This is a genomic window from Halorussus marinus (assembly GCF_004521895.1).
GTDB classification, from domain to species: domain Archaea; phylum Halobacteriota; class Halobacteria; order Halobacteriales; family Haladaptataceae; genus Halorussus; species Halorussus marinus.
Genome location: NZ_SBIR01000004.1, coordinates 221,880 through 276,734, shown reverse-complemented (window position 1 = coordinate 276,734; position 54,855 = coordinate 221,880). Strand labels below are relative to the sequence as shown.

At 68.7% G+C, this 54,855-nt stretch carries 58 protein-coding genes (2 of these 58 running past the window's edge); 28 read left to right on the top strand and 30 right to left on the bottom strand.

Translation table 11 applies throughout. From position 1 onward, the window contains the following. A protein-coding gene (locus EPL04_RS07195; RefSeq protein WP_134670684.1) for an aldehyde ferredoxin oxidoreductase family protein crosses the window boundary here: on the top strand, positions 1-373 show its 3' end. Its footprint begins 1,280 nt before the window's first position; the window shows 373 of its 1,653 coding nt (coding positions 1,281-1,653); its start codon lies beyond the left edge, outside the window; it ends in the stop codon at positions 371-373. A 42-nt stretch (positions 374-415) separates the two neighbouring features. On the opposite strand, the gene EPL04_RS07190 is transcribed toward EPL04_RS07195, so the two are convergent. Next, positions 416-763 carry a MoaD/ThiS family protein gene (locus EPL04_RS07190; RefSeq protein ID WP_134670654.1) on the bottom strand — a complete coding sequence of 116 codons (348 nt, stop codon included), beginning with the start codon at positions 761-763 and terminating at the stop codon, positions 416-418. 101 nt (positions 764-864) lie between these two features. Between EPL04_RS07190 and EPL04_RS07185 the strand changes: the two genes are divergently transcribed. From EPL04_RS07185 to EPL04_RS07170, 4 genes are all read left to right on the top strand, one after another. Then, positions 865-2,016 (top strand): thiolase family protein, encoded by a 1,152-nt coding sequence (locus EPL04_RS07185; protein WP_134670653.1) that lies wholly within the window; start codon positions 865-867, stop codon positions 2,014-2,016. A 1-nt stretch (position 2,017) separates the two neighbouring features. After that, entirely contained in the window at positions 2,018-2,383 is a 366-nt protein-coding gene (locus tag EPL04_RS07180) for a Zn-ribbon domain-containing OB-fold protein (RefSeq protein ID WP_134670652.1), read from the top strand. Positions 2,384-2,616: 233 nt separating this feature from the next. Then, positions 2,617-2,886 (top strand): hypothetical protein, encoded by a 270-nt coding sequence (locus EPL04_RS07175; protein WP_134670651.1) that lies wholly within the window; start codon positions 2,617-2,619, stop codon positions 2,884-2,886. Between the two features lie 237 nt (positions 2,887-3,123). After that, a complete protein-coding gene (locus tag EPL04_RS07170; RefSeq protein WP_134670650.1) occupies positions 3,124-3,678 on the top strand; it encodes a metal-dependent hydrolase in 555 nt (184 codons plus the stop codon). Here EPL04_RS07170 and EPL04_RS07165 read toward each other — a convergent pair whose 3' ends face one another. The 3 genes from EPL04_RS07165 to EPL04_RS07155 are packed head-to-tail and all read right to left on the bottom strand — an operon-like array spanning position 3,679 to position 6,870. Next, positions 3,679-4,488 (bottom strand): DUF7547 family protein, encoded by an 810-nt coding sequence (locus EPL04_RS07165; protein ID WP_209019586.1) that lies wholly within the window; start codon positions 4,486-4,488, stop codon positions 3,679-3,681. A 39-nt stretch (positions 4,489-4,527) separates the two neighbouring features. Then, positions 4,528-5,733 carry a GNAT family N-acetyltransferase gene (locus EPL04_RS07160; RefSeq protein ID WP_134670649.1) on the bottom strand — a complete coding sequence of 402 codons (1,206 nt, stop codon included), beginning with the start codon at positions 5,731-5,733 and terminating at the stop codon, positions 4,528-4,530. Positions 5,734-5,778: 45 nt separating this feature from the next. Beyond that, positions 5,779-6,870: an NADH:flavin oxidoreductase/NADH oxidase gene (locus EPL04_RS07155; protein WP_134670648.1), complete on the bottom strand. Its 1,092-nt coding sequence runs from the start codon at positions 6,868-6,870 to the stop codon at positions 5,779-5,781. Between the two features lie 125 nt (positions 6,871-6,995). On the opposite strand from EPL04_RS07155, the gene EPL04_RS07150 reads away from it, so the two are divergent. Continuing rightward, on the top strand, positions 6,996-7,676 hold the full coding sequence (locus tag EPL04_RS07150) for a DUF7504 family protein (RefSeq protein ID WP_134670647.1): 681 nt from the start codon (positions 6,996-6,998) through the stop codon (positions 7,674-7,676). Positions 7,677-7,715: 39 nt separating this feature from the next. On the opposite strand, the gene EPL04_RS07145 is transcribed toward EPL04_RS07150, so the two are convergent. Together EPL04_RS07145 and dpsA are read right to left on the bottom strand one after the other, a co-directional pair. After that, positions 7,716-8,516 (bottom strand): hypothetical protein, encoded by an 801-nt coding sequence (locus EPL04_RS07145; protein WP_134670646.1) that lies wholly within the window; start codon positions 8,514-8,516, stop codon positions 7,716-7,718. An 84-nt stretch (positions 8,517-8,600) separates the two neighbouring features. Further along, positions 8,601-9,137, bottom strand: a complete 537-nt coding sequence (gene dpsA, locus EPL04_RS07140) for a DNA starvation/stationary phase protection protein DpsA (protein WP_134670645.1) — start codon at positions 9,135-9,137, stop codon at positions 8,601-8,603. A 157-nt stretch (positions 9,138-9,294) separates the two neighbouring features. On the opposite strand from dpsA, the gene EPL04_RS07135 reads away from it, so the two are divergent. From EPL04_RS07135 to EPL04_RS07125, 3 genes are all read left to right on the top strand, one after another. Further along, positions 9,295-10,725 carry an aldehyde dehydrogenase family protein gene (locus EPL04_RS07135; RefSeq protein ID WP_134670644.1) on the top strand — a complete coding sequence of 477 codons (1,431 nt, stop codon included), beginning with the start codon at positions 9,295-9,297 and terminating at the stop codon, positions 10,723-10,725. Between the two features lie 203 nt (positions 10,726-10,928). Next, positions 10,929-11,537, top strand: coding sequence for a plastocyanin/azurin family copper-binding protein (locus tag EPL04_RS07130; RefSeq protein WP_134670643.1), 609 nt, complete (start codon positions 10,929-10,931; stop codon positions 11,535-11,537). Positions 11,538-12,194: 657 nt separating this feature from the next. Further along, the gene (locus tag EPL04_RS07125) at positions 12,195-13,409 is read left to right on the top strand and encodes a Cdc6/Cdc18 family protein (protein ID WP_134670642.1); all 1,215 of its coding nucleotides are present in this window, start codon (positions 12,195-12,197) and stop codon (positions 13,407-13,409) included. 98 nt (positions 13,410-13,507) lie between these two features. On the opposite strand, the gene EPL04_RS19005 is transcribed toward EPL04_RS07125, so the two are convergent. Beyond that, entirely contained in the window at positions 13,508-14,227 is a 720-nt protein-coding gene (locus tag EPL04_RS19005) for a cupredoxin domain-containing protein (protein WP_209019585.1), read from the bottom strand. Positions 14,228-14,354: 127 nt separating this feature from the next. On the opposite strand from EPL04_RS19005, the gene EPL04_RS07115 reads away from it, so the two are divergent. Further along, positions 14,355-15,320, top strand: a complete 966-nt coding sequence (locus EPL04_RS07115; RefSeq protein WP_134670641.1) for a carbohydrate kinase family protein — start codon at positions 14,355-14,357, stop codon at positions 15,318-15,320. Between the two features lie 5 nt (positions 15,321-15,325). Here the strand turns inward: EPL04_RS07115 and EPL04_RS07110 are convergent, their stop codons facing one another. After that, on the bottom strand, positions 15,326-15,841 hold the full coding sequence (locus EPL04_RS07110) for a cupin domain-containing protein (RefSeq protein ID WP_134670640.1): 516 nt from the start codon (positions 15,839-15,841) through the stop codon (positions 15,326-15,328). A gap of 194 nt (positions 15,842-16,035) precedes the next feature. Between EPL04_RS07110 and EPL04_RS07105 the strand changes: the two genes are divergently transcribed. From EPL04_RS07105 to EPL04_RS07080, 6 genes are all read left to right on the top strand, one after another. Next, complete coding sequence (locus tag EPL04_RS07105) at positions 16,036-16,701, top strand: sigma-E factor regulatory protein RseB domain-containing protein (protein WP_134670639.1); 666 nt, start codon at positions 16,036-16,038, stop codon at positions 16,699-16,701. After that, positions 16,698-17,618, top strand: coding sequence for a S49 family peptidase (locus EPL04_RS07100; protein ID WP_209019584.1), 921 nt, complete (start codon positions 16,698-16,700; stop codon positions 17,616-17,618). Before EPL04_RS07105 ends, EPL04_RS07100 begins: the two co-directional genes overlap by 4 nt. Further along, positions 17,605-18,684 carry a DUF4350 domain-containing protein gene (locus tag EPL04_RS07095; RefSeq protein ID WP_134670638.1) on the top strand — a complete coding sequence of 360 codons (1,080 nt, stop codon included), beginning with the start codon at positions 17,605-17,607 and terminating at the stop codon, positions 18,682-18,684. The genes EPL04_RS07100 and EPL04_RS07095 overlap by 14 nt, the downstream gene beginning before the upstream one ends. A gap of 81 nt (positions 18,685-18,765) precedes the next feature. Beyond that, a complete protein-coding gene (locus EPL04_RS07090; protein ID WP_134670637.1) occupies positions 18,766-20,346 on the top strand; it encodes a uracil-xanthine permease family protein in 1,581 nt (526 codons plus the stop codon). A 51-nt stretch (positions 20,347-20,397) separates the two neighbouring features. Continuing rightward, the gene (locus EPL04_RS07085; RefSeq protein ID WP_134670636.1) at positions 20,398-20,703 is read left to right on the top strand and encodes a MazG nucleotide pyrophosphohydrolase domain-containing protein; all 306 of its coding nucleotides are present in this window, start codon (positions 20,398-20,400) and stop codon (positions 20,701-20,703) included. A gap of 88 nt (positions 20,704-20,791) precedes the next feature. Then, positions 20,792-21,103: a hypothetical protein gene (locus tag EPL04_RS07080; protein WP_134670635.1), complete on the top strand. Its 312-nt coding sequence runs from the start codon at positions 20,792-20,794 to the stop codon at positions 21,101-21,103. A gap of 31 nt (positions 21,104-21,134) precedes the next feature. Here the strand turns inward: EPL04_RS07080 and EPL04_RS07075 are convergent, their stop codons facing one another. The 3 genes from EPL04_RS07075 to EPL04_RS07065 form a co-directional block, all read right to left on the bottom strand. Beyond that, a complete protein-coding gene (locus EPL04_RS07075; protein ID WP_134670634.1) occupies positions 21,135-22,004 on the bottom strand; it encodes a class 1 fructose-bisphosphatase in 870 nt (289 codons plus the stop codon). Next, positions 22,001-22,795, bottom strand: a complete 795-nt coding sequence (locus tag EPL04_RS07070) for a class I fructose-bisphosphate aldolase (RefSeq protein WP_134670633.1) — start codon at positions 22,793-22,795, stop codon at positions 22,001-22,003. Before EPL04_RS07070 ends, EPL04_RS07075 begins: the two co-directional genes overlap by 4 nt. A gap of 146 nt (positions 22,796-22,941) precedes the next feature. Next, complete coding sequence (locus EPL04_RS07065; protein ID WP_244605508.1) at positions 22,942-23,544, bottom strand: DUF7409 domain-containing protein; 603 nt, start codon at positions 23,542-23,544, stop codon at positions 22,942-22,944. Between the two features lie 125 nt (positions 23,545-23,669). On the opposite strand from EPL04_RS07065, the gene EPL04_RS07060 reads away from it, so the two are divergent. Then, entirely contained in the window at positions 23,670-24,233 is a 564-nt protein-coding gene (locus EPL04_RS07060) for a cysteine hydrolase family protein (protein WP_134670632.1), read from the top strand. A gap of 52 nt (positions 24,234-24,285) precedes the next feature. Continuing rightward, a complete protein-coding gene (locus EPL04_RS07055; RefSeq protein ID WP_134670631.1) occupies positions 24,286-25,146 on the top strand; it encodes a 3-hydroxyacyl-CoA dehydrogenase family protein in 861 nt (286 codons plus the stop codon). Positions 25,147-25,161: 15 nt separating this feature from the next. Here EPL04_RS07055 and EPL04_RS07050 read toward each other — a convergent pair whose 3' ends face one another. Beyond that, positions 25,162-26,217, bottom strand: a complete 1,056-nt coding sequence (locus tag EPL04_RS07050) for a phytoene/squalene synthase family protein (protein WP_134670630.1) — start codon at positions 26,215-26,217, stop codon at positions 25,162-25,164. Between the two features lie 107 nt (positions 26,218-26,324). Between EPL04_RS07050 and EPL04_RS07045 the strand changes: the two genes are divergently transcribed. Both EPL04_RS07045 and EPL04_RS07040 read left to right on the top strand, forming a co-directional pair. Next, a complete protein-coding gene (locus EPL04_RS07045) occupies positions 26,325-26,564 on the top strand; it encodes a hypothetical protein (protein WP_134670629.1) in 240 nt (79 codons plus the stop codon). Between the two features lie 60 nt (positions 26,565-26,624). Further along, positions 26,625-27,767 carry an acyl-CoA dehydrogenase gene (locus EPL04_RS07040; RefSeq protein WP_134670628.1) on the top strand — a complete coding sequence of 381 codons (1,143 nt, stop codon included), beginning with the start codon at positions 26,625-26,627 and terminating at the stop codon, positions 27,765-27,767. Between the two features lie 12 nt (positions 27,768-27,779). Here EPL04_RS07040 and EPL04_RS07035 read toward each other — a convergent pair whose 3' ends face one another. Then, the gene (locus EPL04_RS07035) at positions 27,780-28,058 is read right to left on the bottom strand and encodes a helix-turn-helix transcriptional regulator (protein WP_134670627.1); all 279 of its coding nucleotides are present in this window, start codon (positions 28,056-28,058) and stop codon (positions 27,780-27,782) included. An 89-nt stretch (positions 28,059-28,147) separates the two neighbouring features. Here EPL04_RS07035 and EPL04_RS07030 point away from each other — a divergent pair, with 89 nt between their 5' ends. Continuing rightward, a complete protein-coding gene (locus tag EPL04_RS07030) occupies positions 28,148-28,423 on the top strand; it encodes a DUF7111 family protein (RefSeq protein ID WP_134670626.1) in 276 nt (91 codons plus the stop codon). A 39-nt stretch (positions 28,424-28,462) separates the two neighbouring features. Beyond that, the gene (locus EPL04_RS07025; RefSeq protein WP_134670625.1) at positions 28,463-28,672 is read left to right on the top strand and encodes a ribbon-helix-helix domain-containing protein; all 210 of its coding nucleotides are present in this window, start codon (positions 28,463-28,465) and stop codon (positions 28,670-28,672) included. Here the strand turns inward: EPL04_RS07025 and EPL04_RS07020 are convergent, their stop codons facing one another. Then, a complete protein-coding gene (locus EPL04_RS07020; RefSeq protein WP_134670624.1) occupies positions 28,673-29,086 on the bottom strand; it encodes a hypothetical protein in 414 nt (137 codons plus the stop codon). 180 nt (positions 29,087-29,266) lie between these two features. On the opposite strand from EPL04_RS07020, the gene EPL04_RS19320 reads away from it, so the two are divergent. Continuing rightward, on the top strand, positions 29,267-29,398 hold the full coding sequence (locus EPL04_RS19320; protein WP_280633722.1) for a DUF7503 family protein: 132 nt from the start codon (positions 29,267-29,269) through the stop codon (positions 29,396-29,398). Positions 29,399-29,401: 3 nt separating this feature from the next. On the opposite strand, the gene EPL04_RS07015 is transcribed toward EPL04_RS19320, so the two are convergent. After that, on the bottom strand, positions 29,402-31,513 hold the full coding sequence (locus tag EPL04_RS07015) for a caspase family protein (RefSeq protein ID WP_245154539.1): 2,112 nt from the start codon (positions 31,511-31,513) through the stop codon (positions 29,402-29,404). 73 nt (positions 31,514-31,586) lie between these two features. Then, positions 31,587-32,282 (bottom strand): hypothetical protein, encoded by a 696-nt coding sequence (locus EPL04_RS07010; protein ID WP_134670623.1) that lies wholly within the window; start codon positions 32,280-32,282, stop codon positions 31,587-31,589. A 69-nt stretch (positions 32,283-32,351) separates the two neighbouring features. On the opposite strand from EPL04_RS07010, the gene EPL04_RS07005 reads away from it, so the two are divergent. After that, a complete protein-coding gene (locus tag EPL04_RS07005) occupies positions 32,352-33,029 on the top strand; it encodes a VOC family protein (RefSeq protein WP_134670622.1) in 678 nt (225 codons plus the stop codon). On the opposite strand, the gene EPL04_RS07000 is transcribed toward EPL04_RS07005, so the two are convergent. Then, positions 33,023-33,715, bottom strand: coding sequence for a class I SAM-dependent methyltransferase (locus tag EPL04_RS07000; protein WP_134670621.1), 693 nt, complete (start codon positions 33,713-33,715; stop codon positions 33,023-33,025). The two genes, EPL04_RS07005 and EPL04_RS07000, sit on opposite strands and share 7 nt — an antisense overlap. 101 nt (positions 33,716-33,816) lie before the next feature. On the opposite strand from EPL04_RS07000, the gene EPL04_RS06995 reads away from it, so the two are divergent. Next, positions 33,817-34,647 (top strand): hypothetical protein, encoded by an 831-nt coding sequence (locus EPL04_RS06995; protein ID WP_134670620.1) that lies wholly within the window; start codon positions 33,817-33,819, stop codon positions 34,645-34,647. A gap of 18 nt (positions 34,648-34,665) precedes the next feature. On the opposite strand, the gene EPL04_RS06990 is transcribed toward EPL04_RS06995, so the two are convergent. The 9 genes from EPL04_RS06990 to glpK form a co-directional block, all read right to left on the bottom strand. Continuing rightward, positions 34,666-34,968 (bottom strand): DUF5779 family protein, encoded by a 303-nt coding sequence (locus EPL04_RS06990; protein ID WP_134670619.1) that lies wholly within the window; start codon positions 34,966-34,968, stop codon positions 34,666-34,668. Positions 34,969-35,033: 65 nt separating this feature from the next. After that, a complete protein-coding gene (locus tag EPL04_RS06985; RefSeq protein ID WP_134670618.1) occupies positions 35,034-35,855 on the bottom strand; it encodes a hypothetical protein in 822 nt (273 codons plus the stop codon). A 48-nt stretch (positions 35,856-35,903) separates the two neighbouring features. Then, positions 35,904-36,620 (bottom strand): hypothetical protein, encoded by a 717-nt coding sequence (locus EPL04_RS06980; protein WP_134670617.1) that lies wholly within the window; start codon positions 36,618-36,620, stop codon positions 35,904-35,906. Between the two features lie 94 nt (positions 36,621-36,714). Next, positions 36,715-37,176 carry an aspartate carbamoyltransferase regulatory subunit gene (gene pyrI, locus EPL04_RS06975; RefSeq protein WP_134670616.1) on the bottom strand — a complete coding sequence of 154 codons (462 nt, stop codon included), beginning with the start codon at positions 37,174-37,176 and terminating at the stop codon, positions 36,715-36,717. Further along, positions 37,173-38,087 carry an aspartate carbamoyltransferase gene (pyrB, locus tag EPL04_RS06970; RefSeq protein ID WP_134670615.1) on the bottom strand — a complete coding sequence of 305 codons (915 nt, stop codon included), beginning with the start codon at positions 38,085-38,087 and terminating at the stop codon, positions 37,173-37,175. The genes pyrI and pyrB overlap by 4 nt, the downstream gene beginning before the upstream one ends. 113 nt (positions 38,088-38,200) lie before the next feature. After that, positions 38,201-39,631, bottom strand: a complete 1,431-nt coding sequence (locus EPL04_RS06965) for a sensor histidine kinase (RefSeq protein ID WP_134670614.1) — start codon at positions 39,629-39,631, stop codon at positions 38,201-38,203. Positions 39,632-39,771: 140 nt separating this feature from the next. Further along, positions 39,772-40,446 carry an HAD hydrolase family protein gene (locus EPL04_RS06960; RefSeq protein WP_134670613.1) on the bottom strand — a complete coding sequence of 225 codons (675 nt, stop codon included), beginning with the start codon at positions 40,444-40,446 and terminating at the stop codon, positions 39,772-39,774. A 49-nt stretch (positions 40,447-40,495) separates the two neighbouring features. Beyond that, positions 40,496-41,623, bottom strand: coding sequence for a hypothetical protein (locus tag EPL04_RS06955; RefSeq protein WP_134670612.1), 1,128 nt, complete (start codon positions 41,621-41,623; stop codon positions 40,496-40,498). Then, entirely contained in the window at positions 41,624-43,168 is a 1,545-nt protein-coding gene (gene glpK, locus EPL04_RS06950) for a glycerol kinase GlpK (protein WP_134670611.1), read from the bottom strand. A gap of 189 nt (positions 43,169-43,357) precedes the next feature. Between glpK and glpA the strand changes: the two genes are divergently transcribed. The 3 genes from glpA to EPL04_RS06935 are packed head-to-tail and all read left to right on the top strand — an operon-like array spanning position 43,358 to position 47,710. Next, positions 43,358-45,034 (top strand): anaerobic glycerol-3-phosphate dehydrogenase subunit GlpA, encoded by a 1,677-nt coding sequence (gene glpA / locus EPL04_RS06945; protein ID WP_134670610.1) that lies wholly within the window; start codon positions 43,358-43,360, stop codon positions 45,032-45,034. Continuing rightward, positions 45,024-46,376, top strand: coding sequence for a glycerol-3-phosphate dehydrogenase subunit GlpB (gene glpB, locus EPL04_RS06940; RefSeq protein WP_134670609.1), 1,353 nt, complete (start codon positions 45,024-45,026; stop codon positions 46,374-46,376). Before glpA ends, glpB begins: the two co-directional genes overlap by 11 nt. Next, positions 46,373-47,710, top strand: coding sequence for an anaerobic glycerol-3-phosphate dehydrogenase subunit C (locus EPL04_RS06935; RefSeq protein WP_134670608.1), 1,338 nt, complete (start codon positions 46,373-46,375; stop codon positions 47,708-47,710). Before glpB ends, EPL04_RS06935 begins: the two co-directional genes overlap by 4 nt. Positions 47,711-47,752: 42 nt before the next feature. Here the strand turns inward: EPL04_RS06935 and EPL04_RS06930 are convergent, their stop codons facing one another. The 4 genes from EPL04_RS06930 to EPL04_RS06915 all read right to left on the bottom strand — a co-directional run. Beyond that, positions 47,753-48,727 (bottom strand): DUF368 domain-containing protein, encoded by a 975-nt coding sequence (locus EPL04_RS06930; RefSeq protein ID WP_134670607.1) that lies wholly within the window; start codon positions 48,725-48,727, stop codon positions 47,753-47,755. A gap of 58 nt (positions 48,728-48,785) precedes the next feature. After that, positions 48,786-51,941 carry an oligosaccharyl transferase, archaeosortase A system-associated gene (locus EPL04_RS06925; protein ID WP_134670606.1) on the bottom strand — a complete coding sequence of 1,052 codons (3,156 nt, stop codon included), beginning with the start codon at positions 51,939-51,941 and terminating at the stop codon, positions 48,786-48,788. A gap of 81 nt (positions 51,942-52,022) precedes the next feature. Then, positions 52,023-53,483 carry an oligosaccharide flippase family protein gene (locus tag EPL04_RS06920; RefSeq protein WP_134670605.1) on the bottom strand — a complete coding sequence of 487 codons (1,461 nt, stop codon included), beginning with the start codon at positions 53,481-53,483 and terminating at the stop codon, positions 52,023-52,025. Then, positions 53,480-54,855 carry the 3' portion of an alkaline phosphatase family protein gene (locus tag EPL04_RS06915; RefSeq protein WP_134670604.1) on the bottom strand. 163 nt of this gene lie beyond the right edge of the window, so only the last 1,376 of its 1,539 coding nucleotides appear in the window; its start codon lies off the right edge, out of view; the stop codon is at positions 53,480-53,482. The genes EPL04_RS06920 and EPL04_RS06915 overlap by 4 nt, the downstream gene beginning before the upstream one ends.

The window sequence follows — 54,855 nt, the reverse complement described above, 5'->3', positions numbered from 1 at the left end:
GATCCTCTCGATGGAGTACTCGGGCGAACTCGACCCCGAAGGCCTCGACGGGAAGGCCCCGGTGCTCGTCGAGTCCGAGAACGCCGCGGCGTTCAAAGACAGCGCGATCGCCTGCGCGTTCTCCAGCGACTACGTCACCGACGAGCGCCTCGGAGAGCTGTTCGGCGCCGACCCCGAGGAGCTGTACGCGATCGGCGGCCGGGTCGTCGAACTGGAGCGCCACTTCAACAACGAGCGGGGGTTCGACCGGAGCGACGACGACCTGCCCTACGACCTGCCGGACTTCGAGGCGGCGTTAGACGAGTACTACGCCGAGCGCGGGTGGAACGAGGACGGGACGGTGCCCGATCGGAAGGTCGAAGCCGCCGACTGAGCCGCGAGTGCGCTCGCGAGCTCCGCCCGGACGGCCGCGGACTCACCCGCCGTGGATCGGGGTCGTGAAGCTCACCGAGTCGCCGTCGGCGAGTTCTGTGTCGGCCTTCGCGCGGTCGCCGCCGTTCAACAGCGCGCGCACGCCGGTCCGTATCTCGCCGGACTCGTCGAGTAGCTCGCCGTCGAGTGCCGGCCGGTCGTCGGCGACCCGAGCGACCGCGTCGCGTAGCGTCGCACCCGCCGGGAGCGACACCGCGAGTGACTTCCGGTCGACCGACTCGCGGAACGGCGCGTAGAAGACGAGCTCGACCGAGATCGTCTCGACTGGCTCGCTGGTCGGCGGGCCGTCGCTCGCCGGTGGGTCGTCGGCGTCCTCGTTGGCCGGGGCCATTGGTCGTCTCGACGTTGGGGTCCGGGGCGTCTTATCGTTTTCTCGACGGCTTCCCGGTCGATCCCCGGATTATAAATCCACACTCCCCATTCGGCCCACACATGGACCGTGTCGCAATCATCGGTGCCTCGATGACCGCGTTCGGCGAGCGCGAGGCGTGGATCCGCGACCTCCTCGCGGAGGCCGGCCGTGAGTGCCTCGACGACGCCGGCGTGGCCCCAGACGAGGTCGAACACCTGTACGTCTCGAACATGGCCAGCGGCGAGTTCGAGGGCCAGACCGGCGTTCCAAACGCCTTGGCCCACGACCTCGGCGCGGTGCCGGCCTACACCCAGCGCGTCGACCAGACCAGCGCGTCGGGCGGGGCCGGCATCTACGCCGCGTGGCAGTCGGTGGCCTCGGGCGCCTCCGAACTGACCCTGCTGGTCGGCGGCGAGAAGATGACCCACCGCACGACGGCGGAGGCGACCGACGTGATCGCGTCGCTGACCCACCCCGCCGAGTACAAGCACGGCGTGACCCTGCCGAGCTTCGCGGGGCTGACCGCCCGCCGATACCTCCACGAGTACGACGCCCCCCGCGAGAGCCTCGCGAAGGTCGCGGTCAAGAACCACCGCAACGGGCTCGACAACCCACACGCCCAGTTCCGCAAAGAGGTCGACGTCGAGACGGTGATGGACTCGCCGATCGTCGCCGACCCCCTGCGGCTCTACGACTTCTGTCCGATCACCGACGGGAGCGCGGCGCTGCTGTTGTGCCCCGAATCGGTCGCCCGGGAGATGGGCGCACCGTACACCGTCGTCTCGGGGATCGGCGGCGCGACAGACACCCACGTCGTCCACGAGCGCGCGGATCCGACGGTGATGGGCGCGGCCGTCGAGAGCTCCGACCGAGCCTACGCGATGGCCGACCGCGAACCCGAGGACGTCGACGTGGCGGAGCTCCACGACATGTTCACGATCCTCGAATTCCTCCAGAGCGAGGCGGTCGGGTTCTTCGAACAGGGCGAGGGCTGGAAGGCCGTCGAGGAGGGGGTGACCGACCGAGACGGCGACCTCCCGATCAACACCTCGGGCGGCCTCAAGTCGAAGGGCCATCCGCTGGGCGCCAGCGGGGTCGCACAGGCCTACGAACTCCACCAGCAGGTGCTCGGCGACGCCGGTCCCCGGCAGGTCGAGGCGGAGGTCGGCCTCGCGTGCAACGTCGGCGGGTTCGGCAACTGCGTGACCACCACCCTCGTGGAGGCACCCTGAGATGAGCCTCGACGCTCACCGCTGTCCGAACGGCCACCTGACCTACCCGGGACACGAGCGGTGTCCCGACTGTGGCCGGCCCCAGACCGAAACCGTCGACCTCGGCGACGAGACCGCGACGGTCGTGACGTGGACGGAAAACACCGCGACCCCGCCGGGGGTGCGCCGGCCGAACTCGCTCGCGATCGTCGAGTTCGACGTCGAGGGCGAGTCGGTGCGCGCGATCGGTCAGGTGACAGCCGACGCCGACGTCGAGATCGGCGACGAGGTCCGGCCGGTGTACGCCGAGCAACTCCGGGATCCGGACGCCGGCATCCGCGAGCCCGAGAGCCAGTCGTGGGACGGCTATCGGTTCGAGCCGGTCTGAGCGAGCGTTTAGGCGAGCGGGACGGCTCGAACCGAAGAAGTCCGTACCCATCTGGGCGGCCGCGTGCGAGCGTTCGGTTCGACTCCGGGCGAGACGACCTCTGTCCAGCAATCGATCGATGCGGAGACCTCATTCCTATAAGAAAAACTTCATAACTGGAGTTCAGTAAGCCGCGCTACAAAAATGTAGTTCAGATTATAGTTATGGCGCCCCGGGTCGTGGATCGAAACGTGATGAGACCACCACGACGAGATCCCCTTCGGGATCCACGGCCGAACCACGGCGTCCCGCGCACCGTCCTCGGCGCGGTCGCGGCGACAGTGCTGATTCCCGGGCTGGTGATCGCGGTCCTCTACCCCGTCGCGGCGGTGAGCGTCGTCGTCTCGGGGATCGGCGCGGCCCTCGCCATCGGGGCACTCGTCCGACGCTATCGAGTCCGCAGGCGTCGGGGACGGACCCGAGAGGTCTGCGTTCCGAAGACCGGCGTCTGTGTCGAGGTGTAGCGCCGAAGCGAGCCTCGTTTAAGTAGCTCTGGCGACAAGGAGTAGATACGAGCGGCCCGACGCGGACCTCGTCCATCGTCTTTTCCCGACCGACCGCCCGACGGAGCCGACCGGCCGTCGATTTCTCGCCGATGCCCTCGTCGGTCGCATCGGTGGTCGCCGCGATCGACCGTGTGTCACCGCCCCAATACCTTAAAAACCGATAGATTGACATTGAGTCGATGGTCGGGTTCAGGTATGTTCCCGCCGGGCCACTACGGAATGGCGCTCGCGCTCTACGCGGTCGTCGGAGCGCTCGTGTTGCGCCGGGGGTACGTCCGCGACGCCCTCTCGGGGGGCGCCATCGTCCTCGCGTACACGCTGTTTCCCGACGTGGACGGCAAACTCGAGTTCGTGGTCCACCGCGGCGTGACCCACACGCTGTGGTTCGCCGCGGCGGTCGGCCTCTTCTGTGTTCTGGTCGTGGCGTCCGATCTGCGCGGCCGCTCGGGTCGGTCGGCGGTGGCGGGCGCGTGCTGGGCGTTCTTTCTCGGCTCGTTCGCCGTCGTCGCGCACCTCGCGGCCGACCTGCTGAACCCGTGGGGCGTGATGCCGTTCTACCCGGTGACGCCGGCACTCTACTCGCTCGACGTGGTGCGAGCGACCAACCCGGCCGCCAACTACGCGATGCTGGCGGGCGGCCTCTGCATCGGGGCGACCGCGTGGACGCTCGCGCACCCCGCCGGCGCTCGCGCGTCGCTCGCGATGCGGTTGTATCGACGACTCCGGGGCGAGGTCGCGGTCGCCGAGTGATCAGGCGGCGTTCGAGTCGCCGCCGTCGCCGTCACTGCCGTCGGCGTCGGTCCCATCATCGGTATCGTCACTGTCTTGGCCGTCAGTCCCAGCGTCGGCTTCGGCGCTGTCTTCGCCGTCGGTAGCGGCGCTATCGTCGCCGTCCGACCCGTCTCCGTCCGCGCGTCGGTCGCCGTCGAGTTCGTCCTTGATCGACCGGAGTTCCGCGTCGACGTCGACCTGCGGCTCCCCGGCGTCGTCTTCCGCGTCGTCTTCGTCCCGGTCGTCGGGGTCGCCGACCTCGATGGTCGTCGCGCCGTCGAGGTCGTCGCGGTCGTCTCGCCGGGGGTTGCGGGCCTCGTCGGCGTCCGCGCGACTCTGCTCGACGCGGTCGCGGATCTCGCGGTTGATCCGGCGCGCGTCGTCGAGGATGTCGCGGGCCTCGCCGTCGCGCGGGAGGTCTGACTCCCGGATCGTGGCTTCGACGTCTTCGAGCGCGTCCTCCAGCCGGTCGAGGGTGGCTCGGCTCGCGTCGGCGGCCCGGGATTCGAGCCGGTCGCGCTCCTCGCCGACCGCGCTCCGTTCGGGGTCCACGACCCGGATGATCCGTTCGAGCGCCTTCAGCGCCCGGATGTTCGCTTCGAGGACCGAGATGGTGGTCGGGATCGCGTACTCGCCGGTGAACGACAGCACCTCGCGGGGCGTCGGCGGTCGCGGCAGGCCGCCCGGTCCCCGGGGCGGCTCGCCGAGTTCGTCCCGGAGCTCGCGGACCCGATCCTCGAGCTCGCGCACCCGTTCTTCCAGTTCCTCGCGGTCGCGGTCGTCTCTCATGGTCGGGCCTTCGTGTCGCACCGTAAAGAGCTTGGCCGCTCAAAAGCCCTCCCGGAGGAAGACCTCTCGCTCGGGATACATGGCCGCGAGCGTCCCGCGGACCGCCGGCGTGCGGACCGCCAGATCGCCCAGTCGCTCGGCGTCGGAGACCGAGTGATAGCCGACGTACACCTGAGCGAGCGTGGAGACTCCGACGGTCGCGTCGGGGGCCGCGTCGGCGGGGTCGCAGGTGGCCGCGCCGTCGGCTACCGCGATCCGGAACCGCCGGTCGTTCCAGTCGGCCAGCGGATCCGAGACCCCGAGGACGAACTCCCCGTCGACGCCGGGGTAGTCGAGCGCCTCGACCGCGGCCGGCACGTCGACGAGCCGGACCATCGGCCCGGGCCGCACCTCGCAGTCGACCCGCGCGGGGTCTTCGGCCTCGTCGAGCAGGCTCGCGTCGTGTGGCCCGTGAACCGCGACGGTCTCGACCTGCGAGTCGTGGTTCGCGAGGAATCGCAGGAGATTGAGGAACGCCTCGCGGTCGGCGTGGGCGAGTTCGAGCGCGACGAGCCGGTTGCCGTCGCCGTCGTCGTCGATGCGGTAGACGACGAACCCGCGGGGCTCGCCGTCCCGCTCCCACGCGTAGACGTAGGGGTCGGTCTGCCAGCTCTCGAAGACGCGCTTTCGCCACCACTCCTCGGTGCGGTCCATCGTCAGCTCGAACCGCTCGCCGTGGGCCGCCAGGACCGGGTCGAGGTCGGCCCAGTCGTCGGGCTCGACCCGCCGGAACGCGCCGACCGACTCGTTGTCGCCGGCCTCGCGAGCCGCCTCGCGGGCGAATTCGAGCGCTTCGGGCGGGCACTCGAACCGGGTCCACTTGTTCGCGAGCCCCCATCCCTGCCGCTCGTAGAAGGGGTGTTTGAACGCCCAGAGGGCGGTGAGGTAGTCTCCCCGGTCGCGGTACTCTTCGAGCGAGGCCCCGAGCAGGCGGGCCACGTTGCCCTGTCGGCGGTGTTCCGGGGGCGACGCGACCGCCGAGAGCCCGGGCATCTCGTGTGACCGGCCGCGGAGGCCGACCCGAAACCAGTGGTGGCGACACACCGCGAGCAGGGCCTCGCCGTCGAACAGCCCGCGGGCCTCGCCCGGCTGTTCGGCGGGGTCCCAGTCCGATTCGGCGTCCGGCCCCTCCTGCGGGCTGAACGCGTACCGGAGGTAGTCCTGAAACTGCTCGGTCCGGTCGTCGGGGAGCGGGCGGTAGTCCATGTACGGTCGGCCGGCCGGGACCGAGAAATAGCTTACCGAGGTGTGTTACTGGAACCCGCGGCGGTACTGAACCGGCACCTCGACGCGGTCGGTCGCGCCGAGCGCCTCGGCGGCGTGGAGCGCGAAGTACGGGTCCCGGAGGTGCTCGCGGCCGACGATCGCGAGGTCGGCCCGGCCGTTCCGGATCAGGGCGTCGGCCTGCGCCGGCTCGGTGATGCCGCCCACGGCGCCCACGAGCGCGTCGGTGTTCTCGGCGACGCGCTCGGCGTACCGCACCTGGTAGTTCGGGCCGGTCTGGGGGATCTGCTGGTCGGGATGGACGCCGCCCGAGCTCACGTCGATCAGGTCGGCGCCGGCCTCCGCGAGCAGGGGGCCGAGCCGGGCGGTGTCCTCGACGGTCCACGATTCGCGGTCGGGGAGCCAGTCGCTGGCCGAGACGCGGACGAAGACGGGCCGGTCGTCGGGCCACACCTCCCGGACCGCCGCGGTGACCTCCCGGAGGAGTCGAGTCCGGCCCTCGAAGTCGCCGCCGTACTCGTCGTCGCGGTCGTTGGTGACCGGCGAGAGAAACTCGTGGAGCAGGTAGCCGTGGGCGGCGTGAACCTCGGCGACGTCGAAGCCCGCATCGAGAGCGCGCTCGGCCGCGACCGCGAAGTCCTCGACGAGCCCGTCGACGTCGTCGCGATCCATCTTCCGCGTCTCGGCGCGGCCCTCCTCGTAGGGGTACGGCGTCGCGCTCGGCGCCAGCGTCTCCCACCCGCCCCCGTCGGGACTCAGGGGGTCGCTACCGTCCCACGGTCGGGTCTTGCTGGCTTTTCGGCCGGCGTGGGCCAACTGGATCGCGGAGGTCGCGCCCCGGTCGGCGATGAAGTCGGTGATCGGCGCGAGCGCCTCGGCGTGCTCGTCGCTCCAGATGCCGAGGTCGTTGGGCGTGATGCGTCCGCGGGGCTCGACCGCGGTGGCCTCGGTCATCACGATACCGGCGCCGCCGGTGGCCCGACTCCCGAGGTGGACCTCGTGCCAGTCGGTCGCGAGCCCGTCGGTGTCACACGAGTACTGACACATCGGCGAGACCATCACGCGGTTTCGGACGGTCGTCTCTCGAATCGTCAACGGGGCGAACAGATCGTCGGTCATCGGGTGACCCTCGGCGCTCCCCCCTCGAAAGGCCTCGGCTTTCCACCGAACTTGCCGAGAGTTCGGTCGCGGTATTTCGCGGCGGGGAAATACTTATTGTAGGGTTCGCCGTCATTGGTGAATCGATGGGTGGGGAGCAACGAACCGGCGAGGCGGAGTTGGGCCGGTTCAGGCGGCGACTGCTGGAACTGAAACGCGAGGGGTGTAACGTGTTGGTCGTCGGCGACGCGGCTGGGGCGTCGGCCTGCCGGCGACTCCTCGGGGATTCGAGCGCCGGACCGCGCTACCGAGTGTTCGTGGCGGCCGACGCCGACCGATCGAGCGCCAGGGACCGCCTCGACGCCATCGACGAGGACCGGACCCGGGACGCCGCGGCGGTGGTGGTCTGGCGGCCGGGCGGTCGCGACGCGGCCGGCGGCTCGTCGGCGTCCGCCGACTCGCTGGACCGGGACGTGACCGTCGAATCGGCAGACCTCCACGCGCTGGGCGCCGCGGTCGCGGAGACCGTCGAGGCGCTCGCGTCGGGCGCCGAACGACGCTCGCCCGCGCGGCTTCGGCTCTGTTTCGACTCGCTCGCGCCGGTGGTCGACGGCCACGGGGTTCGGGACGCCCGGCGATTCCTGCTCGGAGTCACCGAGACCGTCGAGCGCGTCGACGGGATGGGCCACTACCACTTGCCGGGTCGGTACGACCGCGACGCGCTGGCGGCCCTGTTCGACGGCACGGTCGAGGTTCGGCGCGCCCGAGACGGCGTCGAACAGCGGTGGCGCGTCGACGGGATGGACACCGGCTGGATTCGGCTCTGAGCCGTCGAGGTCGAGATTCCGGATCGAGGCGGCCGACGGCTACGGATCGGCCATCGAGCCGTCGTCGCCGGTCGACCCCGAGCGCTCGCGTGTGAGATACCACCAGTAGTCGCGGTTCAGGCGCTTCCAGACGCCGGGATCGGTGCCCGGCGACTCGCGGTTGAGCTCGCGAATCCGCCGGACGTCCCGTCGGGTCAGCTTCCGGAAGTGAGGCTTGGCGAGGAGTTGGGCGACACCCCGGGAGCTCTCGGTGCCTTCGATGCGTTGCTTGCGTCGCTCGCGGTCTTCGGCGACCAGCTCGCGGGGGCTGAGGCTGTAGTAGTACGCTTGGACGGTCGGGAACCACGCGTCGCTGACGGCCCCGTCGGTACAGCCCACGAGCGCCGACCGGAACGCGACGAGACGCTCGCGGCGGTCCGGGCCCGCGCGTTCGGCTCGGTCGGCCGCGGCCTCGGAGAGCGCGTCGTGGGCGGCGAGGACCGTTCGGAGATCCTCGGCCGCGTCGCTGAACCGCTCTGCGGTCTCGATCCGGAAGCGCCGCTCGGCGCGCTGGTCGTGTTTGTAGTACTTCCCGGTCGCCTCGGACTCGTACTCGCGGGCCGCGAAGTAGCGTCGGTTGAGCCCGACGAGCGCCTTGAGGTACGCCGTCTTCAGTTCGTCGGGGTCGTCGGCGTCCGGCGACGTGCGCTCGCCGTCGCCGATCGGCGCGCGCAACGCGGTTCGGCCCGCCGACGCGAGCGACGAGAGGAACCGCTCGCCGTCGTACCGCAGGAAGTCCTGTCGCCCGTCGTTGTCCTCCACGAGGTACTTCGAGCCCGTGAAGAACGCCTTCGACACCATGGCGGCTACTCGGTCGAGACGTGTCCCCGATGAGGTATAAACGTCCGCCGGATTATCACCGCCGAGAACGCCGACCCCCGACGGTCACCAGAGCGTGAGCGAGTCCTCTTCGAGGAAGTGGTCGATCTCGTGGGCGTACTCTTCGATCCCGACGAGTTGTTCGCGCAGTATCTCGCCGGTCGCGTGATCGCCGAGGCTCTCGGCGAGTTCGATGTGGCTGCTGACGCTCTCGATGATGTCGCCGTACGCGTCGAGGTCGTGACCGAGCGAGGTGCGGACGTCGTAGACGTCCTCGCCCTCGAACGGGACGGGGCTGTGGCGTTCGAGCGCGGCCGGACCGCTGACGGGGACTCCCCCGAGTGCCTGTACGCGCTCGGCGATCTCGTCGGCGTTCTCCTCGGCGTCCTCGGCGGCTTCGCCCAAGAACAGGTGGAGCGACCGGTACTGGGCGCCCGCGACGTTCCAGTGGTGTTTTCGAAGTTGATGGTACAGGACGTACGTCGCCGCGAGGTCGGCGTTCAGCGCCTCGACGATCTGTTCGGCCTTCCCGGTGTCGAGCCGGACCGGGTTCGGTTCGACCGTTCCGGCCTGCCTGCGAATCTCCTGTCGTTGCTGGCTCATGTTGTCTCTCCCCGACAGGGAGACGACGCGAGGACGCTTAAGCGTGTGCGCCGCTCGGGTCGGCGCCTCGACCCGGGATCGGGTAGGTCGGCGGTCCGACAGTTCGTTAATCCGAGTTTGAGTAAATATTTTACGCACGCGGGCCCAAGAGGCGGCTATGTCACAACAGCCACTACAGCGTCGGGAGCGCCTCTACATCGACGGCGACTGGCGCGACGCCGACGACGTGCTCGAAGTCACCGACCTCGCTGACGGCGGTGCGTTCGCGCGGGTGGCGGCCGCGAACCCCGAGCAGGCCGACGCCGCGCTGGCGGCGGCCGAGCGCGCCCGGTCGGCGATGCGCGAGACCACGATCCCCCGGCGCGCCGACTGGATGGACGAGATCGCCGACCGACTGCTCGCCCGCAAGGAGGAACTCGCGGAGGTCATCGTTCGCGAGGCCGGCAAGCCGATCTCCTCGGCGCGCGGCGAGGTCGAGTCGGCCGCCGAGCGGTTCCGCCGGGCCAAAGAGGAGATACGGGCGCTCAAAGGCGAGTACCGCGAGGGCACCACCGCGGGCCACGAGGGCTGGGAGGCCATCGTCAAACACGAGCCGGTCGGCACCGTGCTCGCGATCACGCCGTACAACTACCCCCTCTCGACAACCGCGCTGTCGGTCGCGCCCGCGCTGGCCGCCGGCAACGCCGTGATCCTCAAGCCCGCGAGCGACACGCCGGTCAGCGCCGCGATCCTCGCCGACGTGATGTCCGAACTCGATCTCCCCGACGGCGCGTTCAACTTCGTCCCCGGAAAGGCGAGCGACATCGGCGACGTGCTGGCGGGCGACGACCGCGTCAACACGATCTCGATGACGGGATCGAGCGCCGCCGGCAAGCACGTCGCCAAAGAGAGCGGCATGGTGAACCTCCACATGGAACTGGGCGGGAACGCGCCGGCGGTCGTCTTCCCCGACGCCGACCTCCCGGACGTGGCCGGTCAGTGCGCGAAGGGGTCGTTCAAGTACGCGGGCCAGCGGTGCTCGGCGGTGAGTCGGGTGCTCGCCCACGAGTCGATCCACGACGAGGTCGTCGACCTGCTCGAAGCCGAGATGGACGCCTGGCGGCCCGGCGACCTCTTCGAGGAGGAGACGACGATGGGGCCGCTCATCAACGAGGGGCAGGCCGAGTGGGTCCAAGAACTGGTCGAGGACGCCGTCGAGAAGGGCGCGGATCTGGTCCGGGGCGGCGAGCGCGACGGAATCGACTTCGAGCCCACCCTGCTGGCGAACGTGCCCCACGACGCCCGGATCGTCCACGAGGAGCAGTTCGGGCCGGTGGCGGCGGTGACCGCGTTCGACACCGAGGACGCGGCCGTCGAGATCGCAAACCGCGGCGACCTCGCGCTCGACGCGTCGGTGTTCACCAACGACCACGAGCGCGCGATGGACCTCGCCGACCGCCTCGACGCCGGGGCAGTCCGCATCAACGGCGCCCCGAGCCACGGACTCGGCGACATCCCGTTCGGCGGCAACGAAGCCTCCGGCATCGGCCGGCAGGGCCTCTACGTCACCATCGAGGAGATGGTCCGCGAGAAGAGCATCGTGCTGTAATCGGCAATTTCGCCCGACGCCGCTCGACGACGCTCGGTGGTAATCGGAGGTAGAGTTTCGGCGACGGCGTCGCGCGCGCTTTAGCCGGTCCGTTAGGCGTCGTTCACGCGAGAAACGTCCGGTTTCGCGTTCCGTTACGCTCCGTTGTGCCCCGAACGACTGTGGCCGTTTATTGGGCCGACGCTACTCCCACTGGTGGAGCCATGACCGAAGAAAACGCGTCGAACGGCAGTAGCACATCGCGCAGACGGTTTCTGACGATCACGGCCGGCACCATCGTCGGGACCTCCGCGCTGGCGGCCGGTCAGGAGACGACGACCGAGTCGGCGGCCCCCGAGCCCGTCGAGTCCTATCGGTTCGGCGGCGAAGTACAGGCGTGGCAGGGCAGAGCGCCCGAGGCGATCGCCGACACCGAAAACCCGACCCTCGAGTTAGAAGCCGAGCGGGTCTACGAGGTCACCTGGGAGAATCTCGACGGTCAGCCCCACAACTGGGCGTTCCGCGACGGCGACGGCAACGATCTGGCGGTCATCTACCCGAACGTGGAGTCCGGAACCGCCGGCGAGGGGACGACGACCGAGGCCGCGACCGCGACGACGGCCGCCGAGACCACGACGGGCGAGATGACGACCGTCGAGGCGCCCGAAGACGCGATCGAGCAGACCGAACAGATCTCCGAGGAGGGCGCGACCCAGACGTTCCACTTCGTCGCCACCGAGGAGATCGCCGACTACTACTGTCCGGTCCACCCGAACACGATGGTCGGCGAGGTGACCGTCCAGAGCGGTGACGGGACGACCACGACCGAGTAGTCTGACGCCCGTTCGCGATGGGCCTCGTTCCCTTGGGTGCGGTGGTCGTCGTCGCAGTGTCTGCGGGAGTCGATGCTCCGCCGACTGGGGCAGTCGCAGTCCGTCGACCGGAAGTGGCGCAGTCTGCCGACTGGGGTCAGTCGCACTCCGCCGACCGGAAGTGGTCGCAGTCCGCCGACCAGAAGTGATCGCAGTCTGCCGACAGCGGGATAGGGTGATCGAGCGAGCGACTGCGCCGAGGATGCGACCGCATCGAGGATACGACCGCGTCGCGGATCGCGAGCGCCGCCACCCGTCGTTTCCGCTGTTTCGTCTGTCCGATATTGTTTATAAATTCCCCACCCCGGCGTTCCGCTGAATCGGGGCTCGGCGGGAGGGAGGGGTCAGGGCGTCGCCGTCGTTCGGCGTGCTGTCGATGCCGTGGGCGTGCTATATAGTCGATATTGACTACAGTACGGACATGGTTTCACCGACTGATACAAGAAACTTTCTGTTCCCGGGACCGGTTTTCGGGGGGACCCACCCCTCGAGCGCGATTCAGCGGAACGCCGGGGTGGGGGTCATTTTTAAATCACGACCACAGACGAATCAGCGGAATCAGCGGAACGGGTGGTTTCGATAGCTTGATGGGCACGCCCCGACTCCGACCCGAGTACTATGGGTTCGTTCGACTTCGTCCGCGAGTACTCTCCCTACACGAACCGCGAGGCGTTACTCGACGACTACACGCCCGACACGCTGGTCGGGCGCGACGACGAACTGGAGGAGTACCACGGCGCGCTCCAGCCCGCGATCTACGGCGAACAGCCCGACAACATCTTCCTCTACGGCAAGGCCGGCGTGGGCAAGACCGCCGCCACGCGCTTTCTGTTGAACAAGCTCGGCGAGAACGCCGAGGCGTACGAGGACCTCGAGGTCCGGACCGAGATCGTCAACTGCGACGGACTGAACTCCTCGTATCGGGTCGCGAGCCACCTCGTCAACGCCCTGCGCCCGCCGTCGAACCGCATCAGCGAGACCGGCTACTCCCGATCGCAGGTGTACGACCTGATGTGGGAAGAACTCGACTCCCACGGCGGCATCATCCTCGTCGTACTCGACGAGATCGACCACCTCAAGGACGACTCCATCCTCTATCAGCTCTCGCGGGCCCGCGAGAACGAGAACCTCACCGAGGCCCGAATCGGGCTCATCGGCATCTCGAACGACCTCACCTTCCGCGACTCGCTTTCGCCGAAGGTCCGGTCGTCGCTCTGTGAGCGGGCCATCTCCTTTTCGACGTACGACGCCAACGAGCTCCGAGCGGTCCTCGACCAGCGCCGGAAGGTCGCGTTCAAAGACGACGTGCTCACCGACGACGTGGTGCCCCTCTGTGCGGCGTTCGGCGCCCAAGAGTCCGGCGACGCCCGGAAGGCCCTCGACCTGCTGCTCAAGGCGGGGGACCTCGCCCGCGAGGAGAACGACGAGCAGGTGACCGAACAGCACGTCCGGCGGGGCCGCCAACTGCTGGAACGCGAGCAGGTCGCCCGCGGGATCGCCGATCTCAACGACCACGAGCGGCTGGTGGTGTACGCGCTGGCGACTCTCGAAGCCGAGAGCGACACGCCCGCCCGCTCGCGGGCCATCTACACCCGGTACAAGTCGCTGGCCGACGCCGCGGGCAAGGATTCGCTGACCGCGCGGTGGCTTCGCGAGCACCTCGACGACCTCGCGATGCTCGGCATCCTGAACGTCACCGAGATCAACGAGGGATCGGCGGGCGGCAAGTACCGCGAGTACGACCTCCAGCAGGACCTCGCGGTGGTGCTCGACGCGCTGGAGGAGACCTTCGAGTCGATGGGCGTCCACACGAGCGTGAAAGGATATCTGTAGGCGCGCGGCTCGCGACGAGGACGGCGAGGGGTCTCGCGGCCACCGACGCGCGAGTCACGCTCGCGGCTCGGTCCGTGACGATCTCGCCCGCCGGACCATCAGTTCGGCGCGCCTCCCTCCTGTCCGTCGCGCTGGCGCCGCGTCAACAGGAACAGCGCGAACAGGAGCGGCGAGAGGAACAGGACCAGCACCGAGCCGGCGACCGCGAGGATTTCGAGCGGAACCGCCCCGTCGGCGGCCTCGCCCGTGTCCGCTCGGGCGCCGGCCCCGGCTCCCGCCTCGCCCTCGACTTCGATGTCCCCGACCATGGTCGACTGGTGATAGATGCAGATGTACTCGGCCATCGCGGGCGTCGCGGTGAACGTCACCGACGCGGTCGCGCCCTCCTGAGTCACGTCCTCGGTGCTGGCCAGCTCTTCGCCGTCCTCGGTCCGTACCACGAAGTTGTGGATCACCCCGTCGAGGTTCTCCCAGACGACCTCGTACTCGGTGCCGGCCTCCAGTTCGAGCGTCGGATTCGTCTCCCCGGCGATCGACTCCGGGGCGCGGGCCTCCCACCCGGGGACGTGCCCGCCGAAGCGGTACGTCTCGGTCTGGGCCGCACCCTCGCCGCTCGCGGCCGTCGCCGCGCCCGCGGCGGCCGCGGCCCCGCCCGTCGCGCGAAGGAACGTCCGGCGAGTCACTTGCCCCTCGCCCGATAGCTCGTCGTCGTCGGTCGCCGACGGCGTCGCTTCTCGCTCGGTCGTCGACGGCGTCGCTTCTCGCTCGGTCGTCGACGGCGCGCCCCGCTGTGAGTCGTGGTTCGTGGTTCCGTTCATCACCCATCCCCCGGTGGGGTTCGCCACACCGGGACAAGAAACCACGGGCTCGCGGTGGCGGGGCCTCTCCCCGCGAGCCGGTGTCCGACCGCGAAACCCAAGGGGATGGCCGCCGAATCTCGGCGCCATGACCGACTCCGAGCCCGCGGTGCTGGTCGCCGGCGAGGCGCTCGTCGACTTCCTCCCGGACCGACCCGCCCGGCTCGCCGACGTCGAGAACTTCGCCCGGCGGGCCGGCGGCGCGCCCGCCAACGTCGCGGTCGGGCTGGCTCGCCTCGGGACGACGCCGTGGTTCTGGACGCGGGTGGGCACCGACCCCTTCGGCGACCACCTCGCCGAGACGCTCGCGGCGAACGGCGTCCCCGACCGGTTCGTCGAGCGCGATCCGGACGCCCGGACCGCGCTGGCGTTCGTGAGCCACGACGAGGCGGCCGACCGGGCGTTCACGTTCTACCGGAACGACACCGCCGACACCCGACTCGAACCCGGAACGGTGCCCGACGCGGTCCTCGACTCGGTCGCGTGGGTGTACGTCGGCGGGGTGATGCTCGCGGCCGACCCCGGCCGGACCGCCACGTTCGACCTCGCCGAACGCGCCGCGGCCCGCGACTGCACCGTCGTGTTCGACCCGAACGCCCGGCCCGAGCTCTGGGCGGACCGCGGGGCCTTTGCCGACAGCGCGGCCGAGATGTTCGACCACGCCGACGTGGTGAAAGCGACCTCCGAGGACCTCCGTGAGGCGGGTGTCGACGCCGACGACCCCCACGGGCTCGCCCGGGCGGTCTGCGAGCGCGGCCCCCACACCGCGCTGGTGAGCCGCGGCGAGGCGGGCGCGCTCGCCCGGGCGACCGACGCGGCCCCGTGGGGGCCCGACGCCGTCGCCCACGACGGGTACGCGGTCGATCCGGTCGACACCACGGGCGCCGGCGACGCCTTCACCGCGGGGGCGATGGCGGCGCTGGCCGGCGGCGAGCGGTCGCTGTCGGGGGTCCTCTCGTTCGCCAACGCCGTCGCCGCGATCACGACCACCGAGGCGGGCGCGATGGCCGCGTTGCCGACCCGCGAGCGGGTCGAGCGGTTCCGCGGTTCGTAGCCGGCTCAGTCCCGGTGCTCGTCGTCGTTGTCCGACTCGCCGGCCTCGCCCGCCCAGTAGTCGACGTCGGCGTCCGTCGGGTAGTAGCCGTGGAGGCGCCGGTCGTCGCTCCCGCCCGGCGGCGACCCGACGAACACCCCGAGCTTCTCCGAGTCGGGGTAGACGGTCACCTCCGGGTCGTCCATCGTCGACACCGCCAGATACCGGAGCGGTTCGTCGCCGTCGTTGACCACCCTGTGGGCGCCCCGCTCGTCGGCGGGGAGCGCGACGTAGTCGCCCGCGGCGAGCGCGAGGGACTCGTCGTCGAGTCGAAGCCGTCCGTCCCCGGCGAGGACGTAGAGGGCCTCCTCGTTTCGAGTGTGATAGTGGTAGGGCCACGACCGCTTGCCGGCGGGCAGTTCGTAGAGGCTACACCCCAACTGGTCGCCGCCGGCGGCCTCGCCGAGCTGTTTGCGTCTGAACTCCGCGTCGCCCGCTTCGAATCTCGTCCAGTCCATCCGTTCGGCGTTGATACGTCCCATACCCAGAACGTCACAGCCGAGCTACATAACTGTCGGCTCGCTCGGGACCGCCGATTCGTCGGCCCGGTCGCGACGCTCGCCGATCGGGAAGCCGCTCTTCGTGAGACGCTGACGGTCCGTGCGGCGACCGAACACTGTATGATCCGATACGAAACTGGTACGTTTTTAAATCGTTAGTGAGAACTGACATTCGGATGTCACCGCTACAGCCGCCCGATCCCCGCCGCTCCGTTTCGGTGCTCGGCGTCGTCGGGCTCCTCCTGACCGCCGGCTGTCTCGGCCCGGCCGGGACGGCCGTCGACGACCCCGAGTCGGTCGCACAGCAGGTCGAGGCGCGCTACGACGCGCTCGACGAGTACACAACCACGATCGAACGCACCGTCTCGGTCGGCGAGACGACCCGGACGACGCGGGCCACGGTCCGCTTCGAGAAGGGCGAGTCGCTCCGGATCGCCCACCAGACGGGCCCCGACGCGGGCACCGTCACCGTCGTCGAGGACCCCTCGCCGGCGACGCTGCTCTCGACCGACGCGGCGGCGACCGCGACCCCCGGCGCCGAGACGCCGGCCTCCTACGGCGCGTTCGCCGGCCGGCTCGTCGAATCGCACAACGTGACCTACCGCGGGACCGCGGTCGTCGGCGACCGCGCCGCGGTCGTCCTCTCGATCGACCCCACGAACGCGACGACCGACCGGCCGGCCGAGCGCCGGATCTGGATCGACGCCGAACGCCGCGTCCCGCTCCGGATCGAGTCGACGTGGGAGCGCGAGTCCGGTACCGTCACCGAGACGATCCGGTTCACCAACACGTCGGTGACCGCCGCCAACGCCACCGCCGCCCAAGGAGGTGTCGCGGCGTGAAACCCGACGACTCCGGACTACTCGATCGCCTCGGCGGCCCGATCGTCGTCTTCGGCGTGATCGGACTGCTGGTCGGAGCCGGAGCCGCGCCGTACGCGTGGAACGCCGCGACGGCGCCCGACGGTACCGTCGCTGTCGTGGAGGTCCACGGCACGATTACCGGCGACACCGCCACCGCGGCGGTCGACGACCTGCGCGAGGCCCGTCAGAACGACTCCATCGAGGCGGTCGCGCTCGACGTCAACAGTCGCGGCGGCTCGGCGGCCGCCAGCGAACAGCTCTACCTCGCGGTCAAGCGAACCCAACAGACGATGCCGGTCGTCGCGAGCGTGACCGGCTCGGCGGCCTCGGGCGGCTACTACGCCGCCGTCCCGGCCGATCGGATCTTCGTCTCGCCCGCGGGCAGCGTGGGTAGCGTCGGCGTGCGCGCGCTGCTGCCATCGGGAGGCGGGCCGGCCGGCGAGATCACGACCGGTCCCGACAAGCGTTCGACCGCGACCGAGGCCGAGGTCCGGCGCCGGGTCGAGACCCTCCGGCGCGCGTTCGTCGGATCGGTCCTCGAAGAGCGCGGCGACGCGCTCGATCTCACCGCCGAGGAGCTCTCGTACGCGAAGCTCTACTCGGGGTCCCGGGGCATCGAGGTCGGCCTCGCCGACGAGGTCGGCGGCGTCGACGCCGCCATCGGGGCCGCCGCCGACCGCGCGGGCCTCGCGAACTACCGGACCGTCCGGATGGAGTCGCCGGCCCCGAGCGTGCTCGGGCAACTCGGGCTGAACGCCACGGCCAGCGACGGGCCGACCACCCGCGCCACCTTCGGGTACGCGGGAGTCGACACCGTCCAGTATCTGATGCTCCACGGGCAACTGGAGACCGACCGCACCGTGACCGCGGAGGTGAGTACGAATGCGACGAACTGAGCTCCTGAAGAGCGTCGTCGCGTTCGCGCTCGTGGCGGGCGTCGTGCTGGCGAGCGTCGCCGGCGCGGGCGTCCTGCTCGGCGACGCGACCGACGCGTCCACCGATCCGGACGCGCCGGCGTTCACCTCGGACTCGCTGCCGGCCACGCCGGTCGCCGACGACGGGACGGTCACGGCGCCGGAGGGCGACGAGCCCAAGACGGTGGTCGTCGACCGGAGCCACGCCAACGCGGTCCAGAAGAGCGATCTCCAACCGCTCGTCGACGCGCTGATCGCGCAGGGCCACGAGGTCCGGTTCCACACCGGCGCCGGCGCCGGGCAGGGCCTCGGCGGGTTCTCGGGTGGCTCGGGCGAGTCGACGTTCAACGACACGCTCAGGTCGGCCGACGCCTTCGTCGTGGCCAACCCCGCGACCGAGTACACCGCCGACGAGATCGCCGGCATCGAGGCCTTCGCCGAGGCGGGCGGTCGGGTGCTGTTGCTCGCCGATCCCGCCGGCGCGCCCGCCTCCTCTAGTGCCAGTTCGCTCCCGATCCCGCTCGGGGGCGCCAGCGGTTCGTCGGCGACGCCGGGCCAGCCGACGAACCTCGCGGCCGCGTTCGATCTCTCGTTCGACGCCGGCTACCTCTACGACATGGCCGAGAACGCCAACCACTTCCAGAGCGTCTACGCCGCGCCGACGGGCGACGGACCGCTCGCGACCGGCGCGGACCGGGTCGTCCTCCGGGACGCCGCGGCGATCGCGACCGGCCCCGACGCCGAGCCGGTGCTCGCGGCCGCGGACGCTCGCCTCTCGTCGACGCGTCGGGCCGGGAACTACACCGTCGCCGCGCGCGCCGGGAACGTGACCGCGATCGGGGACACCGACTTCCTCGCGCCCGCGACCGCGACGGTCGGCGACAACGACCGACTGGTCGGCAACGTCGCCGGCTTCCTCGTGACCGGCGAAAAGACCGCGGAGGCTCCGGCCCCCGCGGGCGGATCCAGCGGTGTGCCCGAACTCGGACCCGGCGGCGTGACGCCGCCCCAGACGGGCAATCAGACGACCAACGCCACCTCGGGCTGACTGTCGGTCCCGCGGCCCCGACGATCAGTCGCGCCGCTTTTGTATCCGGTCTTCGGATGCTGTGGTAACCGAGTCAGAACCGTGACCGAGAACCACGAACGCGACGCGGGGTCGGAGCCGACCGAATCCGACTTCGTCGACTACGGCATCGATGAGCGACCGCCGCTGGGGGAGTCGATCCTGCTCGGCGTGCAACACTACCTCACCATGGTCGGGGCCAACATCGCGGTCCCGCTCATCCTCGCGGGGGCGCTGGGAATGCCCGAACCGCTGTGGCCCCGGTTCATCGGGACCTTCTTCGTGGTGTCGGGGATCGCGACGCTCGCCCAGACGACGCTCGGCAACCGCTACCCGATCGTGCAGGGGGCGCCGTTCTCGATGCTCGCGCCCGCGCTCGCGGTCGTCGGCGTGGTACAGGCCACGAACCCGACGGGGATGGCCGACTGGCGGGCCGCACTGCTCGGCCTCCAAGGGGCGATCATCGTCGCGTCGCTGTTCGAGGTCGCGATCGGCTACTTCGGACTGCTCGGACGGCTCAGGCGGTATCTCTCGCCGGTCGTCATCGGACCGACCATCGCGCTCATCGGGCTCTCGCTGTTCGACGCGCCGCAGGTCACCGCGGCGACACAGAACTGGCCGCTGTTGTTCGTGACGCTCGCGCTCATCACTCTGTTCTCGCAGTACCTCGACTCCCGGAGCCGGGTGTTCGCGCTGTTCCCGGTGTTGCTGGGCGTCGTCGCGGCCTACGCTCTTGCGGTCGCACTCTCGCTGGCCGGCGTCTACGCCCCCGGCACCTCGGGGTACGTCGACGTGACGGGGATCTTCGAGGCGCCCGCGGTGGTCGTCCCGTACCCGCTCCAGTGGGGAATGCCCCAGTTCGAGGCGTCGCTCGCCATCGGGATGCTCGCGGGGGTCGGGGCCTCGATCATCGAGAGCTTCGGGGACTACCACGCCGTCGCGCGCCTGTCGGGCGTCGGCGCGCCAAGCGAGAAGCGCATCGACCACGGCATCGGCATGGAGGGGCTGATGAACGTCTTCTCCGGGCTGATGGGCGCGAGCGGCTCGACGTCCTACTCGGAGAACATCGGCGCGATCGGCCTGACGGGGGTCGCCTCGCGGTACGTGGTGCAGGTCGGAGCGGTCGTGATGGTCGGGGTCGGGTTCGTGGGCTACTTCGGGGCCGCGATCCGGTCGATCCCCGACCCGGTGGTCGGCGGGCTCTACGTCGCCATGTTCGGCCAGATCGTCGCGGTCGGGCTCTCGAACCTGAAGTACGTCGACCTCGACTCCTCGCGCAACATCTACGTCATCGGCGTCTCGCTGTTCGCGGGGCTCGCGGTCCCGGCCTACATGGGCAACGTCGCGGCCGCGGCCCCCGACGGGATGGGCGGTGCCGCCTTCTTCCGCCAGAGCCTCGCGAACGTCGCCGTGGTCGGCCCGGTGCTCGGGACGAAACTGGTCGCCGACACCGTCTACGTGATCGGGGGCACCGGCATGGCGGTCGGCGGGCTGGTCGCGTTCGTCCTCGACAACACCATCGAGGGGACCCGCGCCGAGCGCGGACTGGAGGCGTGGGCCGAGATCGCCGAGGACGAAGGCGACTTCCGGACCGCCTTCGAGCGGTTCGGCGCCGACGACACCGACCCCGTGAAAGGCGACTGACACCGCGGATAGTTCGATAGATTGAACTGTCTCACCCTCGGGTCGTCGGGCATGGACGCACAGCGACAGGTCGCGGCGTTCGTCGACCGCTACGACATCGACGCGCCGCCGGCCTACCGCCTGCTCGACCTAACGTCGGAGCTCGGAGAGCTCGCCAAGGACGCCAACACCTCGACGGGCTACGGCGACGACCCCGACGCGCTCGCGCTCTCGGAGGACGAACTCGGTGACGCGCTGTTCGCGTTGCTCGCGCTCGCCGAGTCAGTCGGGGTCGACGCCGACGACGCCCTCGGCTCCGCGCTCGCGAAGTACGAGGCGCGGCTCGACGAAACCGGCGACGCCGGCTCGGGCGAGTGAGTTCCGGGCGGTTTCGACGCCCGTCACCGGCCGGGGTTCGTCGCCGGCGGCCCCCACACTCAACCCGGATGCCGTCGAACCCGACCACATGCCGATGGAAACGTACACGCTCGTGATCACCGAGGACGACGATCGGAGCGGACTCATGGGTGACGTGTACACCGACGACGGGACCATCGCCGAGTCGGTGTTTCTCGACTACGACGACTACGGCCTGCGCGCGGACGGGGACGCCGATCCCGACGAGCGCCGCCGTGAGACGACCGCCGACGTGACGACGTTGAACCTCGACGTGGCCCGCGACGACGGGAGCTTCCAGTTGCGACTGCTCGGCGACGGGAGCCGGGAGCTGTTGACCGAACGCGTCGGCGACGACGAGTGGCGCCTCTCGGCGGAGTGACTGACGGCGCGAGAAGACGAGACGGGCGGGGCTACTCGAACGCCGACTCCAGCCGATCGACGAGCCCCTCGTTGCCGACGTACACCGGCGTGCGCTGGTGGAGTTCGTCGGCGTCGGCGTCGAGGATCGACCCGGAACCGTCCGAGGACGCCCCGCCGGCCGATTCGACGATGTAGGCGATCGGGTTGGCCTCGAACTGGAGCCGGAGCTTGCCCTCGGGCCGGGAGTCGAGTTCGGGGTAGCCAAACACCCCGCCGTAGGTCACCACCTGATTCACGTCGCCGATCATCGCACCGCCGTACCGGAGTTTGAGTTCGCGCTCGATCTCTCCGGCGTAGTCGGCGAACCGGTCGGTCCAGTCGGGTACGCGCCCGCCGAAGCCGTAGACGACCGGCTCGTCGGGCAACGAGAGGTCCTCGCGGACCGCCCGTCGGTCGGCGAGTTCGCCGTCCGCACCCTCCAAAACGTACTCGGTCACCGCGCCGTCCCGGGCGACTACCATCGTCGTGATCGGCCCGTAGAGGACGTAGGCGGCCCCAACGAGCTCCCGCCCTCTCGCGGGGAGGTCGTCGTCGTAGACGCCGACGATCGTCCCCATCGAGTTGTTGGACTTGAGGTTCGACGAGCCGTCGAGGGGGTCGATCGCGACGGCGTACCCCTCGCCCGCGTCGACGACGCCTTCGCGCTCCTCGCTGGCGAACTGGCCGACGCCGTCGAGGGCCGTCAGGCGGTCTTCGAGCAGTTCGTCGGCCCACACGTCGGCGGCCAGTTGGGTCTCGCCGCTGGGGTTTTGCTCGTCGGCCTTCCGACGGCGACCCGCGAGTCCGCTCCGGATCTCGGGGGCCGCGTTCGCGACCGTCTCGAGGACCCGCGAGATCGGGTCGGCGCCGGGGTCGCTCATTCGTCGAGCGCTTCGTCGGCGGTCGCGTCCTCGAAGATCACCTGTTCGAGCGCGTCGAGGATCGCCTCCGGATCCTCGCGCTGCCAGACGTTCCGACCGACCGCGAGTCCGGAGCCCCCGGCGTCCATCACTGCCTCGACGCTCGAGAGGAACTCGTAGTCGCTGACCTTCGAGCCGCCCGACATGACGACGGGCACGTCGGCCGCGGACTCGACCGCCCACTCCATCGACTCCCGGGAGCCGGGGTACTTGACCTTCGCCATGTCGGCGCCGATCTCGAGCGCGATGCGGGTCGCGTACGCGATCACGCTCTCTTTGGTGTCGTTTTTCAGCCCCTGTCCGCGGGGGTACGACCACATCACGACCGGGAGGTCGTACTCGGAGTGGGCCGTCTCTTGGACGTCCCGGAAGTCCTCGTACATCGCCTTCTCGTTGTTCGACCCGGAGTAGACCGTGTAGCCGACCGCGTCGGCGCCGAGCTCGGCGGCGTACTCGACCGTCCAGTTCTGGGGCGAGTGGGGCTCGCCCATCCAGAGGTTGCTGGTGCCGTTGAGCTTCGCCAGCAGGTTCACCTGATCGTCGTAGGAGGGGTAGTACGTCTCGGCGACGCCCTTCTGGACCGCCAGCGTCGTGACCGCGTCGTGGGTCGCGATGTCGAAGACCGTCTCGGGGTCCAGCGTCTCGGGGACCGAACTGAAGTCCGCCGAGGGGCCGTGTTCGAGCCCGTGGTCGTAGGCGAGGATGAGGGACTTCCCGTCGCGCGTGATCGGTGAGTCGTCGAGCGGAATCATTCGTTCCAAAATCCGATAACCTCGCATAAGAGTTTAATGGTCACGCGTCGGCGACGGGGCTCGGCGGTACGGTCCGATCTGGGGGCCCTCGACGGCCCTCCGGCGGTTCGAGGGCAGACTAATGATTACTACGGAGTGAGTAAAAATCAGGCGAGGTCGCGGGCGGCGTCGCGCCACTCCGCGACGCGCTCGCGGTCGAGTTCCAGCGAGTCGGCGACGTGTTCGGGGTCGGCGGTCGCGAGGCTCCGGACGGAGGTGACTCCGGCCTCCGCGAGGAGGTCCGAGACGGTCGCGTCGACGCCCGGCACGTCGGTCACCGGATCGGGCTTCGAGCGGTCGCGCCACGCGGCCTCGGCGGCCTCGGCCGCGCCGCTGCCGTCCGCCGACGCCTCCGCGGACGCGCCGTCGGCGCCGGGGTCGGCCGACTCCCAGTCGCCGCTGCTGGCGGCGACCCACTCGCGCTCGCCGTCCTGGAGTCCGCGGACCTTCGACGACCGCTCGTCGAGCGAGTCCTCGTCGCCGCCGAACGACCACGGCAGGGAGTGTTCGCGCCGAAGCCGAGTCGCGACGCCGGCGTTCACGCCCGCCTCGACCAGCATCTCGTACGAGACGGTCTTGTCCGGGATGCCCGAGGCGTCGAACGACGCGCCCGCGAGCACCTCAGCGGTCGCCGGGCCGACGAAACGGATGTCGGTCAGCCGCGCCGGGTCGTTCGGGGTTTCGTCGTCGGGGGCGTCGTTGTTGCTCACGGGGACGTCACCAGTTAGTTGGGTCTCACACTCCCGTGGCTTGTATTTTTTGCATAGCGTGACCGAACGATGACCGTCCGAATGGCGGGCGACAGGAATATATCGGCGTCCGCGAACTGCTATCTATGGACGACCTCCCCGACGACGCAGTGCTGTTGCTGGTGGACTTCCAGCGGGGCTTCGAGGCCGACGAGTGGGGCGAGCGAAACAACCCCGGCGCAGAAGACCGCGCACGGGACCTCCTCGCGGCGTGGCGGCGGACCGGCCGACCGGTGGCCCACGTCCGCCACGCCTCCCGGGAGGCCGACTCGCCGCTCCGGCCCGACGCCGAGGGGTTCGGCTTCGTCGACGGCCTCGCCCCCGAGGGCGAGGAACGCGAGTTCGTCAAGCGGGTCAACAGCGCGTTCGTCGGGACGGACCTGGAGGGGTGGCTCCGCGAGCGCGGCCACGGGACGTTGGTGGTCGCGGGCCTGACCACCGACCACTGCGTCTCGACCACTGCCCGGATGGCCGAGAATCTAGGGTTCCGGACGGTCGTGGTCGCCGACGCCACCGCGACCCACGACCGCGAAGCGCCCGACGGGACCGCCATCGCGCCCGAGCGGAACCATCAGGTCGCGCTCGCCCACCTCCGAGAGGAGTTCGCGGACGTCGCCGACGCCCGCGACGTGCTCGGGGCGTTCGAGTAATCCCGTCGGGGACTTCGGTAGGCTTACGGCCTGACCGCAAGAATTGCCGGCCATGGTACGCACGCTCGATAGCACCGAGAGAATCGGCGTCGTCGGCGCGGGAACGATGGGTAGCGGCATCGCGCAGGTCGCGGCCCAGGCCGGCTACGACGTGGTGATGCGAGACGTCGAGACGGAGTTCGTCGAGAGCGGCTTCGAGACCATCGAGGACAGCCTCGATCGGTTCGTCTCCAAGGAGAAACTGAGCGAGGCCGACGCCGACGCCGCGCTCGACCGGATCGAGGGCACCACCGACCTCGCGGATCTGGCCGACTGCGACGTGGTGGTCGAGGCCGCGGTCGAGGACATGGAGATCAAGCAGGACATCTTCGCGGACCTCGACGAGGCGGTCCCCGAGGACGTGGTGCTTGCGACCAACACCTCCACGCTCTCGATCACGACAATCGCGTCGGTCACCGACCGCGAGGCCCAGATCGTCGGCCTCCACTTCATGAACCCGGTGCCGGTGATGAAAGGCGTCGAGGTCGTGGTCGGCGAGAAGACCGACGAGGCGGTCGCGGAGTTCGCCCACGCGCTCGCCGAGGACCTCGGTAAGGAGACGTGGGAGTCCGACGACAAACCCGGCTTCGTCACCAACCGCATCCTGATGCCGTGGATCAACGAGGGCATCCGAGCCTACGACGAGGGGGTCGCCTCGAAGGCGGACATCGACAAGGGGATGAAACTCGGCACGAACGTCCCGATGGGACCGCTCGAACTCGCAGACCACATCGGCCTCGACATCTGTCTGGACGCCTCCGAGACGCTCCACGAGGAACTCGGGGACCGCTACAAGCCGGCCTACCTGCTCAAGCGCAAGGTCGACGCCGGCGATCTGGGGAAGAAGACGGGGACGGGCTTCTACGAGTACTGAGCGGAGTCCGGCCTTTCAGGACGGCGAGTACGGCTCCTCGGCGATCTCGCTCCGGATCTCGTCGAGGCGCTCGCGCTCGATGTCCCCGGAAGTGAACGCCTGAATCAGCGCCATCACTTCGCCTCGCGAGACCTTCACGCCGCCCTCTCGGACGACGTCCTCGGGGCGTTCGAGCAGTTCGCGGCTGGTGCCGACCGCGAGCAGGTACGGGATCGCCCACGCTTCGAGGGTGTTGCCCTGGGACTCGGGCAGGACTTCGAGGTAGCGCTGGGCGTCGTCCATGTATCCTCTGGCGTGGTGGGTGACCCGCTGGATGACGCCCGCGACGGCCGTCTCGTTCTCGGGTTCGGTCACGTTCGACGGGCTGACATCGTGCTCGCGGAGCCACGAGGCCGGCAGATAGACGTTGTTCTCCTCGCGGAAGTCGTCGGAGACGTCCTTGGCGACGTTGACGAGCTGGAGCAAGAGCGCGAACCCGCGGGCGTTCGCGCGGAGGATCTCGGCGCGCCGGTCGTCGACGTCCTGGGCGAGGAGGTTCGTGATGAGTTCGCCGACCGTTCCGGCGGCGTACCAGCAGTACTCTTCGAGTTCGTCGATGGTGCGGATGCGGAGCCCGCCGTCGTCGGCGTAGCGCTCGACGAACTCGGCCATCCCAGTGACGAGTTCGCTCACGGGCGGATAGATCGCCGACTGGGCGTCCTCGCCCAGCGACTCGAACGTGGCGACGACCCGGGGCGAGCGCTCGACGACTGCCCAGTCCTCGCCGGCGTCGTCGGGAATGTACGGATCGACTGCCTCGCGGAACTCCTCGACGGTCGCCGGGTCCTCGGGGTCGAGCGCGCTGTCGTACAGTTCGAGCAGTTCGGCCTGCTCTTCGGGCGGGATGTGTCCGGCGTCCTCGACCGTGTCGGCGACTCGACAGAGGAGGTAACCGACGCAGATGTACGAGGACATCGGCTCTTCGAGCACGTCGATAGTGATGGCGAACGTTCGGGAGACGCCCTGAACCGCCTCGAAGCACCATTCGAGGTCGGCGTCACCAGAGCGCCCGCGGGGCGGCTCCGTATCCATTGACTGCTCGCTCCTTGGGGCTGAACACAGAAAAGCTTGAGCAAACGCGACAGCCCTGCGGCTTCCGGGCCGAACGCTTACTTCGATCACCGGTGTCAGGCCACGGTATGTTCCCGACGCCCAGAGACGCGGCGAGGGTGCTGGTCGGCGGCCCGCTCCGGATCCAGCGAGACGCGGTCAACGTCGCGATGCTGGTCGCACAGGCCACACTCGCGCTCCGGAACGGCAAGCCAAAGCGGGCGTTCGTCCTGCTCGGGATGGCCAGCGTGGCGCCGCGCCATCCGGCGCTGACGTGGCTGTTCCAGGGTGCGCTGGCGGTCGACGACGTCCGCCGGAAGCTGTCCTGACGCGCGGGCTCGCGCTTCCGAATGGAAAACTACAGGGCGGCGCCGCCCCAAGCGTGGGCTATGGACTTCAGCCTCTCGACCGAGCAAAAGCAGATCCGGGACATGGTCGCGGAGTTCGCCGACGAGGAGATCAAGCCCCGCGCCGAGGAGATCGACGAGACCGACGAGTTCCCGCGCGATCTGGTCGACGAGATGGCCGACCTCGGGCTGATGGGGATGCCGTTCCCCGAAGAGTACGGCGGTGCCGGGTTGGACTACCACTCGTACGCCATCGGACTCGAAGAGATCTCCCGCGGGTCGGGCGGGCTGGGCACCGTCGTCGCGGCCCACACCAGCCTCGCCGGCAACATGCTCTACGCGTTCGGCGACGAGGACCAGAAGCAGACGTATCTGACGCCGCTCAACCGCGGCGAGGACGTCGGCGCGTTCGCGCTCTCAGAGCCCGGCGCGGGGTCGGACGTGCCCGCGATGGAGACCACCGCCGACAGAGACGGCGACGAGTACGTCCTGAACGGGAACAAGCTCTGGATCTCGAACGGCTCGGTGGCCGACACCGTGGTCGTGTTCGCCAAGACCGACCCCGAGGCCGGAAACAGGGGCATCTCGTCGTTCGTCGTCCGACCCGGAGACGACGACGGCTTCCACGTCGAGGGAACCGAGGACAAGCTCGGGGACAAGGGCTGTCCGACCGCCGAGCTCCGGTTCGACGAGCTTCGGCTCCCGGCCGACCGCCGGCTCGGCGAGGAGGGCCGCGGGTTCGTCCACGCGCTCAAGACGCTCAACGGCGGGCGGATCACCATCGCGGCCCGCTCGATCGGGCTCGCGCGCGCCGCGCTCGAAGACTCCCTGGAGTACGCTCAGGACCGCGAGCAGTTCGACCAACCGATCTCGGAGTTCCAGACCATCCAGCACAAGCTCGCGGACATGGACACCAAGGTGCAGGCCGCAAAGATGCTGATGCACCGCGCCGCCGACAAGAAGATCCGCGGCGAGGACTTCGTCAAGGACGCCGCGCAGGCGAAGCTCTACGCCTCCGAGATCTCCCGGGAGGTCGCAAACGAGGGGATCCAGATCCACGGCGGCTACGGCTACACCAAGGACTTCGAAGTCGAGCGCTACTACCGGGACGCCAAGCTCAACGAGATCTACGAGGGCACCAGCGAGGTCCTGCGGAACACGATCGCGAACGAACTGCTGGAGTGACGGCCGGCCGAGTTACCCGTCGAGGCGCTCGCCCAACCACTCGTAGTGGTCTTCCACCGCGCGCTCGCCGGCTTCGGTCAGCGCGTAGGCGTCGTGGATGCCGTCGGTCCGTTTCTCGACGAACCCCCCGTCGATCAGCGAGTCCATCGCGCCGTAGAACGATTTGGACTCGATACGCTCGTCGTAGTGGGCTTCGAGTGCGGTCTTGAGCCGCTGGCCGTGGAGCTGGTCGGCCTCGTACAGTAGAGCACAGAGGTCCCGGCGGCGCCCGCTCTGGAGCCACTTGGTCATGGTCGACTCCTCGGACCGAGCGACCACGACGGTTTCGCTTCGCGGTCAAAACCGGTAGCTTCGACTGTGGGGGCTCCTAACGTTCGGCCATGACCGACACCGAAGCGACCGCCGCGGGCGTCACCGCCGAGTACTACGAGACCGACGACGAGCGCGTGCTGGCGTTCTCCGGCGAGCGCGCGAGCGCCACAATCGCCCAGAACGTCGAGGGCTACGCCATGCTCAAGGTCCGGCCCAGCCCGGACGGCGACGAGCTCGAACGCTACTACGGCTTCGATATGGCGCTGGACCACGCCGCCGAGCTCCTCGGGGTCCCGCCCCACGACCTCCCGGTTCCGGACGCGGCCGCCGACATGGGGATGTAGGACACAACATCTATCCGCGGGGCGGCCCCACACTGGAGCATGACAGAGTACACGACCGTCTCGATCCCCAAGGATCTGGCCGACCGCGTCGACGAGACGATCGAGGGCACCAGCTTCTCGAGCACCAGCGATCTCGTCCGATTTCTGCTCCGGTCGATCGTCATCCAGCACCAGAAACAGGGCAAGCTCACCGAGGCCCAGTTTGAGGAGATCACGGGACAGCTCCGGGATCTGGGGTATCTGGAGTAGTCAGGCCAGCGACTCGGTCGGGGGCTCGACGTCGACGATTTCCAGCGGCTGGCGCCGGCCCGACCGATCGAACGCCGCCAGCGACGACTCGTCCCACGGCGGCACCGCGACCAGCACCGTCTCGTGGAGGTCGTCGGTCTTCGACACGCCGAGATGGCCGTTTCGGTGGGTCAGAAATCGTCCCTGCGTCTGGCCCGCCGGGATCGAGAGATCGACCCCGAACACGGCGGTGAGCGACCCGCCGGCCTCGGGCGGGTAGAAGTGCGTGAACACCGCCGCCTCGGCCGGCACGTCGGTCGCGCCGTCGAGATCGTCGCCGGGCGTGACCGCCAGCGACACCGTCAACTCGTCGGGTTCGGTCTCCTCGGCGAGTTCGAGCAACGCCGTCACCAGACCCCGCGTCGCGTACACCACGCCCGCAGTTAGGTCTTCTCGGGTATAGTTTCGTCGTCCGACGAGAAAGCGGACGCGCCGGCGCTCGGACCATGATAACTGATTTCACGCACCATGTCGTTACTATGACTTATGTCAGACATTGAAATGTTGAGAAAAGTATAGAATATTTTATATTACAATAGCTATTACGTGTAGGTGATGGCAGAAAAAGACCTGACCGCGTACCTCGCAGAGAATCCCCGAATGATGGGCGTCCTGTTCACGACGTTGCTACTGCTCAGCCAGGCAGGAAACAGCGCAGCCGCGGTTGCCGGCGTTGCAGGCCCGTAATATTTAGATCGAGAAAACGTCGACAGAGCTACTCCATACGAATTGGCCGTCGATTTTAGCTGGGAAATTATCCACGAAGAATGCCTGCTGGAGTTGTTCGCGGGTCATCATAAATGGTCCTAGTTTTCCTGACCCAAGGTACGATTTAGTTGAACTAAGAATATGTGGCATCAGGTGCGTTCCCATCCCGGCGTGTTTTGATAGGTATGTTCTGATCACTACATTTAATTCCTCGCCACTAGTGTCAATTTCAAACAATAGTGCAACTTTGCTCTCGGTTTGCGAAATTTCGACGTTCCCGTCGCCGACGACGATGTAGCTGTCGCCGACGAGGCTCCGTCCCTTCGCGATCGAGAGCGCCGCCCGGAGCGGGAAGCCGCGATTTAGCAGTCGGATCATCGTCTTGCCGACTCGGACTGCGCCGCTGTTGATCACGTCGTCGAGGGTGACGACGCCGCCGACGCTCCCGGCCTCGACGAGCGCCATCCCCTGCTCGTAGGACTGGCACGCGTTCAACACGAACGCCTCGACGCCGACCGACTCGAGCGTGGTGGCGTCGAGGTGGCCGTCGGCACACTCGAAGCCCTCCTCGTCGATGTGGCCGATGTAGTGGAGGAACGCGGCGTCGTCGGCGAGGACCCCGCGGAGTTCGCGCGCGGTCAGGTCCCGCCGGACCGTCACGTCGAACGGAAGCTCCTCGCGGGAGCCGTACACCTCGGCCGCGAGGTCGCGCTCCTCGCCCATCGCGGTGTCGTTGCAGACCACCACGATGTCGATGTCGCCGTCGGGTTCGTCGTGGTCGAGGCGGTTCCGGAACGCGGTCGGGGTCGCCTTGCTCGCGTCGATCGGCGCGCTGTCGCCGAGCCACGCCTGTTCGATCGAGTCGGTCGGCTCGGGTTCGACGACCGGAAGTTTACCCGACGAGTCGGCCGTGCTTCGGGTGAAATCGCCGTCGCGGGCGAACTCGCCGACCGGGAGGGACGACGACTGGGCGGTCACTTCCCGGGTTCGCGGCGTCCGGACGACCGCGAGGTCGTCGGCGAGGAACGGAAGCGCCGCGACGTGTTCCGGGGTGGGCTCGACGTGGGCGGTCAGCTTCCACGTCGGCACGAACTCCTCGACGACCTCGTAGGGAACCGAGAGGTGGGCTTGGAGTCGCTCGGCGAGCGACCGGTCGTAGAGGTCCGCGAAGTCGAGGTCGACCAGCGGCTCGACGCCCTGTCGCTCGTGGAGGTCGACCGGGTAGTAGCCCTCGGTCCGGGTCACGCAGTCGAGGAGGAACGTCTGCTTGAGCACGCGCTCGACCTCGCCCTCGAACCCCCGCCGGCCGTCGAGGCTGTGCTCGAAGCCCTCGTCGGTGACGATTCTGGGGGCGTTGGCGGCGACCAGGTCCGCGCCGAGATACAGCGCGAGCGGCGCGGCGACGTACGCGTACCGGCGCTCGGGCGGAAGCTCGATCCGGACGCCGGTGTCGGGCACGTCGAGGTCGTCGGGCACCCGGAGGTCGTCGCCGCGCTCGACGAGCGGCGGGTGGCCTCGAAGCGTGGGGAAGCTCCGCTCGGGCGAGGTGGTTTTGAGCGCGGCCCCGAGCGTCGAGACGGCCGCGAGCACGTCTTCGGGGTCGTCGGTGGTCGTCACGGTCCCCGGCGGGCGCTCGTGGTGCGAGCGCGCGCCGATGCGGACCTCGGTCCCGGGCGCGAACTCGAACCGGATGCGCTCGGGCGTCGCGAGCACCTCTACGGGGCCCTCGACGCCGAGGTAGAGCTTCATCGGTGCGCACAGCTCGATGCCGTACTCGCCGTCTGGGAGCCGGGCGCTGGTGTCGTTCGACACTTCCAGCCGCATCGCGCCGTCGGCGTCTCGGACGAACGCGCCGACGAACGTCGGGAGGACGACGGTGTCGGTCGTGACCGACACCGCGGCGTCGACGGGGAACCCGAGCGAGTCGGGATCGATCGGGTCGGGATCGACCCCGCCGGACGTCGAGAGGGTGTACGTTCGGCGCTCGACGTGGTCGCGGATCACCACGCCGTCTCGGTCCGACGGCGAGTCGAACGAGAGGGTCACGCTCGACCACCCGCTGGGGCCCCGACGGTCGAGGCTCGGACGAGACACATATATTGCCCCAAACACACAGAGGGAATAAAAAATTATCGGCTACCGTCCGAAGCCGGGTGGAAACGTTCGGTCAGCCTCGGAGCAACATCCGGAGACTCTGGGCGTAGAGCTTCGGCATGCGCCGCCGGGAGCCGTCGAGCGCGTCCGCGAGCGCACGGTCGCCGCCCGAGAGCACACCCGACCCGTGCCCGACGAGCACTCGCTCGGGCCGGAGCCCGCGAAGGGCCGACGGCGGGATCGCTCGCAGCATCGGGTGGACGCCGAGTCGCTCGCGACCGGTGGTGAAGTACGGCGCGTTGCCGACCGCCTCGGGAACCACGAGGGTCCCCCCGGTCTCGTCGTAGAGGGCGGCCTCCTCCCAGCCGAACCGGTCGAACACCTCGAACAGCCGGTAGTCGGTCCCGGGAACTCGTCCGTCGAGTCGCCGGAGTTCGGCGTCCATCGCGGGCACCGTGTCGAACCACGACGGCACGTAGACCGGGACGCCGTGGCGACGCGCGATCTCGTCGGCGTCGCGGTAGTGGCGGTTCAGCAAGACGACGACCCCCGCGACGTCGCCCAGCTCCGCGAACAGGTCGTCGATCTCCGGGGCGTCGACCGGGTCGATGAGCCACACCGCCGACTCCTCGTCGTCGTCCCCGCCGGTCGCGAGCGCGTGGCTCGCCCGGCGCATCGTCTCGTCGGGGTAGGCGATCCAGCCCACGCCGTCGTCCCACCGATCGATCTCCTCGTAGTCGGTCGCCGGTCCGCTCCGTTTGAGTGCCATACCCGTCTTTGGGACCCGACTCACAAAACAGTCCGGTCGTTTAAGCGCACGCCGTGCGTACTGTCACCGATGCTCTCGGCACTCAGTTGGCTGGCGCTCGAAGCGAAGTACCTCGACCGCGCCCGCGAGTTCTACGAGACCCATCTCGACCTCGCGGCCGTCGACGACCGCGACGGCGCGGTTGCGTTCGACGTCGGGGACGCGACTCTCGTCCTTCGAGAGCCCGGCGACGTGCCCCGCGGCGGGGTCCACACCCACTACGCGCTCGCGACCCCGCCGGACCGCTACGACGCGTGGTACGACCGCCTCGCGGCGTCGTTCGATCTCACCCAGTTCGACTTCGGCGGAACCCGATCGCTGTACTTCTACGACCCCGACGGCAACTGCGTCGAGATCGGGAGCTGTGGCCGGGGTGGCGCCCCCATCTCGGACGTGTTCGAGATTGCGCTCGAAGTCGAAGACCTCTCGCGGGCCGAGTCGTTCTACCGCGCGCTCGGCTTCGAGGTGACCGACCGGGGCGACGAACGCCGGCGGGTCCGACTCGGCGGCCCGGTCGCGCTCGAACTCTGGGAGCCCCAACTCGGCATCGCGGACGCTCGCGGGGGCGTCCACGTCGACGTCGGCTTCGCGGCCGACGACCCGGAGGCGGTCGTCGATGCCGTCGCCGACCGGGCCTGCGAGATCGAGACGGGCGACGAGTGGGCCCGCGTGCGCGATCCCGACGGCCACTACCTCACCGTTCAGTAGCCGTCGGCGCGAAACGCCCGGAGCGTGTCGCGTTTCGTCTCGGTGGTCGTGACCTCCTCGAAGCCCCGCTCGCCGAACACTCGCTCCCAGTCGCGGTAGTACAGCGGGAACTCGTCGTGGACGTAGTTCACGTCCTCGACGGCCGCGCCGTCGACCGCCGCGACTTCGGTGTCGTCGGCCCCGCCGGACTCGGCGTCGGTCGAGGCACGCCCGTCGTCGGTCGGGTCGTCGGCGCGCTCGCTTTCGACGGTGACGAGCAGTCCGTCGGTGATCCGGGCGATCTCGTCGAACACCCACTCGTCGTCGGGGTGGATGTGCTGGAGGGTCTCGACCGAGTAGACCGCGTCGAACTGCCCCGTCTCGAACTCGGGCACCACCGCCTCGATCGCGTCGGCGTAGAAGGTCCCCTCCTCGGCGAGTCGGGGGTAGGCGTCGGCCATCACGTCGAACGCCTCGTCGTTGATCTCGACGCCGTGGAGGTTCTCGTAGCCGTGTTCGAGGAGGTGAGCGAGGTGGCGGCCCGAGCTACACCCCAGTTCGAGGACGGCGGCGTCGGGGTCGAGGGCGGCGTCGAGTCGGGCGCGGATGAGTTCGCTCGTCTCGTTCGGCCCGTAGTAGGCGTAGTACTCGGGTGAGTACGCGCCCGACCGCTCTGCCCACTGGCGGCGAACCTCGTCAGAATCCATCCTCGACGAGTCGGCGCCGGAGCGTAAAACGTCGTCGGTCGGCCGACTCGGCCCGATGCGAGGAGTTATGACCGCGAGGGCCCGAACGTGGAACCGTCCCGATGAAGCAGTACCCGTCGATTCCCGGCGTCGAGGACGCGCCCGACCGACTGTTCGACCGGGGCCACCTCTGGCTCCAGGAGCTGATCGACGGCGCTCACCTCCGATTTCGGCTCCGGGAGTCGGGCGAGATCGCATTCGGCGGTCGCGACCGCACCTACGATTCGGACGCGATCCCGTTGGCGGTCCGCCACGCCGTCCGGCACGTCCGCGAGCGACTTGACCGGGAGTCGCTCCGCGGGGCGCTCGAAAGCGCCGGCGACGCCGTCTTCTTCGGGGTGGCGACGACGTACCGCGCCGTGGCCTACGACTGGGAGCGCACCCCGCCGTTCCTCGGCGTCGACGTGTGGTCGGCGGCCGACGACCGGTTCCTCCCGCCGGACGCCGTCGAGCGGATCTACGACCGGCTCGGACTCGCGGCGGTGAACGCGTTCGAAAAGGAGCTTAGGGCCGCCGACTTCGACCCCTCGACCTACGAGATCCCGGACTCGGACTGGTACGACGGGCCCGCCGCCGGCGTCGTCGTCCGGAACAAGACCGGCGACCGCGCCGCGCTCGTCGACCCCGACGTTCGGGAACTGACGGAGCCGACGCCCGTCGAGGCGCCGGTCGCGGAGCTGGCCCGACGGCACGCGACCGACGCCCGGTTCGAGCGGCTCGCCCGGGAGCTGGCCGACCGCGGGATCGCGATCACTTTCGACGCGATGTACGAGCGGACGATCGAGACGATCGCGCGCGAGACCCGGCTGTTCGACGGGGACGCCGGGGTCGATCCGAGCGCGTTCCGGTCGGAGACCGCCCCGCTACTCAAGCGGTTCCTGTCCGAGCGGTGATCGGGCTCGTCCGACGGCTCACAGCCGGTCGGAGTCGATGGTCACGTCTCCGGGGGTCACGAGCAGGAACTCCCGGAAGTGGACGAGGTTCCCGCCCCGGCCTTTGACCTTCTCGGCGAGGTCGGCCGCCAGCTCCGAGAGCTCGCCCTCGACGGCCAGCACGACCACGTCGCCGCGCTCGACGGCCCGGAACCACTCGTCGTCGTCGGTCGTCCCGTCGAGGACGCCCAGTACGATCCGGCGGTCGCCCTCGGCGTCGGCGTCGTCGCGCTCCAGTTCCTGCTCGACCGCGTTCAGGTCGAGGTCGAAACCACTGGTCATATCCGCCGACTCTCACCCCCTCGGGAAAAACCCTTCTCCACCCGTCCGGCCAACCGCGTTCGCCGTCAGCCGTGCGAGACGCCGTCGCGGGACTCGGCCTTGAGCCGACGGAGCGCGGCCCGCGCGTTCGAGGCGTCGTAGCCGAACAGCACCGTCTCGGCGTACGCGTCGGCGACCTCCGCGGCGTGGATCAGGTTGTCGACGTCGACGTCGACCGCGTAGAGCTCGACGCTGAAGGGGGCGTCGAGCGCGTCTTCGAACCCGCTGGCGATGGTTTCGAGCCAGTAGGTGGTGGTGTAGGCCATGTCGTACAGCGGAACCACGAACTCGTCGACGTACTCGGCGAGCGCATCGAGGTCGAGGCCCGCCCGCTCGTAGAGGTGGCCCGGGTACGGGTCGGGATAGAGCGTGAGGTACGTCCGGCCGGGGATCCGGTCGGCGGCCTCGGCGACGAACTCGGTGATAACGTCGGCGCGCCACGCGAAGCGATCGTCGAAGTCGCTGGCCTCGAACTGGGCGGTACAGCGCTCGCAGTGACAGTACTCGGCGCGCGGGAACCCGACGTCGTCGAGCCGCACGTCGGGGTTCTGGGCGGCGGCGTCCGAGACGATCTCCAAGATCCCCTCGCGGTAGTCAGCGCGAGTCGGACAGACGTACGCCCAGTCGAAGTAGGGGCGCTCGCGGGTCGCGCGCTCGCCGTCCGCCGACACCGGCGCGAGCTCGGGGTCGGCCTCGACCGCGGCGTTGTCGCCGAAACACGAGATCATGTTCGTCCCGCCCGCCACGGGCTCGGCGGCCCGGCCGGTCACGTCCTTGACCTCGTAGAAGGCCGCGTCGAACTCCGACCACTCGAGCTCGTCCTCGTTGCGCGTCACGACGCCGAACATACCTCCGATTGCGCCCGAGACGGGGTAAGTGGTTCGCTCTCGGGCGAGTCACCCTCGATCGCAGCCGTCGGGCAGGCTCGCGTTCGCCGCCTCGGGACGTTCGATCGAGCCGACCGACCAGTCGGTCGCCTCGCCCCGGATGACGAGCGCCTCCTCGACGGTCCCGTTCTGGACCGTGATCGCCGGCAGGTCTCGGTCGTCGTCGGTCGTCCGACGGCTCGCCCCGGAGCGCTGGCCGAGCGTCGCGTCCCCACAGAGGACGGCGGCGTCCACGACGATGCGGTCGATGACGACGCCCGATACCGTCTGATTTTGCGTCCAGTGGCGTTCGATGACCCGGTTCTGGACGTTCGGGTCGAAGAGGTCGCCGCCGGGCACGTCGAGCACCGACCGGTTGCGCACGACGAGCGTCCGGGCGGTCACGTTCGTGAGCCGGCCGCGGTCGATGACGAACCGCCCCACCGAGGCGTTCGTGAGCGTGACGTTCTGGGTCGCCCCGTCGACGGTCGTCGCGTTGCGGACGACCACCTCGTCGATCGACGCGTTTCGCACCGTCGAGTTCCGGATCAGCCACGTCTCGACGGTGAGGTTCTGGAGCGACACCTTGTACTGGGCGGCGCGGTCGGTTCCGTCGGGAGCGCTCGCGTTCGCGGGATCGTCGGGCGTGTCGTCGTTCGGGACCGGACCCGCGCCCACCGCGACCCCCGCCCCGGCGATCGCGACGAGTACCGCCAGCGCGACCGCAGTCGTGACTCTCGTCTTCATTCGACGTTCCTACTCGGAGACGACGGATAAACGAAAGCGACCGTTCCGACCGTTTTCGCGGGTAACCCCGCGTTGAGCCGCGAATAATTGGGACTTATTCGACCGCGATGTGGGACGCCAGATCGTCGCGGACGATGGTCTCGCAGTACTCGCACCGAACCCCGTCTGCGAGCACGTCGAAGGCGGTCTCGACAGGCTCGTCGGCGTTCGTGATGCAGTTGCGGTTCGGACACGACAGGACTCCGACGACCCGGTCGGGCGATTCGAGTTGCTGTTTCTCGACCACCTCGTACTCGCGGACGATGTTGATCGTCGCCTCGGGCGCGATGAGCGACAGCACGTCCACCTCGTCCTGACTGAGTTCGCGGCCCTCGACTTTGACGATGTCTTTGCTCGCCATCCGGTCGCTCGGGACGTTCATCCCGACGCTGACCGTCTCGCCCGACGCCCCGCGGATGCCGAGGATCGCGAGGACGTTCAGCGCCTGTCCGGCGCGGATGTGGTCGATGACTGTACCGTCTCTGATCTTGCTGACGCGGAGTTCGTGGTCGCTCATCGGTCTGCCTCCAGCAGTTGGTCGAGCAGTGCCATCCTGACCGGCACGCCGTTGTGGGCCTGCTCGAAGTAGGTCGCGTAGTCGGTCCCGTCCACCTCGGGCGCGATCTCGTCGACGCGCGGCAGCGGGTGCATCACGGTGAGGTCGTCGCGGGCCGACTCCAGCGTTTCGAGGTCGATGCCGTACTCGCCCGCCACCGCGCGGTACTCGTTTTCGTCGGGGAACCGCTCGCGCTGGATCCGGGTGACGTACAGCACGTCGAGGCTCGACAGCACCGCGTCGAGGTCGGTGTGCTCCCGGACGTTCGCCCCCGAGTCGTGGAGGTCGTACCGGACGCTTCGGGGCAGTTTGAGGCTCTCGGGGCTGACGAAGTGCTGGTCGGCGTCGAAGTTGGTGAGCGCGTACGCGAGCGAGTGGACGGTCCGACCGTACTTCAGATCGCCCATGATCCCGATCGTCAGGTCGTCGAGCCCCGCGTTCTCCCGGATGGTGTAGAGGTCGAGCAGGGTCTGGGTCGGATGGTGGCCCGCGCCGTCGCCGGCGTTGAGCAGCGGGACGTCGACGAACTCGCTGACCATCTTCGCGGCGCCCTCGCTGGGGTGGCGCAACACCAGCGCGTCGGCGTACCCCTCGACGACGCGGGCGGTGTCGGCGAGGCTCTCGCCTTTCGTGACCGACGACGACTCGACGGTGCCCATGTCGACGGCGTCGCCGCCGAGGCGCTTGATCGCCGTCTCGAAGCTCATCTTGGTGCGAGTGCTCGGCTCGTAGAAACACAGCCCCAGCACCGCGTCGCGGTGGCGGTCCCCGAACGCCGCCGGGTCGGCGTCGATCTCGGCCGCGCGGTCGAGTACCGACTCGATGTCGGCCCGTGAGAGCTGTTTCGCGGATGTGAGGTGGTCGTGCCGCATCGGTAGTGGAATGCGCGGCGGCGTTCTTGAATCTCCCGGAGTGGTCTCGTGGCCGACGCGGGCCGATCTCGCGCCCGCCCGGTGGGCGAGAATCGCGCCGACGGCGTCGGGATTCAGCGGATCTCGACGTTGCGAAACTCGAATCTGGCGCCGCCCGTCCGCTCCTCGGTCGCCGTGACCGTCCACCCGTGGGCCTCCGCGATCCGTTTGACGATGCTGAGACCGAACCCCGTTCCGTCGGCCGACGACGACTCGCCGGGTTCGAAGATCACGCTCCGCCTGTCGGCCGGAAGCCCCCGACCGTCGTCCTCGACGTAGATCGTTCGGGGTCCGTCGCGACCGACCCGGACGGTCACGTCCTCGCCGGCGTGTTCGGCGGCGTTGTGAAACAGGTTCTCGAAGACGTGACGCAGTCGATCCGGGTCGCCCCGGACCGTGAGGTCGTCTTCTATTTCGAGGCTCCCGTCCTCGAAGTCCACCACGCCCCAACAACACCCGAGCAGGTCGGTCAGCGAGACGGGCTCGGTGTCGCCGACCGCGGCGCCCTCTCTGGCGAGGACCAGCGTGTCCTCGATGATCGACTCGATCCGGTCGAGCGACCTCGCGAGCGGTTCGAGGTGGTCGCTCTCGAACTCCGCCCGGAGTAGCGCCGCCCGGCCTTGGGCCACGTTGAGCGGGTTCCGGACGTCGTGAGAGACCACGCTCGCGAACTCGTCGAGCCGGTCGTTCTTTCGGCGGAGTTCGCGCTCGCGCTCGACCCGATCGGTGACGTTCCGGGCGATCCCGACGATCCGAACGATCTCGCCCTCGACGACGACCGGCGCGAGGTTGGTCTGCCAGAACCGCGCGTCCTCGGCGATCGACAGCTCCTCTTGGTAGGAGATCGGCTTGCGCCGGTCGACGCAGTTCTGATAGTTCGCCTCGAGCTCCGCGCCCCGTTCCTCGCCGAACACCTCCCGGGGCGTTTTCCCCTTCACCTCTTCGGTGGTCAGTCCCGTCTGGGTCTCGTATCCGGAACTGAGTTGCACGAACCGGAACTCGGTGTCCCCGTCGACCGATTCGACGTCGAGGAGGAAGATGGCGTCGCCGGAGGTGTCGAGCAGCGCGCGATACTCCTCGGCGAGCTTCCGTTGGTTGCGCTCGCGCTCTTTGCGCTCGGTGATGTCGCGGCTGTTCACGAGGATGCCCTCGATGGCGTCGTGGTCGAGCCGGTTTCGCATCGTCGACTCGAGCCAACACCACGAGCCGTCGGCCCGCTCGAATCGGACTTCGACGGTCCGGGCCTCGTCGGGGTCGGCCCGAAGCGATTCGGTCTTCTCTGTGACCGCCTCGCGGTCGTCTCGATGGAGGTACTCGATCGCGTTTTCACCGACAAGCTCGTCGGGCTCGTAACCCAGCACGCGCTCTACCGTAGCGCTCACGAACGTCACCGTCCCGTCCCGATCGAGGACCGCGGCCACGTCGTTCGAGTTCTCGATGAGTTCGCGGTACAGTTCGAGGTCGCGGCCGCCAACCCCCTCGTCGATCGTCCGCTCGTCGCTCATTGACTCGGTGTTTCGCTCATGTCCATATAAGTTTATTATATCGACAAAAGTATGTTGGATTTCCAACACTTAGACTTCCCCGTTCGATCGGCTCGTCAAGCGTGGGACGCTCGACCGTCGTCGCACCGATCACCGGCCGCTTACTCCCGGCCCCGGAGTTCGTCGAGCACGCCCAGCGTCGCCTCGGAGTACGACTCCTCGACCACCACGTCGGCCGCGCGCTTGGCTTTCGCGTCGGCGTTCGCGACCGCGTAGGAGTCGCCCGCGACGCCGAACGTCGAGACGTCGTTCTCCGAGTCGCCGATCGCGACGAACTCCGCGGGGTCGCGATCGAGCAGTCGCGCGACCGACTTGAGCCCGCGGCCCTTCTCGATCCCCGCGGACTTGACGTGGTACGCGAAGCCGGTGTCGACCACTTCGAGGCCGTGCTCGGCCGCGAGTTCTTCGAGGGGGCCCAGCGGCTGGTCGCGCGCGACCGCGATCTCGGTCTCGCGCCACCGGTTCGTGAGGTCGGCCGGCCCCCACCCGAGGTCGTGGCCCGCCTCGACGTACGCCTCGGCGACCCGGCGCGGGGCCTCGCCGTCGCCGTTCAGCGTCACCTCCCCGCGGGCGAGCACGACCCCGCCGTTCTCGGCGATGACGTTCTGTTCGAGGTACATGAAGTGACAGAGCGCGACGGGGTAGGGGAACGCCTTCCCGGTCGCGAGGACGACCGGAGCGTCCCACTCGGGGAGGACGTCGAAAAAGCGCGGATCGACCGAGTCGTCGGGGCGGGTCATCGTGCCGTCGATGTCGAGGACGAGCGGGCGCGCCATGTCCCATCGAAGGCGAGTTGTCCACTAAAAACGGTCGTTCGGTCCGGGTTCAGCCGAGCGCCGGGACCCAGACGCTCTGGGGGAAGACCCCGAGGGCCGCCAGCACCGAGACGAGCAGGGTCGCGACCACGATGGCGGCGGCCGGCGGGTCGAAGTGGGTGTCGGCGTGGGCGTAGAAGACTCGCTGGACGACTTCGCCGGCGAGCGCGCTCACCACCCCGAACGCCGCCCCGACCGCGAGCGCCGACAGGAGCGGAATCGCGCTCGCGACCGCCGACGGCGGCGCCTGCGAGACCGCCATTCCGGCGGGCGCGAGCGCCAGCGCCGCCGTGCTCGCCGACAGGCTGATGTGGTGGGTGACCGGGGTCTGCTCGACGCCGAGATTCAGAAACAGCAGGCTCGCGGCGCTGATCCCGAACGCCAGAAACGGGCTCCCGGTCGAATACGCGACGTACGCCGCGAGGACGCCGACCACCAGCCCGAGGGTCGCGACCTCGACCCACCGGTACTGGTGAGGGAGCCACGGCTCGACGACGAACCGGCCGGCGGGGGCCTCGGCGCCGGGGGCCGCGTCCGTGCCGCCGTCGGCCGCCGGGGCGTCACCGGCCGCGCGCCGGTCGCCGTCCTCGAACGGCGCCATGTCGAGGAGCCCGCCCCTGACGTCGCCGACGAGGTCGTACCCGAACGCGAGCCGGTGGGCGACCGCCGACAGCACCACGCCCATCGCGATGGGGTCGTACGGGAGTCCGAGCGTCGACGAGCCGACGGTCAGCCAGTGGCCGAGCACGCCGAACGCGCCCCCGACCGCCAGCACGTCCGGGCGGCTCCCGTGTGCGATGGCGATGTTCTTGGCGTCGTGGTAGTCGAACGGCGCGTCGACGTACCCTCGATCGGCGGCGTAGGCGGCCGCGGCCGCCCCGCCCGCGAAGCTGACCGCCGGCGAGAACGCGGGGCCGAACGCGACCGACCCGGTGAGACCGATCGCTCCGAGTTCGCCCGCCGCGGCGGGGTCGACGGCGCTCGCGACCGCCTTTCCGGCGAGGTTGGCCGTCTCGCCGGCGATCACGAGGAAGCCGGTGAACACGAACGCGGGGAGCGCTCCGAGGGCGGCGCCGAACGCGCCGCCCGCGAACGCCGCGAGCAGTATCTCGACCGTCCACAGCTCCGCCCACGCCATTCAGACGTCACCGCCGTCGCGAGCCCAGTCGCGCGAGCGCTCGACCGCCTCGCCCCACCGTTCGTACTTCGCGTCTGCCTCCTCGGCGTCGAGGCGGGGGGCGAACGACCGGTCGACCCGCCAGTTGGCCCGGAGCGCGTCGAGGTCCGACCAGTAGCCGACCGCGAGCCCCGCGGCGTACGCCGACCCGAGCGCGGTGGTCTCGTCGACCTCCGGCCGGACGATGTCGGTGCCGATGATGTCGGCCTGAAGCTGACAGAGGAAGTTGTTCTTGACCGCCCCGCCGTCGACTTTGAGGTCGGCGATCTCGATCCCGCTGTCCTCGATCATCGCCTCGGCCACGTCCCGAGTCTGGTAAGCGATGGCTTCGAGGGTCGCCCGGATGACGTGTTCGCGGCGGGTCCCGCGGGTCATCCCCACGATGGTGCCCCGGGCGCGCTGGTCCCAGTGGGGCGCTCCGAGCCCGGTGAACGCCGGGACGACGTAGACGCCGTCGGTCGAGTCGACGCTCCGGGCCAGCGTCTCGGTCTGGGAGGGGTTGTCGATGATCTCCATGTCTTCGAGCCACTCGATCGCCGCCCCGGTGACGAAGATCGACCCTTCGAGGGCGTACTGGACGGGCGCGCCCGACCGCTGGAACCCCACCGTCGTGAGCAGGCCCCGGTCGCTGTCGACGGCCTCCTCGCCGGTGTTCATCAGGAAGAAGCTCCCCGTCCCGTAGGTGTTTTTGGCGTCGCCGGCGTCGAAGCAGGTCTGGCCGAACAGGGCGGCCTGCTGGTCGCCGAGCGCGCCCGCCACCGGGACTTCCGCCCCGAGAAAGCCCTCGGGGTCGGTCGTACCGTAGTAGTCCTCGTCGCTCGACGGGCGGACCTCCGGCAGGCAGGCCCGGGGAACGTCGAACTCCGCGAGGAGTTTGTCGTCCCACGCCATCTCGTGGATGTCGAAAAGCATCGTCCGGGAGGCGTTCGTCACGTCGGTGACGTGCGCGCCGGTGAGGTTGTAGACGAGCCACGAGTCCATCGTCCCGAACAGGATCTCGCCGTCGCCCGCCCGCTCGCGTAGGTCGGCCGGCCGGGCGCGCTGGGTCTTGATCGGGTCGGCGTTCTCCAGTAGCCACTCGGCTTTGGTCGCCGAGAAGTACGCGTCGGCTTCGAGCCCCGTCTTCGCCCGGATCTCCTCGACTTTCCCCTCGGCTTCGAGTCGCTCCACGCGGTCGGTCGTGCGCCGGTCCTGCCAGACGATGGCGTTGTGGACCGGCTTGCCGGTGTCCCGGTCCCACAACAGCGTCGTCTCGCGCTGGTTGGTCACGCCGATGGCCGCGAGCCGGTCGGCCTCGATGGCGGCGTCGGCGAGGGCCGCCTCGACGACGGCCTCGGTGTTCGCCCAGATTTCGAGCGGGTCGTGTTCGACCCACCCGGGTTCGGGGTAGATCTGCTCGTGGGTCTCGTAGGCCTCGCCGACGACGGTGCCGTCGTGGTCGAACACCATGAACCGGGTGCCGGTGGTTCCCTGGTCGATGGCGCCGACGTATGTGTTGGATGACATTCTGGTCCCGTGGACGGTCGTCGGAGTCGAGCTCGCCGCCTCGATACGTCGCTCGGACGACCGCGTCTGTGTAGGGCACGGACCTCGATAGCATAAGTGTTGACGACGATCGGGATCCGTCGTCGGCCGACCGCCGGAGGGGTGCAACGAGCGATGGGCTCAAGTGGCTTCCAACCAACCTCTGACCGAATGACCGATACCGAGGTGGTCGTCGTCGGCGGGGGGTCGACGGGGTGTGGGGTCGCGCGCGACCTCGCCATGCGCGGGCTCGACGTGACCCTCGTCGAGAAGGGCAACCTCACCCACGGAACCACCGGCCGGATGCACGGACTGCTCCACAGCGGCGGGCGGTACGCCGTCTCCGACCAGTCGAGCGCCCGGGAGTGCATCGCCGAGAACCGCGTGCTCCGGGAGATCGCGGGCCACTGCGTCGAGATGACCGGCGGCCAGTTCGTCCAGCTCGAGGGCGACCCCGACGAGTACTTCGAGGAGAAGCTCGCGGGCTGTCGGGAGTGTGGAATCCCCGCCGAGGTGCTGACCGGCCAGCAAGCCCGCGCCGAGGAGCCGTACCTCACCGACGACGTCAAGCGGTCGATCCGGGTGCCCGACGGCGCGGTCGACCCCTTCCGGCTCTGCGTGGGGAACGCCGCCAGCGCCGAGCGCCACGGCGCCCGAATCGAGACCCACGCCGAGGTCGTCGACGTGCTCGCGGACGGCGACGACGTGTTCGGCGTCCAAGTGCGCCACGACTCGGGGCCGGGCAAGCGCGAGCACGCCAGAACCGGCGAGCGCGAGCGGATCACCGCCGAGTACGTCGTCAACGCGACCGGCGCGTGGGCCGGACAGATCGGCGAGCTCGCGGGCGTCGACGTCGCGGTCCGGCCCTCGAAGGGCGCGATGGTGGTGATGAACTGCCGGCAGGTCGACACCGTGGTCAACCGGTGTCGACCCAAAGGCGACGCCGACATCGTGGTGCCCCACGAGACGACCGCGATCCTCGGCACGACCGACGTGGAGGTCGAAGACCCCGAGGACTACCCCGAGGAGCGGTGGGAGGTCGACCTGATGATCGACGAGCTGAGCGCGCTCGTCCCGATTCTCCGGGAGGCCCGGACGGTGCGGTCGTTCTGGGGCGTCCGGCCCCTCTACGAGCCGCCCGGGACCGGGACCCGGGACCCGACCGACATCACTCGCGACTACTTCCTACTCGACCACGCCGAGCGCGACGGCCTCTCGGGGTTCGCGTCGATCGTCGGCGGGAAGTTCACGACCTACCGGCTGATGGCCGAGGAGATAGCCGACCACGTCTGTGCCGAGCTCGGGGTGTCGGCGTCGTGTCGGACCGCCGACGAGCCCCTGCCCGGCAGCGAGGACTTCACCGTCCTCAGAGAGTACATGGACGAGTTCGGCCTGCGCTCGCCGGTCGGCCGCCGGAGCGTCCAGCGGCTCGGCTCGCGGGCCGACGAGGTGCTCTCGACCGACGGCCCCAATCCCGTACTCTGTGACTGCGAGGCGGTCACGCGAGCGGAGGTCCGGGACGCCATCGACCAGTCGGGCACCGACCTCAACGCGGTCCGCATCCGGACTCGGGCCTCGATGGGCAACTGTCAGGGCGGGTTGTGCTGTCACCGGATGGCGGCCGAACTCCACCCCGAGTACGGCGAGCCACAGGCCCGGGCGGCCCTCGACGAGCTCTTCGAGGAGCGCTGGAAGGGCGAGCGCCACGCCCTGTGGGGCGAACAGCTCTCGCAGGCCGCGCTCACCTACGCGCTCCACGCGACGACGATGAACCGCGACCGCGACCCCGCCGACGGCGCGCCGGTCGAGTACGCGGCCTTCGACGCGGGGGGCGCCGATGGCGATTGAAGACGACGTGGCGGTCGTCGGCGGCGGCATCGCCGGGATGACTGCGGCGCTCGCGGCCGCACGCGAGGGCGCGACCGTCCGGGTCATCTCCCACAAGGACTCGACGCTCCGGAGCGCGAGCGGGCTCGTGGACGTGCTCGGGTACCCACCGCGGTCCGGCGGGTCCTCGGGGGACAGTGACGCGAGCGAGTCCCCGGCCGGCGACGCCGGACCGCTCGCCGATCCCTTCGAGGCGATTCCGGATCTCCCCGAGGACCACCCGTACACCGCGGTCGGCCTCGAGGGCGTCCGAGCGGCGCTCTCGCTGTTCGACGAGGCCGTCGACGGCTACCGCGGGGGCCACACCGACCGCAACGCCCTCGTCCCGACCCACGGCGGTACGGTCAAGCCGACCGCCAGATACCCGGCGAGCGTCGCGCCCGGACTCGCAAGCGACCCCCGCGAGACGCTGTTGGTCGGCTTCGAGACGGTCACGGACTTCGACGCCCCGCTCGCCGCCGACCACCTCCGGGCGGCCGGCGTCCCGTTCGAGGTTCGGGGCGTCACCGTCCGGTTCCCCGGGGCGTTCCGCGCCGACGCCCGAGTCACCCGGCTCGCGGACGCCCTCGACGCCGACGAGCGACTCGAGGCCGGCGACGGTCCGTCGGGGGTCTCGACCTCGCTCCCGGCCCGCGGCGCGCTCGCCGCGGTCGTGAAACCCCGACTCGGCGACGCCGAGCGCGTCGGGTTCCCGGCGGTGCTCGGCCGCCACGAGACGCCCTCGATCCGGGCCGACCTCGAAGCCGAACTCGGCGCGGCGGTCTTCGAGGTGCCGACGGGGCCGCCGAGCCTGCCCGGGATGCGCCTCGAAGGCGCGCTCCGGGGGGCCTGCCGGGACGCGGGGGTCCGGTTCACGACCGGCGACCCGGTGGCGGGCTACGAGACGGGCGCCGACGGCGAGATCGCGGCGCTCCGGGTCGAGCGAAACGGCGCGGCGATCCCGTTTCACGCCGAGAGCGTCGTGCTGGCGACCGGCGGTCTGGTGGGGAAAGGCGTCGACTCGGACCGCGAGTCGGTCCGCGAGCCGGTGTTCGACTGCCACGTCCCCCACCCGGCCGACCGCTACGAGTGGTTCGACGACGACGCGTTCGGCGACCACGCGTTCGCCCGGTTCGGGGTGGCGACCGACGGCGACCTCCGCCCGCTCGACGCGCGGGGCGACCCCGAACACGCGAATCTCCGGGCCGCGGGCGGCGTGCTCGGAGGCTACGACTTCGCGGCCGAGAAGTCCGGCGCGGGCGTCTCGCTGGCGACCGGTCGAGCGGCCGGACGCGCGGCGGCCCGACAGGTGAGTGATTCATGAGCGACGCAGAGAACCCAGACGGCGCGAGCGAGTTCCGCGAGGACGAACCGACCGACTCCGCCGAGGAGTTCGAACCCATCGAGGTGTTCCCCGAGAGCGAGTCGATGGATCTGCGGCCGGGCAGCGACGACTGTTACAAGTGCTCGACGTGCGACACGTCGTGTCCGGTCGCCGCGGTCGACGACGAGTTCCCCGGCCCGAAGTTTCAGGGGCCCGAGCAGTGGCGGCTCAAGCGGAAAGACGACCGCGACATCGACGAGTCGGTGATGAGCTGTTCGAACTGCATGCGGTGTGACTCGGCGTGTCCCTCCGACGTGCCCCTCTCGCAGATGCACAACACCGCGCGGGGATCGTTCGTCGACGAGCAGATGGACAAGCTCTCCCGGGAGTACGTCCGGAATCGCATCCTGTCGAACTATCGGACGCTGGCGGCGCTCGGGAGCAAGGTCCCGAGGCTCACCAACTTCGTGATGGGGCTGGGCGTGACGAAGCTGTTCAACGAGAAGGTCCTGGGCATCACCAGCGAGCGAGAGTTCCCCGAGTTCGCCACCGAGACGTTCCGGGAGTGGTGGGAGAAACGAGGCGGCCCGGACGTCGAACGCGACGACAAGCGCGTGGCGTACTTCCACGGCTGTTACTCGAACTACAACACCCCGGAGGTCGGCAAGGCGATGGTCCGGGTGTTCGAGGCGTTCGGCTACGAGGTGCTGGTCCCGCCCCAGAAGTGCTCGGGCACCCCGATGTTCGCGAACGGGATGCTCGACGACGCCGAGCGCGCCGCCGAGACCAACGTCGCCGAACTCGCGGCCGCGATCGAGGGGGGCGCGGACGTGATCGCCTCCTGTACGTCGTGTTCGCTGTCGCTCCGCCAGGAGTACCCCGAACTGTTCGACTTCGAGGGGACCGCGAGCGTCGCCGCCAACACTTACGAGGCGCTCGAATACCTCCGCGTCCACGAGGACCTCGAGGGGGCGCTCGCCGACGCCGAAGTCGACGACGCGGCCTTCGCCTACCACGCGCCCTGCCACGCCCGCAATCAGGGCCTCGACGGGCAGGCGGTCGAGTTGCTCGACGCCCTCGAGGGCGCGAACGCCGAGGACGTCGGGGACTCCTGCTCGGGCATCTCGGGCACCTACGGCTGGAAAGAGGAGAAGTACGACGTCTCGATGGAGATCGGCGCCGAGATGTTCGACCACATGGAGGCGGCCGACGCCGAGACGGGCCTGACCGAGTGTCCGACCTGCGCGATGCAGATGGAACACGGGACGGGCTACGAGATCCGCCACCCGCTCCAGGTGATCGAGGAGGCGGTGGTCGGTGCCGACGCGGCGTAGTCGGTCGCTCGGTGACGACGCCCCGTTCGGCGAGCTGTTCGGTTAATCGGTGCCGGGCGCCGGCGTCGGCTCCGCCGGGTCCTCGTCGACGTACTCCAGATCGTCGGTGTAGCGATCGATGAGCAACACCGCGACCGCGCCCGCGAGCCCGGCGAGGACGGTCGCGGCCACGCGCTCGACCGGCCACGCGCCCTCGGCGGTGAGGATGCGTGCGGCCGGAAGTCGGAGCGCGCCGACCATCAGCGCGACGAGGAAGGTCAGCGTCACCTGGCGGCGGGTCGCGAGCGCCCACTTCACGACGCGGGCGAACGTGAGGATTCCCACCGCCGCGCCAGCGACGAACGAGGCGACGGCGATCGCCGGCCCGAGCGCGGCCTCGAGCGCGCCGCCCCGCGCGATCGCGACGAGTTCGGCAATGAACTCGTGGAGCGCGTTGCTCATGTACACGTACTGGCCCATCAGGATGAGCAACAGCGACCCCGAGACGCCGGGCAGGATCATCGCGGAGATCGCGATCCCGCCCGCGACGAACAGCACCGGCGGCGCGTGGGGAACCGCGGCCCCCGCGGATTCGCCGGCCAGCAAGAACGCGCCGACCAGCCCCGCGATCGCGGCCGCCCGCTCGTCGCGGGTGTCGAGTCTGACCTCTCCCCAGAGGACGACCGCCGAGGCGGCGATGAGGCCGAAGAAGAACGCGAACAGCACGGCGGGCGAAGACTCCTCGACGCCGGCGACGACGCCGGTGACGCCGACGATGGCGGTCAGGACCCCCGCACCGAGCACCGCGAGGAAGGCGACGTCCATCGCCCGGACGGTCTCGGCGATCCGGGCGCGAGCCCGGGCGTCGTACGCGCGCGGGAGGTCGGCCAGCACCGCCGGATCGAACGCCGCGATCGCGCCGACCAGCCGCTCGTAGATTCCGGTTATCAGCGCGATGGTGCCGCCCGAGACGCCGGGGACGGCGTCTGCGGCGCCCATGAACACGCCCTTCAGATAGACGGAGAGCCACGCTCGCATTGGGCCCGGATACGTCGACCGCGGGGAAAACAGTTCGGCTTTCGACGGAACGAACCGCTCAGTCGCGCTTGCCGAAGAGGAGCGTCGCCGCGAACGCTCCGACGAGGCCGGCGCGGGCGGGCGCGGTCTCCTCGCGATCGGGGAGCGCGTCGGCCGGCGCGGGCCGGGATTCGGCGGCGGCCGCGCCCGGCGACGCGAGCGCGGAGGCGTTCGACTCGTTCGCGACCGTGTCGTTCTCGACGGTCTCGTTGGTCGCCGTCTCGTTCGTGACGGTCTCGTTCGTCACAGTTTCGTTCGTGGCGGTCTCGTTGGTCGCCGTCTCGTTTTGGTCCTGGCGGAGCTGGATCGACTCCTCGGTCAGCGCGACCTCGGTCGCCGAGTCGTTCTCGCCGATGACCTGCGCTTCGGTCACGTCGGCAGTGGCGTTCGAGAAGGTGATGTTGCCGTCCTCGAACGACTGGCCGGTCACGAACTCGTACGGACCGGTCGCCCGCACGCTCGTGTTGGTGTAGCCCTGCTCGGGGCCCCACTCGTCGTACCCGGTCGAGGAGTACGGCAGGGTCATCGTGAACTCGCCGTCAGCACCGGTCTGGGCCTGCTGGCGGTAGGTGAACGTCGAGTTGGCCTCGGTCGGCGACAGCTGGACTCGCGCGGTCACGGTGGCGTTCTCGGGGCCGGTGCCCTCGACGGTCGCGCCGGGGACGCGCTCGAACGTCTTGACCCACGACGGCGAAGTCCGGAGGATGCGGTTCGGGTTCACGCCGGCCTGCTGGAGCAGGCGCATCTCGCCGCGTAGCGTCTGGACGTACTGCTGGGAGCTGGTGGCCGAGGACTCGCTCTGTTTGACCAGCCGGTAGTGTTCGAGCGCGGGGACGCGCTCGCTCGGGAACGGCCCGATCCCGCCGATCTGGGCGGTGCCGTCCTCCTCGACGAACTCGCGGGCCTCCTGCATCGTGTCGAAGTTGCGAACGACCGTCGCGTTCTCGCCCGAGGGCGTACCGACGATCTGGTCGGAGGAGACCCCCGAGACCGCGTCGTAGTCGACGACCACCGGGCTGGGTTCGACCGCGCTACCCTGATAGAGGTAGAGTCGCGCGACCTGACTCTGATAGTAGCGCTGGTCTTTCATCCGGAAGGCGATCCGGGGCCGGGTCTGCTCGTCGTTCAGCCCGGAGTACACCCGCGTGTAGAAGTCGAACCGACTCACGTTCTCGTTGAACACGGTGGGCGCCGAGAACTTCGAGGTCGGCTCGGCCATCTTCCAGTCGGCCATCACGTAGCGGGTCTCCTCGCCGTCTTCGCCGAGCGTCTCGATGACCTCGTTGGCCTCCTGTTCGCTGGGCGCGAGCAGGTAGTTCGCGGCGGTAGTCGCGCCCTCCTGGAACGGGTTGGCGTTCGGGATGCGCTCGCCCTGGACGGTGATGATGTGGCCGTAGTCCCACCACGACATCACGCCGTACGCGCCGGCCGGGTAGTCGAAGTCACCGTCGTTCTGGTCGTAGGTGCCGTAGTAGTCCATCTCGTTGTCGGCGCCGCCGAACGTCCCCTCCTCGGGCGTCTCGTTGGCGAGCCAGTCGAGCGAGCCGTCCCAGTCGGCGATCTCGCCGGGACCGGTGTTCGCGCCCGCCTGCATGGCGGTGTTGGTCTGGTCGATGTTGGCGACGCCCGTACTGCCGACGGTCGCCGGGAAGACGAGCACCGGCAACACCAGCAGGACGACCATCACGACCGACAACACCTGATAGCCGTCGACGTCGGTGAGCGACTCGCGGTCGGTGAAGTCTGCGAGCGCAAGCACGCGACCGGCGAGGTAGGCGTTCAGCACGGCGACCGGCAGGGCGAGGTAGTAGTTGAACCGGACCTGCGTGAACGCCGCCGCGACGATGAACGCGGCCCAGACGAGCACGAGCAGTTTCTCGGCGCTGTGGTCGTCGGTGCGGTAGGTCCGCCACACCAGCCAGATCGCGGCCGCGGCGGCCGTGAACAGCATCAGGCCGTACTCCTGCATGATGACGTCGAACTCACCGATGCCGTACTGGGGCTGGGCCCGCGAGAGGAACGGCTGGGCCTCGCCGATAGTTCGGGTCCGGGCGTTCGTTCCCAGTCCGATCACGCGGAGGACGTTGTTCCGAACGAGGTTGAACAGGCCGGGCGCGCCGACCGCGACTGCACCGACGACGGCGACGATGATCCCGCCGATCGCGGGCGGGTACAGCGTGGCGTTGAGGTCGCGGGCGTCCCACACTCGGGCGAGCCACGCCATGAAGACACAGCCGCCGGCGACCGCGAACGCGAGCAGCGGCTGGAGGGGCGAGAACTTCGTCGGACTGAAATCGAACGTGCCGAGCGGAACGAGCAACAGGAGCCCGGCGACGCTCATGCTGACTGCGCCGACGAACGCGAGGTGGTCGGGGCTGACCCCCCGGAGGTAGTCGGCCGCGAGCTTGAGCACGAAGAACGCGCCGAAGATACCGATCAGCAGGACGCCGGGCGGCCACGTCCAGAGGTAGAGCGCCGTCGCGATCCCCGCGAGCACGCTGTAGCCGAGCGGCCGGCGAAGCACCGCGAAGTCGCGGTCCGCGACGAGTTCGTACACCGGCCTCTCGCGCTCGGCGACGCTCAGCGCGACCATCATCGCAAGCACTGCGAACGCCTGGAACAGGGGTTCGGCGATGTTGTGATCCGAGAACCCGACCAGACTCCGCCGGAGGAACGTGCCCGGAAGGAGCGCGAGCACGACGACGCCGAACAGCGCGCCGGGGCGGCCGGCGATGCGCTTGCCGAGCAGGTAGGTCGGAATCGCGACGAGCGTCCCGAGCACCGCCGGAGCGACGAGGAGGGTCGTCGCCACCGTCTGCTCGGTGGGGCTACCGAGCCCGACGATCAGGGCGGCGGTCGCGACCAACTGGTCGTAAAGCGTCCCGAACTGGCCGACGCTGGTGCCGAACGGAAAGTACGTCCAGGGGTCGAACGGCATCGTACTCGGCCAGTTGGCAACCGTGTAGGTGACTTGTCGGAGGTGATACCACGCGTCCGCGCCGGTGAAAAAGACCTCGCCGTCGCGGAAGAAGTTCTCGTACGACTGGACACGCACCCAGAGCATGAAGGCGATCGCCGCGGCGAGCACGGGGACGTGATACCAGTCCTCGAACGCGTCGAGGATCGACTCGGCCGAGTCGGCCGAGTCGTCGACCTGCTCAGTCTGCTGGCTCATTGATTCGAAAGAACTGGCAAAACGCGCATAAGCCTTGTGACTTGGGACCGGTCGATGACGTAAGCCCGATCAGATACCGTATTACAGCCCGACCGCACGAGTAATGCCGAGATCAGCGAGAACGTTGCGTACCGTGACTCGGAAGTGAGAGCTGACAACGACAAGCACCGCAAAGTACGTGACGGCTCCGGCTCCGACGACGGCTACCAACGATACCCACCCGGTGATAGCCACTGCTTCTGATAGTGCCACTACCACGCCGAACATAACGAGTCCGGCACTCGTCTGCTCGACCAGTTGCCACGGCAACATCAGTTGGCCGAAGAGTCGGTATGCGATCCCGAGATACGTCAATACTCGAATCACTTCGGCGATAATGGTCGCGATCACAACTCCGATCAAGCCGTATTCGAAGCCGAGCACGATGGCCAGCGGGGCGTTCACTGCAAGCGTGAACAGGCTGACTCTAAATCGCAGATCTGGACGATTCATACCGCTGATGACGTTATCGAACGGAAGTCGGTAGGTGTTGAACACTTGGAACACCGCGAGACCGACTAGAGCGGTCCAGCCCGGGCGAGCCTCTGTACCGAAGATAACGGTCATTAGCTCCGTCGGTATCGCGGCCGCGCCGAAGAGTATCGGGATAGCGAACAAACAAGTGTACGAGAGCGCGTTTCTGAGGTCTTCGGACACGCTGTGATCGATCGAGTTCAAACCGCTTGCTTTCACGGTGAGTGAGTCACCAATGCTTCCTGCAATTATCGCGGCGGGAACGGTCAGCCTGAGCGCGGGCTCGTAGAGACCGACCGCGGCGTTCCCGACGACGAAACCAAGGATGAGCACGTCAAGTCGCATATAGAGGTTCTGGAACAGTGAGTTGGGGACGCTCCACTTGGCAAATGTCGTGACACGTCTGACGGTTTCGGTCGCCGGAATGCGCGGACGGACTCGCATTAACATGAGCACGAGTACGGCGGTCAACACGTTCGCGATGATGAGTCCGCCCATCATCCCGAGGACTCGGAATCCAACGATCAGAAAGACTACCTGCAATCCGAGTGTAATGACGCTCCGGACCGTATCTGTCCAGAAAGACGCACCGGGGTGGCCAATGCCAGAATAGACTCTATTAACTAACGAGAAGAGTCCGAGTGTCCCGACGATCGCGACTGTCGCCACGGCGAACGCGAACGGGCCGACCCGATCTTGGATAAATGGATAACTTACGACGACGAGAGCTAGCGTAACGCCGGTGAAGACGCTGTGAACGAGAAGTCCGAAGCCGAAATACTCGGACGGGTCGACGCCGACCTCGCTTACTCGCTTTCTTATAGCGTTCGCGAAACCGCCCGGAATTTGAACGCTGACTTTCGCCAATGCGAGCAAAAAGTAGTACTTTCCCAACCCCTCGTTGTCAAGGACGTTTGCGAAGATGACGATGCCGATGAATCCAGTAGCCGAGAGAGCGAACTTCGCGAACATGGCGACCGCAGTCTCCCGACCGAGACTGAGATCTGCAGTGTTGTCGTCGTCGCTCATTCGAGATATCCGAGATCTTCAAGCCGATCCTCTACCGCATCGTCGCGGGCCGCTTGTTCGGTTCTCGATTCGTCGCGGATTCTGGGTTGGGGAACGTCTTCGGGGGCCAGATAGACTACCGAAATATCACCATCGAACACGTCTTCACGAACTTCACCGTTGAACTCCGGTGAGAGCGGAACCGAGAGGCCGGCCATTATCGTCGGTAATATGTCGACTATGCTCATCCCGTCGACGGTCCCTTCGGCAAACAATGGCCCTGTCGCGGCGAACAGCCCCCGATACCGATGGTTATAGTTGTTCGTAGTACTCGCGTAACCACCGGTCGGCGATTCGAGCATCGTCGGATAACATCCGGGAGCGGGTCGGGCGATTACGTCGGGCGACCTCTCGGCTGGGTCGGCGTACGCCTCTTCGGCGAGCAGGACGTTGCGGAACAAACGTCTTCCTTGGTCGTCGGTCAATTCTGAAAGCCCATCGCGAAGCTCTCGTTTAAGCTTCTCGGGGTCGTCGACGGTCGGATCGTCGAAGCGGTCGTCATTGACGAACAGACAGCCGTACCGAATCTGCCAAGCCAGAGAGTTCGCGTAGTCAACATCGGGTTCTGCGGCCTCCTGTAGGGTTTGTCCGACATCGGTCGCGATGATATAGTTGTAGACCTGTCGCATTCGCTCGTAGAGGTACTCTGATCTTTTTCCGATCGACTTGGCAGTTTCGACAGCGACGTTCGCGGCGGAGAGGTCCTCTGAGCCTTTTTCTCGAAGATATCCGGCGTCGCGGAGATAATCGTTGATATGAACGTTGGTGTGCTTTCGCTCGAATCCGTGATCGCTCATTAAGACGATGTTGTCGGCCATCTCCGAGAGTTCGGCCGTACAGTCGTCGACCACCTCGAGGAGTTGACGGTAGTAGCCAGCACGCGTCTCGTCGTCCGAGAAGTTCGAGAGAAGATGACCTGCCCAATCGGGAGTCGAAAAAAGCACGAAGCCGAATCTCGGTTCGTACGTTTCAAACGCTTCTACAGCGAAGGCCTTGCGCGATCGCGTGATCTCACAGACGTGATCAAAGTATGCGTCGGGACGCGCCTTTTTCGCCTTATCGTGATCGAGAATGTAATCGTCGAATGACTCGAACTGCTGCATGTATTCGGGAACGGCATCGTACTTGTCTTCTGCGAGCATCGCGGAGACGAGATGGGTATCGTCCGCTGTAGGCTCTCGGCTCACCGATGCGGGGAGGTTCACAAATACCGCGTCTTCCACGAGATCGTAGCCCGCTGCATCACTTGTATTAGTCTTTAGCGGGCTTGTATCGTAGCTCGGCGCTTGCATGATCATATTTGTCAACCCGTGCGACCCTGGGTCCTTTCCGG

Bases quoted from the DNA above. Each gene is read 5' to 3' on its own strand.
- EPL04_RS07190 (WP_134670654.1), bottom strand. From the start codon at position 763: ATGGCCCCGGCCAACGAGGACGCCGACGACCCACCGGCGAGCGACGGC.
- EPL04_RS07185 (WP_134670653.1), top strand. From the start codon at position 865: ATGGACCGTGTCGCAATCATCGGTGCCTCGATGACCGCGTTCGGCGAG.
- EPL04_RS07180 (WP_134670652.1), top strand. From the start codon at position 2,018: ATGAGCCTCGACGCTCACCGCTGTCCGAACGGCCACCTGACCTACCCG.
- EPL04_RS07175 (WP_134670651.1), top strand. From the start codon at position 2,617: ATGAGACCACCACGACGAGATCCCCTTCGGGATCCACGGCCGAACCAC.
- EPL04_RS07170 (WP_134670650.1), top strand. From the start codon at position 3,124: ATGTTCCCGCCGGGCCACTACGGAATGGCGCTCGCGCTCTACGCGGTC.
- EPL04_RS07165 (WP_209019586.1), bottom strand. From the start codon at position 4,488: ATGAGAGACGACCGCGACCGCGAGGAACTGGAAGAACGGGTGCGCGAG.
- EPL04_RS07160 (WP_134670649.1), bottom strand. From the start codon at position 5,733: ATGGACTACCGCCCGCTCCCCGACGACCGGACCGAGCAGTTTCAGGAC.
- EPL04_RS07155 (WP_134670648.1), bottom strand. From the start codon at position 6,870: ATGACCGACGATCTGTTCGCCCCGTTGACGATTCGAGAGACGACCGTC.
- EPL04_RS07150 (WP_134670647.1), top strand. From the start codon at position 6,996: ATGGGTGGGGAGCAACGAACCGGCGAGGCGGAGTTGGGCCGGTTCAGG.
- EPL04_RS07145 (WP_134670646.1), bottom strand. From the start codon at position 8,516: ATGGTGTCGAAGGCGTTCTTCACGGGCTCGAAGTACCTCGTGGAGGAC.
- dpsA (WP_134670645.1), bottom strand. From the start codon at position 9,137: ATGAGCCAGCAACGACAGGAGATTCGCAGGCAGGCCGGAACGGTCGAA.
- EPL04_RS07135 (WP_134670644.1), top strand. From the start codon at position 9,295: ATGTCACAACAGCCACTACAGCGTCGGGAGCGCCTCTACATCGACGGC.
- EPL04_RS07130 (WP_134670643.1), top strand. From the start codon at position 10,929: ATGACCGAAGAAAACGCGTCGAACGGCAGTAGCACATCGCGCAGACGG.
- EPL04_RS07125 (WP_134670642.1), top strand. From the start codon at position 12,195: ATGGGTTCGTTCGACTTCGTCCGCGAGTACTCTCCCTACACGAACCGC.
- EPL04_RS19005 (WP_209019585.1), bottom strand. From the start codon at position 14,227: ATGAACGGAACCACGAACCACGACTCACAGCGGGGCGCGCCGTCGACG.
- EPL04_RS07115 (WP_134670641.1), top strand. From the start codon at position 14,355: ATGACCGACTCCGAGCCCGCGGTGCTGGTCGCCGGCGAGGCGCTCGTC.
- EPL04_RS07110 (WP_134670640.1), bottom strand. From the start codon at position 15,841: ATGGGACGTATCAACGCCGAACGGATGGACTGGACGAGATTCGAAGCG.
- EPL04_RS07105 (WP_134670639.1), top strand. From the start codon at position 16,036: ATGTCACCGCTACAGCCGCCCGATCCCCGCCGCTCCGTTTCGGTGCTC.
- EPL04_RS07095 (WP_134670638.1), top strand. From the start codon at position 17,605: ATGCGACGAACTGAGCTCCTGAAGAGCGTCGTCGCGTTCGCGCTCGTG.
- EPL04_RS07085 (WP_134670636.1), top strand. From the start codon at position 20,398: ATGGACGCACAGCGACAGGTCGCGGCGTTCGTCGACCGCTACGACATC.
- EPL04_RS07080 (WP_134670635.1), top strand. From the start codon at position 20,792: ATGCCGATGGAAACGTACACGCTCGTGATCACCGAGGACGACGATCGG.
- EPL04_RS07075 (WP_134670634.1), bottom strand. From the start codon at position 22,004: ATGAGCGACCCCGGCGCCGACCCGATCTCGCGGGTCCTCGAGACGGTC.
- EPL04_RS07070 (WP_134670633.1), bottom strand. From the start codon at position 22,795: ATGATTCCGCTCGACGACTCACCGATCACGCGCGACGGGAAGTCCCTC.
- EPL04_RS07060 (WP_134670632.1), top strand. From the start codon at position 23,670: ATGGACGACCTCCCCGACGACGCAGTGCTGTTGCTGGTGGACTTCCAG.
- EPL04_RS07055 (WP_134670631.1), top strand. From the start codon at position 24,286: ATGGTACGCACGCTCGATAGCACCGAGAGAATCGGCGTCGTCGGCGCG.
- EPL04_RS07050 (WP_134670630.1), bottom strand. From the start codon at position 26,217: ATGGATACGGAGCCGCCCCGCGGGCGCTCTGGTGACGCCGACCTCGAA.
- EPL04_RS07045 (WP_134670629.1), top strand. From the start codon at position 26,325: ATGTTCCCGACGCCCAGAGACGCGGCGAGGGTGCTGGTCGGCGGCCCG.
- EPL04_RS07040 (WP_134670628.1), top strand. From the start codon at position 26,625: ATGGACTTCAGCCTCTCGACCGAGCAAAAGCAGATCCGGGACATGGTC.
- EPL04_RS07035 (WP_134670627.1), bottom strand. From the start codon at position 28,058: ATGACCAAGTGGCTCCAGAGCGGGCGCCGCCGGGACCTCTGTGCTCTA.
- EPL04_RS07030 (WP_134670626.1), top strand. From the start codon at position 28,148: ATGACCGACACCGAAGCGACCGCCGCGGGCGTCACCGCCGAGTACTAC.
- EPL04_RS07025 (WP_134670625.1), top strand. From the start codon at position 28,463: ATGACAGAGTACACGACCGTCTCGATCCCCAAGGATCTGGCCGACCGC.
- EPL04_RS19320 (WP_280633722.1), top strand. From the start codon at position 29,267: ATGGCAGAAAAAGACCTGACCGCGTACCTCGCAGAGAATCCCCGAATG.
- EPL04_RS07010 (WP_134670623.1), bottom strand. From the start codon at position 32,282: ATGGCACTCAAACGGAGCGGACCGGCGACCGACTACGAGGAGATCGAT.
- EPL04_RS07005 (WP_134670622.1), top strand. From the start codon at position 32,352: ATGCTCTCGGCACTCAGTTGGCTGGCGCTCGAAGCGAAGTACCTCGAC.
- EPL04_RS07000 (WP_134670621.1), bottom strand. From the start codon at position 33,715: ATGGATTCTGACGAGGTTCGCCGCCAGTGGGCAGAGCGGTCGGGCGCG.
- EPL04_RS06995 (WP_134670620.1), top strand. From the start codon at position 33,817: ATGAAGCAGTACCCGTCGATTCCCGGCGTCGAGGACGCGCCCGACCGA.
- EPL04_RS06990 (WP_134670619.1), bottom strand. From the start codon at position 34,968: ATGACCAGTGGTTTCGACCTCGACCTGAACGCGGTCGAGCAGGAACTG.
- EPL04_RS06985 (WP_134670618.1), bottom strand. From the start codon at position 35,855: ATGTTCGGCGTCGTGACGCGCAACGAGGACGAGCTCGAGTGGTCGGAG.
- EPL04_RS06980 (WP_134670617.1), bottom strand. From the start codon at position 36,620: ATGAAGACGAGAGTCACGACTGCGGTCGCGCTGGCGGTACTCGTCGCG.
- pyrI (WP_134670616.1), bottom strand. From the start codon at position 37,176: ATGAGCGACCACGAACTCCGCGTCAGCAAGATCAGAGACGGTACAGTC.
- pyrB (WP_134670615.1), bottom strand. From the start codon at position 38,087: ATGCGGCACGACCACCTCACATCCGCGAAACAGCTCTCACGGGCCGAC.
- EPL04_RS06965 (WP_134670614.1), bottom strand. From the start codon at position 39,631: ATGAGCGACGAGCGGACGATCGACGAGGGGGTTGGCGGCCGCGACCTC.
- EPL04_RS06960 (WP_134670613.1), bottom strand. From the start codon at position 40,446: ATGGCGCGCCCGCTCGTCCTCGACATCGACGGCACGATGACCCGCCCC.
- EPL04_RS06955 (WP_134670612.1), bottom strand. From the start codon at position 41,623: ATGGCGTGGGCGGAGCTGTGGACGGTCGAGATACTGCTCGCGGCGTTC.
- glpK (WP_134670611.1), bottom strand. From the start codon at position 43,168: ATGTCATCCAACACATACGTCGGCGCCATCGACCAGGGAACCACCGGC.
- glpA (WP_134670610.1), top strand. From the start codon at position 43,358: ATGACCGATACCGAGGTGGTCGTCGTCGGCGGGGGGTCGACGGGGTGT.
- glpB (WP_134670609.1), top strand. From the start codon at position 45,024: ATGGCGATTGAAGACGACGTGGCGGTCGTCGGCGGCGGCATCGCCGGG.
- EPL04_RS06935 (WP_134670608.1), top strand. From the start codon at position 46,373: ATGAGCGACGCAGAGAACCCAGACGGCGCGAGCGAGTTCCGCGAGGAC.
- EPL04_RS06930 (WP_134670607.1), bottom strand. From the start codon at position 48,727: ATGCGAGCGTGGCTCTCCGTCTATCTGAAGGGCGTGTTCATGGGCGCC.
- EPL04_RS06925 (WP_134670606.1), bottom strand. From the start codon at position 51,941: ATGAGCCAGCAGACTGAGCAGGTCGACGACTCGGCCGACTCGGCCGAG.
- EPL04_RS06920 (WP_134670605.1), bottom strand. From the start codon at position 53,483: ATGAGCGACGACGACAACACTGCAGATCTCAGTCTCGGTCGGGAGACT.